The organism is Nocardia sp. NPDC058244, assembly GCF_042882065.1.
Lineage (GTDB): Bacteria > Actinomycetota > Actinomycetes > Mycobacteriales > Mycobacteriaceae > Nocardia.
This window is the reverse complement of sequence record NZ_JBHVWX010000002.1, coordinates 146,394-202,600: the sequence shown is the minus strand read 5'-3', so window position 1 is coordinate 202,600 and position 56,207 is coordinate 146,394. Positions and strand designations below refer to the sequence as shown.

Here is a 56,207-nt window from a genome sequence, read left to right as displayed (position 1 = left end):
GCAGCTGGCGGAGAACATCTTCCTCGGCGGGCCGATCGAACTGGGTGTCAACACCTGCATGGTCGCCTTCGATCAGCGCCTGCGTGGCGCGGGTATCGGCGCGAAGATCGACTACCACCCGGTCGGCACCCACTCGTGGTCCTACTGGCAGGACGCGCTGCACGCCTCCTGGCCGACCATCGGTCCCGCACTGGGGGCCTGAGAGTTCTTCCCAGCGGCCCGGTTCGACGGCTTCCACAGCCGGAGAGCCGGGCCGCGGTGCGTTCGGGGCTATCTGGTCCGGCGCCGAAGCGCGACGCCAACGATCACACCGATCACCGAGAGCCCGGCGACGAGCAGCACGTAACCCGCGGGGAAGCCCAGGATCTCGACGTACTCCCGGCTCACCACCCGGTCGCGGACGATGTCGTCGCTCGCGGCGGGACCGAAGGCGAAATCGGTGGTGATGGTGGCGGGCCGGGGGATGGAGACGGCGAGCTCGGTGAGGTAGGTCCGGCCCGCCGCGAGCGCGGTCAGGTCGGGATCGGTGAGTTCGGCGACGGGGGCGGCGAATTCGGTGATGGTGGATTGGCTGGCGGTGTCGGTGTCGGTGCGCGTCACCCGGTGGTCGCTGAAGACGTAGAGGTGCACCGACTGGTGCCCCGTGGCGGCGGCCGACATCCGCATCGGATACACGAGCCGGTCGGAGTCGAAGGTCAACCGGACCGGATCGAGCGCGCCGGAGAGCGGCTTCGCGCTGGTCAGCCGCATCGCGACGAAGGACCAGCCCTCACGGAGATAGGGGTCGAGGGTGGCACTGACCTCGGGGCGGAGCTGATAGCCATTGGCATCCAGCCATTCCCGGACGCCGGTGAGGTCGCCGCCGCGCAGGGTGGTCGCCTCCAGCGGGCCGAGCTGCACCTGCCCCAGCACCTCGGGCCCGGAACCGGGCGCGGCGCCCGAGGTGTCGCCGGAGGAGTAGTCGCTGCCGAACCAGTGGTACTCGGTGACGACCTCGGGCGCGGTGAGCCGCGACAGCTCGCTGAACGAGGCCGCGGTGCCCGCCGAGACGGTCGCCGGAGTCGGCGTCGGCACGATCAACGCCGCGTCGGCGCCGTCGAACCGCATGCCGAGGCGCATGAGCACGGTCTCGCGGGTGCCGTCCCACCCCAGCACCGCCGTCTCGCTGTCGACCCGCGCCGAGTTCCCGCCGCTGACCACCCCGCCGCACGCGCACGCTGTCGCCGGTGTCATCGCCGCGGACCCCGCCGCCAGCACCACCCCGACAGTCACGACGAACGATCGAACCGCGTACCGCATCCCCATGCGAGCAGGCTACGCACTCGCCGCAACGCGCACATGCGCAGAAATACTCACCGAGCGGGCCCGGCCCGGCCGCCGCCCCGGCCGAGTTGGCGGGCCCGGCCGCAAAGGTCCGGCTACGGTGGACCCATGGCTGGCGAGAATGAGACGGTGTCGGCGCCGATCGCGAAGAAGGTGCCCTTCGAGCGGGTGCATCACGGCGACACGTTCGTCGACGAGTACGAGTGGCTGCGGGACAAGGAGAACCCCGAGGTCATCGCGTACCTGGAGGCCGAGAACGCCTTCACCGAGGCGCAGACCGACCAGCTGCAGCCGCTGCGGGACAAGATCTTCGACGAGATCAAGGCGCGGACCCAGGAGACCGACCTCTCGGTGCCGACCCGGCTCGGCGAGTACTGGTACTACTCGCGCAGCTTCGAGGGCAAGCAGTACGGCGTGCACTGCCGCTGTCCCATCGACGCGAACGCCGACGGCATCGACGCGTGGACCCCGCCCCAGCTCGAGGTCGACACGGTGATCGAGGGCGAGGAGGTGCTGCTCGACAGCAACGTCCTGGCCGAGGGCCTGGACTTCTTCGCGCTCGGCGCGTTCTCGCTCAGCCACGACGGCACTCTGCTGGCCTACTCGGTCGACAGCACCGGCGACGAGCGCTACACCCTGCGGATCAAGGATCTGCGCACCGGTGAGCTGCTGCCCGACGAGGTGGCGGGCGCCGCGCCCGGCGCGACCTGGTCGCTGGACGGCACGCACATCTTCTATCAGACCGTCGACGAGTCCTGGCGGCCCGACACCGTGTGGCGGCACCGCGTCGGCACGGCGTCCGACGCCGATGTGACGGTGTTCCACGAGCCCGACGAGCGCTACTGGGTCAGTGTCGGCGCGACCCGCTCCGAGAAGTTCCTGATGATCTGGCTCGGCTCCAAGATCACCACCGAGGGCTGGGTGCTGGAGTCCGACAATCCCGAGGGCGAGTTCCGGGTGCTGCTGGAGCGGCGCGAGGGCGTGGAGTACTCGGCCGAGCACGCGGTGATCGGCGGCGAGGACCGCTTCCTGATCCTGCACAACGACGTGGTCGACGGCGTGAAGGCGGAGAACTTCGTGCTCGCCGAGGCGCCTGCCAGCGATCCGTCGAACATGACGATCCTGATCGGGCACCGCGAGGACGTGCGGCTCGAGGACATCGACGCCTTCGCCAACCACCTGGTGCTCGGCTACCGCCGCGACGCGCTGCCCCGCCTGTCGGTGTGGCCGCTCACCGCCGACGGCTACGGCGAGCTCACCGAACTCGACTTCGGGCTCGAATTGTTCTCCGCCGGTGCGGGTTCCAGCCCCGAGTGGGAGCAGCCGACGCTGCGGGTCGGCGTCACCTCCTTCATCACCCCGATGCAGGTGTTCGACTACGTGCCCGCCACCGGTGAGCTGCTGCTGCGCAAGGAGCAGCCGGTGCTCGGCGGCTACGACGCGAACGATTACGAACAGCACCGGGATTGGGCGGTCGCGCACGACGGCACCCGGATCCCGATCTCGATCATCAAGCGCCGCGGGCTCCCGGCGGGCCCGAAGCCGACGCTGCTCTACGGCTACGGCTCCTACGAGGCCAGCATCGATCCGTCGTTCTCGGTCTCGCGGCTGTCGCTGCTGGATCGCGGCATGGTGTTCGCGGTGGCGCACGTGCGCGGCGGCGGCGAGATGGGCAGGCTCTGGTACGAGCACGGCAAGACGCTGCTGAAGAAGAACACCTTCACCGACTTCGTCTCCTGCGCGAGCCATCTCATCGACACCGGGGCCACGGCGGCCGACCGGCTGATCGCCGACGGCGGCAGCGCGGGCGGTCTGCTGATGGGCGCGGTCGCCAACCTGGCGCCGGAGCTGTTCACCGGCATCCTCGCCAACGTGCCGTTCGTCGACCCGCTCACCTCGATCCTCGACCCGTCGCTGCCGCTGACGGTGATCGAATGGGACGAATGGGGAAACCCGTTGGCCGACAAGGACGTCTACGAGTACATGAAGTCGTACTCGCCGTACGAGAACGTCGAGGCCAAGGACTACCCGGCCATCCTGGCCATCACCAGCCTCAACGACACCCGCGTGCTCTACGTCGAGCCCGCCAAGTGGATCGCCAAGCTGCGCGACACCAAGACCGGTGACAGCGAGCTGCTGCTCAAGACGGAGATGAGCGCGGGCCACGGTGGCGTGAGCGGGCGCTACGAGAAGTGGAAGGAAGTCGGCTTCGAGTACGCCTGGGTACTCGACAAGGTCGGCCTGGCGGACGCGTAGGGACGAGCGCCCTTGGCCCGCTTCGTTTTCCGCGGGTCAGGGGTTCGGGGCGAGGAGCTTGCCGAGCAGGGTGGTGAGCTGTGCGCGTTCGTCTGCGGTGAGCGCGGCGAAGGTGTCGTCGAGGAAGGCCGGGGTGGCGGCCTCGGCCCGGCGTAGCCGATCGCTGCCCGCTTCGGTGAGGGTGACGGCGTAGGAGCGCCGGTCCAGTGGATTGCGTTCGCGGCGAACGTATCCCGACTGTTCGAGGTCGTCGCAGACGGTCACCATCACGCTGCGGTCGATCCGCAGCTCCACCGCGAGCGTCTGCTGGGAGCAGGCGCCGACCTCGGCCAGCATCTTCAGCACCAGGTGCTGGCCGACGCCGAGGCCCTGTGCGGTCGCGTGCACTTCCGCGGCGCGGGCGACGGCGGTCGAGGCCCGGCACAGGGCGATATCGGGGCGTTCGGCGGCGAGGCGGGGGAAGTAGGGCATGGCACTCCTCGGGCGGGTGTCTCCATTAAATCATCTGTGCGCAGATTGTTTGACGTCAGACGATTTGAGTCCTACGGTCTGAATCATCTGGGCACAGATAGTTCTGTGCTGGACGATCTTCGGCGCTAGGAGCCAGCATGACCCTCGATCTGACCCCCGACCAGCTGCTGTCCACCACCCGGGCGGTGCGCAAGCGACTCGACTTCGATCGGCCGGTGCCGCGCGAATTGATCGAGGAGTGCGTCGACCTGGCCACCCAGGCGCCGACCGGGCGCAATCGCCAGCGCTGGCATTTCCTGGTCGTCACGGACGCGCGGCGCAGGCGGGTGCTCGCCGACATCTTCCGGCGGTCGCTGGTGCTGGGGGAGGCGGCGCCGCTGACGGCGCGGGACCGGGAGCGGATGCAGGTGGATCCGGAGTCCACGGCCCGGGTCTTCGACGGCCTGCGGTACCTGGCCGACAACATCCACCGGGTGCCCGCGTTCGTGATCCCGGCGGTGGAGGGACGCACCGATCGCGCGTCGGTGGAGATCCAGGCGGGGACCTGGGGCTCCATCCTGCCCGCGGTGTGGAGCTTCATGCTGGCCGCGCGGGCCCGTGGGCTCGGTACGGTGTGGACCACCGCGCAGGCACCGCTGGAGCGGGAACTCGCTGCGGCCCTTGATGTCCCGTATGACGAGGTGATGCTCGCCGCGTTCCTGCCGCTGGCCTACACGCTCGGCACGGATTTCCGGCCGGCGGTGCGCGTGCCTCGCGCGCAAACACTGCACTGGCAGCGGTGGTGAGGCGTGCGCGGATGTTCGTCGGGGCGTCATCGGTGGAGCACGCGGGTGTCACCTGGGGCTGACACCGTAGGTTCATGAACGCTGAGCTGATCGTTTCCGTATCCGGGATCCGGGACACGACCCGCGATGCCGCGATCGAGTTCGCGGCGGAGATGGACCAGCGGGATGTGCGGCTGTCCCTGCTGGTCGCGCCCCGGTTGAAGAACAAGTACCGGCTGGTCGACGATCCGGCGACGCAGTCGTGGTTGCGCGGCAGGCGGCTCGAGGGCGACGCGATCGTGCTGCACGGCTACGACCAGGCGGCCACCAAGACCCGTCGCGCGGAGTTCGCGAGCCTGCCGAGGCACGAGGCCACGCTGCGGCTCAAAGCGGCCGACCGGGTGATGGAACAGGTGCAACTGCGCACCCGGCTCTTCGCCGCGCCGCGCTGGGACGCCTCGGCGGGCGCGCTGGCCGCGCTGCCCGATGTCGGCTTCCGGCTCGCGCTCGGCCTGACCGCCGTCCTCGATCTGGAACGCGATGTGGCCCAGCGCGCCCGGGTGTACGGAATCGGTGAGGGATTCCGTGCCGAGCCGTGGTGGTGCCGGGCGCTGGTGATGGGCGCGGCGCGCACCGCCCGGCGCGGCGGCGTGCTGCGGCTGGCGATCTCGGCCGCGCAGCTGCAGCGCTCGGGCCCGCGCCAGGCGATGCTCGACGCCGTCGACCTGGCGCTGTACCACGGCGCCCGCAGCGACGTGTACCGCTGGGAGCCGTTCACCGCGGCCAGGGCTGCCTGACCGGCCGTCGCCGCGCGCACATCGGCGATCACGCGCGCGGCGACGGCCCCTGTTACGGCACCTCGGGCGCGCCGTCGTGGGTGAACCCGCCCGCCTCCGCGCGGGTCAGGGGCGTGCGCCGCGGGTTGGTGGCGAGCTGGTGCAGGCCACGTTCGATGTCGGCGAGCAGCATCTCGACCATGTCGACGGTGAAGCCGTGCCGGAACACCGCGCGCATGATGGTCTGGTCCTGGCGGTCGGCGGGCAGCGGATACGCGGCGATCAGCCAGCCGCGGGCGCGCAGCCGATCCGACAGGTCGTAGAGGTTGTAGTCGACGCCATCGGCCAGGCGCCACGCCACCGCGGTGATGCCCCGCGCCGGCTCGCCCGCGTGGATCAGCTCGAACGGGCCCATGGCGCCGATGCCCTTCGCGAAATGCCGGGCGACCAGGTAGATCGTCGACTGCACGCGGGTGTAGCCCGCCCGGCCGAGCCGGATGAAGTTGTAGTACTGGGTGATGACCTGGCCGCCGGGCCGGGAGAAGTTGAGGTTGAAGGTCGGCATGTTGCCGCCGAGGTAGTCGACGTCGAAGACCAGCTCCCTGGGCAGATCGGCGGCCTCGCGCCAGATCGCCCAGCCGACGCCGAGCGGGGCCAGCCCGGTCTTGTGGCCGGAGGCGTTGATCGACTTCACGCGCGGTAACCGGAAGTCCCACACCAGATCCGGCGCGGTGAACGGGCCGAGGAAACCGCCGCTGGCCGCGTCGACGTGGATCGGGATGTCCGGGCCGCCGCCCGCGTGCAGCCGGTCCAGGGCGGCGCTGATGGCGGCGACGTCCTCGAACAGGCCGGTGAAGGTCTGGCCGAAGGTCGGCACCACCGCGATGGTGTTGTCGTCGCAGTAGATCGGCAGGTCGTCGGGGTGCAGGGTGTACCGGTCGCCGCGCAAGGGGACTTGCCGCAGTTCGACATCGAAGTAGCGAGCGAACTTCTCCCAGCACACCTGCACCGGGCCGGACACCAGGTTCGGCATGCCCGTGCCGCCCCTGGCCCGCCAGCGGAACTTGGCCGCCAGCCCGCCGAGGATCGCCGCCTCGCTGGAGCCGGTGGTCGAGGTGCCGAGCGTGCTCGCCGGATCGGGGGCGTGCCACAGGTCGGCGAGCATCCGCACGCAGCGTTTCTCCAGCTCGGCGGTCTGCGGGTACTCGTCCTTGTCGACGATGTTCTTGTCCGTCGACTCGGCCATCAGTGTGTGCGCCTGCTCGTCGATCCAGGTGGTGCAGAAGGTGGCCAGATTCATCCTGGCGACGCCGTCGAGGAGTAATTCGTCGTGCACGATCTCGTAGGCGACGTCGGGAAAGAGTTCGTACGCGGGAAAACCGCCGTGCGGGGCGGGGCGGGTGAACCCGGGAAGGCTGAAAAGGTCATGGGGGTCGTGATTCTCGGCCACTGTTCCTCCAGTCGGCGGATGCACTGCCAGGTGATAGCTCTACCGGGGATCTACAACGATTCCATCGCATATGCGCTCGTTTCGAGCCTACCGGGAGGATGCTCGACAGTTACTATGCTTGGGCAGTTGGTCTCGAGGGTTTCCGCTAGTTGTGTAGACACAGCAGGAGGCAGCGCTGATGACGGGCTCCGCGACGAAAGCCGCGACGACGACGAAGTATTTGTCCTGGGTGACATTGGCGCTGATGACCACGAGTTCGGTGGCCAGCCTCCGCTCGGCGCCCACGATGGCGGTCTACGGACTCGCCTGTGTATTCCTCTACATCATTCCCGCGATTCTGTTCCTGCTACCGACCTCGCTGGTCGCCGCGGAACTCGCCTCGGGCTGGCAGGGCGGCGTTTACAAATGGGTCGGGGACGGGCTGAACAAGCCGCTCGGCTTTCTCGCCGTCTGGTGTCAGTTCGCCATGACGATTTTCTATTACCCGAGCCTGCTCGCTTATGTGGCAAGTACTTTCGCGTACATCATCGATCCGTCGCTGGCGTCCAACGGCCTGTATGTGGCGATCGTGATCATCACCGTCTACTGGGCAGGCGTCTATGTGTCCTCGCAGGGCACCAAGACGGTGGCCGGGCTGTCGAGTATGGGCCTGGTGATCGGCACGCTGATTCCCGGCACCGTGCTGGTGGTGCTCGGTCTGGTGTTTCTCGCGCAGGGTAATCCGTCTGCGGCGCCGATGGATTCGAGTCACCTGCTGCCCGCCTGGACCGGTCTGGCCAGCCTGGTGCTGATCGTGAACAACTTCCTGTCCTACGCGGGCATGGAGATGAACGCGGTGCACGTGTCGTCGCTGAAGAACCCGGCCAGGGAATTCCCGAAGGCGATGTTCCTGGCGATGGGTCTGGTGCTGGTCATCTTCATCCTGCCCGCGCTGGCGATCAGCTGGGTCGTCCCGTCGGCGAGCCTGAGTCTCACGGCCGGTGTGATGCAGGCGTTCGACGGCTTCTTCAGCCACTTCGGCATCGGCTTCCTCACCCCGATCGTCGGCATCGCGCTGGTGGCGGCCGCGGTCGGCGGCATGCTCACCTGGCTGGCCGGACCGTCCAAGGGACTGTTGCTGATCGGGCGCAGCGAGGGCTATCTGCCGCCCTGGCTGACCACGATGAACAAGCACGGCGTGCAGCAGAACATGCTGGTGGCGCAGGGTGTGTTCACGACCTTCATCGCGCTGCTCTACGCCTTCATCCCGAATGTCTCCAGCGCGTACTGGATTCTGTCGGTGATCACCACGCAGGTGTATCTGATCATGTACGTGCTGATGTTCGCGGCGGCCGCCAAACTGCGCCGCGACGATCCCGATCATCCGCGCGGCTATCGGGCGCCCGCCCTGTTCGCGCTCTGCGGTCTCGGCGCCGCGTCCTCGATCGCGGCCTTCGCGATCGGCTTCGTGCCGCCCTCGCAATTCGGCTCGGGCAGCCCGTGGGTGTATCTGCTGATCGTCGGCGGCGGCATGGGCGTCGTCGGCCTGCTGATCCCGTACCTGTTCTACCGAAATCGCAGGGACAGCTGGAAACTCGCCGTTCCGGAAGGGGAACAGGTATGACGACCGGAGACGCCCCCGAACACAAGCGCCGCTGGATCTACATCACCGCGGGTGTGCTGCTGGTGGTCTTCGCCCTGATCGGTCTGCTCACCTTCAGCGAGATCCGCGAGAGCACCCAGGCCACCACCAAAGCCGAACAGCTGCACAGCGATCTGGTCGCGGCGGGCCTGCCCGCACCGGAGCCGCAGGTGATCGCCGACGCGCTCGGCGAGGACGGCGGCTCGGTCTGCCAGGATCCGAGTTCGCCGCTGATCAAGGCGAAATACCAGGCCTCGATCACCAACGGCGCCGCCGGGCCGGGGCAGCGCCCGGTGATCGGCCCGCGCGACACCACCCAGGCGGTGGCCCTCACCATCGCCGTCTACTGCCCGGATCGCTTGTCGGACTATCTTTCTCATCTCGACACCCTGAAGCTGGACGACACCACGAAGTGAGGCGCGAGCGATGACGGATACCCCCGAAGTGGCTGCGTTGCGCACCACGATCGCCGGGCTGATGGGCCGGGCGAAAAAGGATCTCACCGAGCTGGTTTCGCTCAAATCGGTCGCCGACCCGCGCCAGTTCCCGCCCGAGGGCTGCGAGCAGACCGCGCAGTGGGTGGCCGACGCGTTCGCCGCGGCCGGGCTGACCGAGGTGGGCCTGCACGAGACGCCCGACGGCAGCAAGGCCGTCATCGGGCACAAGCCGGGCCCGCCCGGCACACCGACGGTGCTGCTCTACTGCCACTACGACGTGCAGCCGCCGCTGGGCGACGACGCCTGGAACACCCCGGTCTGGACGCTCACCGACAAGGATGGTCGCTGGTTCGGCCGCGGTGCCGCCGACTGCAAGGGCAATATCGTCACCCACCTGACGGCCCTGCGTGCGATCGGGCCGGACTTCCCGATCGGGATCAAGGTGGTGTCGGAGGGCTCCGAGGAGCAGGGCACCGGCGGGCTGGAGAAGTTCGTCGTCGCCAATCCCGACCTGCTCGCGGCCGACGTGATCCTGGTGGCCGACTGCGGCAACTTCGCGGTCGGCGTGCCCACCTTCACCCAGACCCTGCGCGGGAACGTCAATGTCGTGGTCACGGTGAAGACGCTGGCGGGGCCGATGCACTCGGGCATGTTCGGCGGCCCGGCGCCGGACGCGCTGGCCGCGATGATCCGGCTGCTGTCGTCGCTGCGGGACGAACACGGCAACACCACCATCGACGGGCTCACCGACGATCAGAAGTGGACCGGCGTGCAGTACCCGGTCGAGGACTTCCGGGCCGACGCGGGCGTGCTCGACGGAGTCGACCTGCTCGGCAGCGGCACCGTCTCGGACATGGTGTGGGCCCGGCCCGCGCTGACCGTGCTCGGCATGGACGTGCCCGCCGTCGTCGGATCGTCGGCGGCGATCCAGCCGAGCACCAGGGCCCGGCTCAACCTGCGCATCCCGCCGGGCACCGAACCCAAGCAGGCCCTCGACCTGCTGGAGAAGCACCTGCGCGCGCACCTGCCGTGGAACGCCCAGCTCGAGCTCGAGGTGGAGGCGCTCGGCGAGCCGTTCGTCGCTTCCGAGCAGGGGCCGGCGCGCTCGGCGCTGGAGCAGGCGATGGCGACCTCCTACGGCAGGCATGTGACCACCGAGGGGCAGGGCGGCTCGATCCCGCTGTGCAATGTCTTCGCCGACACCTATCCGAAGGCCGAGATCATGCTGATCGGCGTCGAGGAGCCGAAGTGCCTGATCCACGCGCCCAACGAGAGCGTGGACCCGACCGAGATCGAGCACATGGCGCTGGCCGAGGCGCTGTTCCTCAGCACCTACCGCTGATCAGAACTGCGCCTGGTCCTCCGGCTGGATCACCCGGAATTCGGTCCCGGCCGGGGCCATCTCGGTCAGCCTGCCGAAGTAGATGCCCTGCGCCGCCGGCTCGACGATCCCGAAATGGACCGGGACGGCGGTGCGGGGATTGACCGCGCGCAGGTAGTCGACGGTGTCCCAGATCCGCATCCACGGCGCGACGGCCGGGATGGCGAGCACGCCGACCGGGACCGGTGGCACCCACAGCGAGTCGCCGGGGTGCACCAGCTGGGCCGGATCGGCCGCGGTGCCGAGCTGGAAGACCGTGTTGTCGATCACCGGGATGTCGGGGTGGATCACGGCGTGACGTCCGCCACCGCCGGTGATCTGCAGGTCGCCGATGTCGAGCACCTGGCCCGCGGAGACCGGCTCCCACCCCTCGCCGCGCTGCTGGGCGGTCTGCGGGTCCGACAGCAGGCGGGCGGTCGGGTTGGCCTCGATCAACGCCTCGATCCGGGTCGGATCGATGTGGTCGGGATGCTGGTGGGTCACCGCGATCGCGTCCAGTCCGGTGATGCCCTCGAAGCCGTGCGCGAAGGTGCCGGGATCGAACAGCACTTTCACGCCGTGCAGTTCCACGAGGATGCAGGAATGACCGAAGTGGGCGATGCGCATACCCGATGCTATCGCCGCCGATCCCGGTGGGCCCGGAGGCGGAAGCGGAGTGTGGCCACGCAGGGCCCTCGGGGGTCGGCGCCGTCGAACACAGCCGCCGCTACCCCGGAAGGCGGGTACGACGGCCGGGTCAACTAGGATTTCCGAGGTAACCCCCCACACCACATGAGGAGCAACGCGTGGCACGAGTCGTGGTCGAGGTCATGCCGAAGGCCGAGATCCTGGACCCCCAGGGACAGGCCGTGGTCGGCGCGCTCCCGCGTCTGGGATTCGCTGGAATCTCGGATGTGCGGCAGGGCAAGCGATTCGAGCTCGAGGTGGACGAGAGTGTCTCCGACGCCGAGCTCGAGCAGATCGCCGAGGCGCTGCTGGCCAACACGGTGATCGAGGACTGGAAGGTCGTTCGGGTCTCGTGAGCGCACGCATCGGCGTTATTACTTTTCCGGGCACGCTCGATGATGTCGACGCCGCCCGCGCGGTGAAGCTGGCGGGCGCCGAGGCCGTGAGCCTGTGGCACGCCGACGCCGACATCAAGGGCGTCGACGCGGTCATCGTGCCCGGTGGCTTCTCCTACGGCGACTACCTGCGCTGCGGCGCCATCGCCCGGTTCGCGCCGGTGATGGGCGAGGTCGTGCGCGCGGCCGGTCAGGGCCTGCCGGTGCTCGGCATCTGCAACGGCTTCCAGGTGCTGTGCGAGGCCGGGCTGCTGCCGGGCGCGCTGACCCGCAACGAGGGCCTGCACTTCATCTGCCGCGACGAGTGGCTGCAGGTCGAGGCGACGAACACCGCCTGGACCTCCCGCTACGAGCAGGGCGCGCAGATCCTCATCCCGCTGAAGTCGGGCGAGGGCCGCTACCAGGCGTCGCAGCAGGTGCTCGACGAGCTCGAGGGCGAGGGCCGCGTGGTGTTCCGCTACGCGGGCGACAACCCGAACGGCTCGCAGCGCGGCATCGCGGGTATCTCCTCGGCCAACGGCCGGGTCGTCGGCCTGATGCCGCACCCCGAGCACGCCACCGAGGCGCTGACCGGCCCGAGCGACGACGGTCTCGGCATGTTCTTCTCGGTCATCGACAGCCTGATCAACGCCTGAGTTCGCACATACCGACGCCCCGGCCTCCCTTCGAGGACCGGGGCGTCGTCCGTTTCAGGGCAGCCGGTCGATGATGTCGAAGTCGACGCCGTCGGTGCGGGCCAGGTGGGCCGGGCCGACGGCCTGGTTGCCGAGGAAGCCGTTGCGGGTGGACGGGCCGTCGAGGACGATGCCGTCGGCGAGCCTGGCCGAGATGGTCGGGACGTCCAGGGTGCCGACGGTGTCGGCCAGCGTGCGCAGCAGGTGGACGGCCTCGTAGGTGGAATTGCTGAACGTCGTCAGCGCGGGGGCGAAGGCGCCGTGGTGCTCGCGGTAGCGGGTGCGGCGGTCGCGGCCGTCGGCGGTGTGCTCGTCGACGAAGAAGCTCGACGCGACGAACATGTTGGCATTGGCCGCCGGGCCCGCGCTGAGCAGCACGTTCTCGTCGACGGCCGGACTCAGTCGCGGCATGATCGCGGGCAGGCCGGTCGCGGTGAACTGGCGATTGAAGCGGGCGGTGTCGGCGCCGACCATCAGGATCAGCACCGCGTCGGCGCGCAGCAGGGCCGGGCTGTCGAGGAATGCGTGGAAATCGGTGGTGCCCAGCGGCACGTACTGCTCGAGCACGAGGTCGGCCGGTGAGGGCAGCGCGCGGCGCAGCGCGTTGACGGTCTGCCGCGGCCAGATGTAGTCGTTGCCGATCACCGCCCAGCGGCGTACGCCCAGCTCACGGGCCATCCAGGCGACGGCGGGCACGGTCTGGTGATCGGGATGCTCGCCCACCAGCAGGACACCGGGGCGCTCGTCGGGCAGGCCCTCGTGATCGGTCGCGTAGAGGTAGGGAACCCGGCCGTCGACGGCGTCGGCGACGGCGCGGCGCACGGCGGAGGTGTGCCAGCCGGTGATCGCGCCGACCATTCCGGTCGCCAGGAACGCGTCGACTTCGGCGGCCACCTCGTACGGCGGACGGCCGCCGTCGAGGGTTGTCAGCCGAATTTCCCGGCCCAGAATTCCTGTCCCACTATTGATTTCGTCGACGGCCAGGGAAATGGCGGCGGTGCACGACGGTGCGATGATGCCACCGGGGCCCTGAGTGGGCACGATCGAGAGAATCTCGATCGTTTCGTCCCGACTCTCGTCGAACGTGGGCATTCTGTACTCTAACGCCTAGTGCGAACAGGTTTGTTCGAATGAATGTGTCGGCAGGTGGGAATGCAATCGGTGTCCATCATAAGTGGGTGTTCCACGCTGCACGGCGCGCTGCGCTCGGCAGAACGTAACTGGGTGCGCCAGCTGGAATCGGCGTTGTCGGCCGACAATCTCACGGCCGACCACTGGGCGATTCTGTCGCAGTTGTCCACCGACGACGGCATGACCATGTCGGAATTGGCGGCGGCCGCGCGGCTGGCGCCGTCCTCGGCCACCCGGCACGCCGATCATCTCGCCGAGCGCGGGCTGATCTTCCGGGTCGCCGCCACCGACGATCGCCGCCGGATCCTGATCGGGCTCAGCAGTCTCGGGGCGAAGCTGGTCACCAAGATCCGGGCCGAGGAACAGCTCGCGGAGGAAGAGCTCCGTGCCCGCCTGGGCGCGCGGCGCTACAGCGAGCTGGCCGCCGCGCTGTCCGTCATCGCCGAGCTCTAGCCGGCATTCACCGGGCGCCGGACGAATCTTCCCCAGGCCCGGTAGCGGTCCCGGGCGATGGTCGGCAGGTAGGCCGGGACCAGCGCGCCCGGTGTCTGGTCGGCGAAGGCCGACACGTCCCGGCACAGGTGGGCCTGATCGGTGTACCCGCAGGCCGCCGCGACCTCGGCGGCCGGTGTGCCCGCCAGCAGCTCGTCGACCGCGGACCGGAAGCGGACCAGCATGGCCGCCCGCTTGGGGGTCAGGCCGATCTGGGACTCGAACCGCGCCCACAGCCGCTTGTGGCTCCAGCCGAGCGAGGCGGCGAGCGCACCGATCCGCACCTGGCCGCCGGTGCTGAGGATGCGGCTCCAGCCGGCGAGCACCTCCGGGTCGGGCGTGCGCGTCGGCCGATCGCCGTGCGCGAGAAACGATCTGGTGATCGCGAAGCGGTCGTCCCAGGTCGGGGCGGACGCGAGTTGGGCACGCAGCCGCCGGGCCCGCGCGCCCCACAGGTCCTCCAGGTCGACCGCGCCCCGGCCCAGCTCCGCCGGGGACACACCGAGCAGCGAGTACGCCCGCACCGGTGACAGCCGGACCTCGACACACGCCGCCCGCGCGGCCCGCACCCGCATGGCCTCGATGGGCAGTCCGGCGACGAAGCCGCCGAGGGTCCGGCTGCCGAACGCGTCGTCGACGTGCAGGTCGCGATCCCCGAATTCGATCAGCACGGTGACCGATGCCGCGCCCGCGACGCGCAGATCCAACCCGGCCCCGGCCGCGTCGCGGTAGCCGATGATCCCGGTCCCCGGCGTCGTCACCGCGGCCGGACCTGCGAATTCCCAGTCACCGTCGGACCGGCGCTCGACGTCAACACTGCCCACTCGTCCAGGCTACGGACCGGCGTGGCGGGCGACCCTGGGGCTAGGATCGCGGCTGTGCCTGTATCCCTGACTGCGGCCACGGCGAGTGGCTTGTGCGCGTTCATCGATGCCTCGCCCTCGCCGTTCCACGTGTGCGCGACGGTCGCCGCCGAGCTGGCCGCCAACGGGTTCACGCCGTTGACCGAGGCACAGGCGTGGGAGAGCGCGGGCGGGAAACACTATGTGGTGCGCGGTGGTTCGCTGATCGCGTGGGCCGACTTCGACGCGGCGCCCGCCGACCCGTTCCGGGTGGTCGGCGCGCACACCGACAGCCCGAACCTGCGGGTGAAGCAGCATCCCGACCTGGCGACGGCGGGCTGGCAGCTGGTCGGGCTGGAGCCCTACGGCGGTGCGTGGCTGAACTCCTGGCTGGACCGCGAACTCGGTCTCTCCGGCCGGTTGAGCGTGCGCGACGGCGCGCGGATGAGCGACGTGCTGGTCCGCATCGACGACCCGATCCTGCGGGTGCCGCAGCTGGCGATCCACCTGTCCGAGGACCGGCGCGGGGTGACGCTGGACCCGCAGCGGCACGTGAACGCCATCTGGGGCATCGGTGACGCCCCGGCCTCCTTCCTGGATTTCGTGGCCGACCGCGCCGGCGTCGACGGTGCCGACGTGCTCGGCTGGGAGCTGATGACCCACGATCTCGCGCCGAGCACGCTGGTCGGCCGGGACAACGACCTGGTGAGCGCGCCGCGCCTGGACAACCAGGGCACCTGCTACGCCGGGCTGCAGGCGTTCCTCGCCGCCGTCGACGAGCCGGGCGCCGCGACGCCGGTGCTGGTGATGTTCGACCACGAGGAGGTCGGCAGCCAGTCCGACCGGGGCGCGCAGTCGGACCTGCTGCCCGCGGTGCTCGAGCGCATCGTGCTGGCGCGCGGTGGCGGCCGGGCCGATTACCTGGCCGCGCTGGCCGGTTCGGTGGTCGCCTCCGGTGACATGGCCCACGCGACCCACCCGAACTACCCGGACCGGCACGAGCCGGCGCATCGGATCGAGGTCGGCGGCGGACCGGTGCTCAAGGTCAACCAGAACCTGCGCTACGCCACCGACGCGGCGGGGGCCGGTGCGTTCGCGCTGGCCTGCGCCCAGGCGGGAGTTCCGTTGCAGCGCTACGTGCATCGCGCGGATCTGCCGTGCGGGTCGACCATCGGGCCGATGACCGCGGCGCGCACCGGCATCTCGACGGTCGACGTGGGCGCACCGCAATTGGCCATGCACTCGTGCCGCGAACTCATGGGCGCTGCCGACGTTCCCGCCTACGCCGCCGCGCTCGCCGCCTTCCTCACCCCGGCTGCCCTGGACTGAGCGAACACCGAAGGGCCGCCGCGTGAATCCCGCTGTCAGGCGGTCGCGAGTTCCGGTGCGGCGGGGGCCTTCTTGGTGGGGCGGTAGGTGATGACCGCGTACACGATCACCGCGAAGGTGGTCCAGACGTAGGCGCTGCCGATGATCTGCTGCCACCACGCCCAGTCGAGTTCCTTGCCGCCGGAATGCGGCAGCACCCACTGCGGGCCGATGATGAACATCACGGTGAACAGCGCGACCACGGTGGTGAACGCTCGCGAGCGACGCCGGGTGACCTGATCGACGGCGACGACCAGCGCGGGCGCGACCCACACCCAGTGGTGCGACCACGAGACCGGCGACACCAGCAGCACGGCGGCCGCGTTGACCAGCAGCGCCGAGACGTCCTTGCCCGCGCCGATCAGCCGGTACATCCAGACCGCGGCCAGCGCGACCGTGACGGCCGACAGCGCGATCCACAGCCCGGTGGCGACCGACTCGTCCATCCCCAGGCGGAACAGCGTGCCCTTGATCGACTGGTTGCCCGCGAAATACGGGGTGCCGATGCGGCCGGTATCGGTGACGGTGTCGAACCAGTACTCCACCGAATCGGCCGGGAACAGCAGGAATCCGAGCCCGACCGCGCCGACGGCCGACACGACCAGGGTGATCGCGGCCTTCCAGTCCCGCTTCAGCAGGAAGTAGAGCAGGTAGGCCGCGGGGATGAGCTTGATCGAGACCGCGATGCCGATCAGCATGCCGCGCGGCCAGAACGGTTTGCGGACCAGGATGTCGAGGGTGATCGCGGCCATCAGGATCAGGTTGATCTGGCCGAAGTTGAAGGTCTGGCGGACCGGTTCGAGGAATTGGGCCAGGCCGAGACCGGCGATCACCACGGTCAGCACCGCGATCCGGTCGAGCTCGGGACGCACCCGGACCAGGACCAGCCACAGCGCGATCCCCAGGCTCAGCAGCGAGGTCACCAGCACGACGACCTCGGCGACCGGGATCGGCATCAGCGCCAGCGGCACGAAGAACGCCGCGGCCAGCGGAGGATAGGTGAACGGCAGACCCAGCCCGTAGACCGGCGGCATCGGCCCGTACAGATCGCCGCCGTCGAGCCAGACGCGGGCGCCGTTGCGGTAGACCCGCAGGTCGATGTAGCCGTGCCACCAGTGCGCGAGCAGCGCGATCGCGGCCGAGACGACGAACAATCCGATCGCGGCGGCCAGCCAGCGCAGCCGCCGGTCCCGGTCGGTCCGCGCGGGTGGGGGAGCCGACGGTCCGGCCGGAGTGGAACTCGGCACCGCGTCATGCGCGGGAGCAGTCGACTCGACCTGCTCGGCAACCCCCGGACTCTCGTTCACGGCGTCAGACTAACGGGTAGGTAGCGAGGCGAAGCGTAGGTGTGACCAGGCCGGGTGCGAGGTCTGTCACTTGTTCGCAACACAGGCCCTGGGCGGGCGGCTTCCGCGTAGCCAACTAGACTCTGGTGGCAAGTCCCCCGGCCGAAAGGACCCTGGTCTCCCGTGACACTGCAGGTCGACACCGTCGCCACCGCCGTAGCCACCCCGGATGCTCCGCAGCCGTACAAGGAACTCGGTCTCAAAGACGACGAGTACGCCCGCATCAAGGAGATCCTCGGCCGTCGGCCCACCGACGCCGAGCTGGCGATGTACTCCGTGATGTGGAGCGAGCACTGCTCCTACAAGTCCTCCAAGGTGCACCTGCGCTACTTCGGTGAGACGACGACGCCCGAGATGAAGGCCTCGATGCTGGCCGGCATCGGCGAGAACGCCGGCGTGGTCGACATCGGCGACGGCTGGGCCGTCACCTTCAAGGTGGAGAGCCACAACCACCCGTCCTACGTCGAGCCGTACCAGGGCGCGGCCACCGGCGTCGGCGGCATCGTGCGCGACATCATGGCGATGGGCGCGCGCCCGATCGCGGTGATGGACCAGCTGCGCTTCGGCGCGGCGGACGCGGCCGACACCCGTCGCGTGGTCGACGGCGTCGTGCGCGGCATCGGCGGCTACGGCAACTCCCTCGGCCTGCCCAATGTCGGCGGCGAGACCGTCTTCGACGCCTCCTACCAGGGCAACCCGCTGGTGAACGCGCTGTGCGCGGGCGCGATGCGCGTGGAGGACCTGCACCTGGCCTTCGCCTCCGGCGCGGGCAACAAGATCATCCTTTTCGGCGCGCGCACCGGCCTCGACGGCATCGGCGGCGTGTCCGTGCTCGCCTCGGACACCTTCTCCGGCGAGGAGACCGGCACCGGCCGCAAGAAGCTGCCCGCCGTGCAGGTCGGTGACCCGTTCACCGAGAAGGTGCTCATCGAGTGCTGTCTGGACCTGTACAAGGCCGGCCTCGTCGTCGGCATCCAGGACCTCGGCGGCGCCGGGCTGTCCTGCGCCACCTCGGAACTGGCCGCGGCGGGCGACGGCGGCATGCACATCGACCTGACCAAGGTCCCGCTGCGCGCAAAGCACATGACCCCCGCCGAGATCCTGTCGAGCGAATCGCAGGAGCGCATGTGCGCGGTCGTCACCCCCGAGAACGTGGACGCCTTCATGGCCGTCTGCAAGCGCCACGACGTGCTGGCCACCGTCATCGGTGAGGTCACCGACGGCGACCACCTCGTCATCACCTGGCACGGCGAGACCGTCGTCGACGTGCCGCCGCGCACCGTCGCCCACGAGGGCCCGGTCTACGAGCGCCCGGTGCAGCGTCCCGACACCCAGGACGCGCTGATCGCCGACACCACCGCCACGCTGCCCCGGCCCAAGACGGCCGACGAGCTGCGCGAGACCCTGCTGCAGCTGGTCGCCAGCCCGCAGCTGTGCAGCCGCAAGTGGATCACCGAGCAGTACGACCGCTACGTGCGCGGCAACACCGTGCTGGCCGAGCACGCCGACGCCGGCGTGGTGCGCATCGACGAGGAGTCCGGCCGCGGCATCGCGCTGGCCACCGACGCCTCGGGCCGCTACACCAAGCTCGACCCGTACACCGGCGCGCAGCTGGCGCTGGCCGAGGCCTTCCGCAATGTCGCCACCACCGGCGCCACCCCGAAGGCCGTCACCAACTGCCTGAACTTCGGTTCGCCGGAGGACCCGGGCGTGATGTGGCAGTTCCAGCAGGCCGTGCGCGGTCTCGCGGACGGCTGTGCGGCCCTGGGCATTCCGGTGACCGGCGGCAACGTCAGCTTCTACAACCAGACCGGCAAGGACGCCATCCTGCCCACCCCGGTGGTCGGCGTGCTCGGCGTGATCGACGACGTGCACCGCCGCATCCCGACCGGCCTCGGCCTGGAGCCGGGCGAGTCGCTGATCCTGCTCGGCGACACCCACGACGAGCTGGACGGCTCGATCTGGTCCCAGGTCGTGCACGATCACCTCGGTGGCGTGCCGCCGAAGGTCGACTTCGCCCGCGAGCAGCTGCTCTCGGAGGTGCTCACCTCGGGCTCGCGTGACGGCATGATCTCCGCCGCGCACGACCTGTCCGAGGGCGGCCTGGCGCAGACCGTCGTCGAGGCCGCGCTGGCGGGCGAGACCGGCTGCCGCATCGTGCTGCCCGAGGGAACGGATGCGTTCGTGCAGCTGTTCTCCGAGTCGGCCGGGCGCGTGCTCGTCGCGGTGCCGCGCTCGGAGGAGACCCGCTTCACCAAGATGTGCGACGCGCGGCAGCTGCCGTGGGTGCGCATCGGCGTGGTGGACCAGGGCTCGGATTCGATCGAGGTGCAGGGCCAGTTCTCGGTGACACTCGCCGAATTGCGCGAGGCGTTCGAGGGCACGCTGCCTAAGCTGTTCGGAGCGCACACCGCCTGAAACGTCGGATGAGGAGTCGAGCTTGACCACAGAGGACACGAGCTCGACTCCCACTCCGGCCACGCCCGACACCCCGGCCGCGCCCGAGACTCCCGTCGCGCCCGACAAGACGGCCGCGCCGGACAATCTGGTCCTGCGCGGAATCCACCTGGTCGAGCGGTTCTTCCACCCGAACTACACCGGCCTCGTCGTGGCCACGATCTTCTTCTGCTGGTCGCTGACACCGTCGCTGCTGCCGCGCGACTGGTTCTTCCAGGGCCTGGTCAGCGGCATCAACGCGACCATCGGCTACGGCATCGGCTCGGCCCTGGCCTGGGCCTGGGGCAAGTGGGTGCGGCCCAGGATCACCCTGCCCGCCCGGGTTGCCGAACTCTGGGCGAAGCGCCCGAGCTGGACGTCGATCGCGGTGAAATCCGTGATCGTGCTGGCCTGCCTGATCGTCTCGATCGCGCTGAGCGTCCAGTCCGCGCACTGGCAGCGCCAGATCACCGACCTGATGGCGATGGAACCGATCTCCGACTCCGGCTACCCGCGCACCGTGCTGGTCGGCGCGGTGGTGGTCGGCCTGCTGATCTGGCTCTCGCGCGGCGTGGTCCGGCTGGTGCGGTTCGTGGCGCACGGCCTGAACCAGTGGGTCCGGATCCCGGCCTCGTTCGCGCGGCCGCTCGGTGTGCTCATCGTGATCATCGCCGCCGTGCTGCTGTTCAACGGCGTGCTCGCGAAAGGCTTCTTCACCGTGGCGAATTCGGCGTTCAGCGCCCGCAACAGCCACACCTCCCCGCACGCGATCCAGCCGACGCTGCCCGAACGGTCCGGCAGCCCCGAGTCGTTGGCGAAGTGGGACACCCTCGGCTCGGAGGGCCGGTGGTTCGTGTCCAACGCGCCGACCGCACTGGCCATCGGGGAGGTCACCGGAAAGCCAGCGCGCGAACCGATCCGGGTGTACGCGGGGCTGGAATCGGCCGACGGCTTCGAGGCGCAGACCGATCTGGCCGTCGCCGAACTCGACCGGACGAAGGCCTTCGAACGGGAAGTGCTGGTGGTGATCAGCACGACCGGCACCGGCTGGGTCGACTCGACCAGCGCCGAGTCGATCGAGCTGATGTACAACGGCGACAGCGCCCTGGTGGCGACGCAGTACTCGTATCTGCCCAGCGCCCTGTCGTTCCTGTCCGACCGCGACAAGTCGATGACCATGGGTCGGCTGCTGTTCGACAAGGTGTACGAACGCTGGTCGGCGCTGCCCGCGGACGCCAGGCCCAAGCTGCTGGTCTACGGCGAGAGCCTCGGTTCGCAGGGCTCGGAGGGCGCGTTCTCCGGCCTGGCCGACATTCGCAACCGCACCGACGGCGTGCTCTGGGTGGGTCCGCCCAACTCGAACCGGCTGTGGTCGGAATTCGTGCGCAGGCGTGATCCGGGCACCGAGGAGATCACCCCGATCTTCGCGGACGGGCTCTCGGTGCGCTTCGCCGCGAGCGCCGATCAGCTGGGCAGGCCCTCGGACAACTGGACCGACCCGCGCATCGTCTACCTGCAGCACGCGTCCGACCCGGTGGTGTGGTGGTCACCGGATCTGCTGTTCTCCGAGCCGGATTGGCTGCGCGAGAAGCGCGGACCCGATGTGTCCCCGGCGATGTCATGGTATCCGATCGTCACGTTCTGGCAGGTCGCGGCGGATCTGCCCCGCGCGCAGACGGTGTCCAACGGGCACGGCCACAACTACGGCAACGTGGTGCCCGACGCGTGGGCCGCGGTGGCCGAACCACCGGACTACACACCGGAACTGGCGGAGCGGATCAAGGCGTACCTGGTCGAGTCGGCCGCCACCGAGCATCAGCTGAAGTAACCGGGCCGGGCAGCGCCGAACCCCTCGATCGGGGCTGCCCGGACCCGGCTACGACACCGATCGGAACGGATTGTGCTCGGCGATCAGCTGTTCCAGCCGCGCCTCGTCGATCCGGCCGATCAGGGACTGGGCCTCCTGCTGGTCGCGCACCACCTTGGCGAGGGTGAAGCAACTGGTGACGAGGAACAGCCCCGACATCGCGAGGAAGCCGCGCTGCCAGGCGTCCAGCGGCAGGTAGGCGATCCCGGCGCCGGTGCCGATCAGGCTGACGCCGAACGCGATCGCGGCCTGGACCATGTACGCCGAGGTGTTCTTCGGCTTGGCATTGGGTGTGCTCATGTCCATCAGTGTGCTGACCGGGGGATTCACGCGGGCGCGTGAAACTACTCGAGTGCGATGGGTAGTTGCCGGACCCGGCCGGGAGTGACCGACCCGCCATCCACAACGCCCCGCTGGGCGAAACCGGCCAGCCATACTGGTCTGGTGTCCGCGACAGGCTCGACCCTCGTGACGCTGCGTGCGCGCGGCGCCCGGCTGCTGCGCCGGGTCGAGGACGTCGTCGACCTCAACTACCCCGGCCTGGTCCTGGCGACGCTGTTCTTCGCGCTGTCGGTGACGCCGTCGTTGGTCCCGCGCGACTGGCTGTTCCAGGGTCTGATCAGCGGGATCAACGCGGCGATCGGGTACGGGCTCGGCTGTGTGCTCGAATGGCTCTTCCGGCGCTGGGTGCGCGCGCGGATCCCGATCCCGAGCCCGTCGGATCGGCTGCGCTACGCGATCAAGGCGACCGTGCTTGTCGTCTGCGCGCTGGTCGCGGCGGTGATGCTGGTGCAGTCGGCGCGCTGGCAGCGCGAGATCACCTCGCTGATGGGGATGACGGGCACGACGACGCCCGCCTACCTGCGGACCGGGCTGCTCAGTGTGGCCGTCGGAGTCGCCGTCGTCGCCGTCTACCGGACGCTGCGGATCCTGGTGCTGGTGCTGGCGCGCCAGCTCAACCGCTGGGTGCGGGTGCCGCGCGAGCTCGCGCCCGCCGCGGGCGCGCTGGTGCTGGTCGTCTTCGCGGTGACGGTGTTCAACGGTGTCGCCTCGCGGGCGTTCTTCGCGGTCGCCAACTCCGCGTTCAGCGTGCGCAACGACCACACCTCCGACTACGCGCTGCAGCCGGCGAAACCGGAGCGCTCGGGCAGCCCGGAATCACTCGCGCCGTGGCAGACCCTCGGGTTCGAGGGCCGCTGGTTCGTCGCCAACGGGCCGAGCGCCGACGACATCACCGAGGTGACGGGAAAGACCGCGCGCGAACCGATTCGGGTCTACGTCGGGCTGGAATCGGTGACCGGCGAGCAGACCGCCGCGCAGCTGGCCGTCGCCGAACTCGAGCGGACCGGCGCGTTCGAGCGCGAGGCCATGGTGGTGGTCACCACCACCGGGACCGGCTGGGTCAACGCGACGGCGGCGGGCGCGGTGGAGTACCTGTACGGGGGTGATACGGCCATCGTCGCCACGCAGTACTCGTATCTGCCCAGCGTGCTGTCGTTCCTGTCGGACCGGGAGAAGGCGGCCGCGGCGGGCCGGGAGCTGTTCGACGCGGTATATCAGCGGTGGCTGGCGCAGCCGCCGGAGCATCGGCCGAAGCTGTTCGTCTACGGGGAGAGCCTGGGGTCGCAGGGCTCGGAGGAGGCGTTCGGCGGGCTCGGCGATCTGCGCGAGAAGGTCGACGGGGCGCTGTGGGTGGGGCCGCCGAATTCGAATCGGCTGTGGCGGCAGTTCGTCGACCGGCGCGACCCCGGCTCGCCCGCGGTGGCGCCGATGTACGCGGACGGGCTCGTCGTCCGATTCGCCGATGACGCGGTCGATCTCGGTCCCGCCGCGACCTGGCGCGAACCCCGCATCGCCTATCTCCAGCACCCGTCCGACCCGATCGTGTGGTGGTCGGCCGACCTGATCCTCACCCAGCCGGACTGGCTCAGCGAGCCGCGCGGACCGGATGTGTCCACCCAGATGCGGTGGGCGCCGTTCGTGACCTTCTGGCAGGTCACCGCGGACCTCACCAATGCCCAAGGGGTTTCGGACGGGCACGGGCACCGGTACGGGAGTCTGGTGCTGGACGGGTGGCTGGCGGTCGGGGCGCCGCCGGGGGTGAGCCCGGAGGTCGTCGAAAGTATCCGGGCCGCACTGGAATCGGCGGACGAGTACGAGCGGGCCGTGAAGTGAGCCGGGTCGCGACGACGCTCACGTACCGCGCGTCCCGCAGTGGGCGGTGGGCCGTGGCGTGTCCGGATCGCGGGTGCGAGGGGCGGTCGTGAGGCACAGCGGAGTACGCGCACTCGGTCTGCGCGAGCGGGTGCGGGTGGGTGTCGCGCTGAGTCTGCCACCACTGTGGAGCAATTGGCTGCTGCCCGCGTCGCGCCTTCGGCTGCGTGGCCGCACCGTGGCGAACCTCGGCTTCGCGGCGAGCTACGCGATGGTGTTCGGGGGGAGGCCGAACTGGTCGTCGGCCAAGGGATTTCGCTGGGGCCTGGGTGGTGCCGCGCTGGTGTTCGCCGGTTACGGTGTGGCGCTGGCGGTTCCGGCGCTGCGAAAGCTGCCGCTCGAGGTGGCCGAGCGCGTGCCCGAGACCTCCACGCTCGAATGGATCGCCCTGCACATCCCCGTCGGCACCGTGCTAGCCGAGGAGGCGATGTTCCGCGGCACCCTCGACCCACTACTCGACGAGACCATCGAACCACGAGTCGCGGCCCTGGCGGGGGCGCTGGATTTCGGGCTGTGCCACATCCGGCCCGCCCAGGCCACCGGCGAATCGGTGCCAGGAACCGTCGCGCTCACCACCCTCGCCGGTCTGGTTTTCAGCGCACTGCGCAGGCACACCGACAGCGCGACCGCCCCCGCCCTGCTGCACCTGGCGATCAACGCGGGGGGAGCAGTGCTCCCACTCGCGGCCCAGCGGATCGAACTCAGGTCGGGTCGCGGGGCGTGACCGCCCGTCGTTTTCCGCTCAGGAATTCGCCAGTTGGGATGCTCGCTGGAAGGTCACGCCGAGCACGGCGCCGATGTCCCGGACCGGAACCCCGTCGGCGGCCAAACGCCGGGCCGTCGCGGTCGCTACCCGCATGGCGTGTGCTTCCTGGCGAGCGGCCTCGGCACGTGCTTGCGAGACTTCCTCCGCGGCGGCGGTCACGTCGGTGCTGCCGACCCGGGCGGTGATGGCGAGTTCGATCGTCGACGGGGCGACATCGGCGACCGTGCAGATGTAGTCGGTCGCTTCCTTGGCGATATCGGCGTAGCGCCGCGCCTGGGTGAGGCCTTCGATGTTGCCGTTGACGCCGTCCAGTTGAGGGATTCGGATCATCCACCAGCGGTCGTCCCGGGACACGTCGATCTGGTAGATGGTCATGATTCCTCCGTGCATTGCGCCTGGCACTGGGTGATCGCCTTGTTGACGGTGCGGACCATCCCTGGTGACTGCGAGTTGTGCCCGGATGCCACGGTCACCGTGACGACGCCATGTCGGCAAATCCACATCGTGTGGCTGCCTTTGCCCGGTCGGCTGATGAATCCGGCCGCGACGAGGCGCTTCAAGGTCGTGCGCGTGGGTTCCGGTGCAATCACCAGATTAGTCTAGTCGGATAGAAGTAATCTAGTCTAATCGACTAGACACTCCTGTTTCGCTGGTCAGGCTGTGGCGACGAAGCCTGCTACGGCGTCGGTGAAGGCGTCGTTGTCGTCGCCGGCGGCGGTGTGGGCGGCGGCGGTGATCTCGGCCAGGCGGGCGTGCGGGGCCAGGGCGAGGAAGGCGGCGGCGCCCTCGTCGCTGACCACGTCGGACTTGCCGCCGCGGACCAGCAGGACCGGGATGGTGAGGGCCTCGGCGGCGGCTTCCATGTCGTCGATGCGGGCCTGTGGGTTGTCCTCGAGGCCGGTGAGCAGGTCCGGATCCCAGTGCCAGTACCAGCGGCCCTCGCGTTGGCGCAGGTTGCGCAGCAGGCCGTCGGCGTTGTCGGGGCGCGGGCGGTGCGGGAGGTAGGCGGCGACCGCGTCGGCGACCTGGTCGAGGGTGTCGAAGCCGTCGCGGTGCCTGCCGAGGAAGTCCATGACGCGTTCCACGCCGGCGGATTCCGAGCGCGGCACGATGTCGACCAGCACCAGCGCGCGGATGGCGGCGCCGCCGGGCGTGGCGGTGGCGAGCAGGCCGGTGATGCCGCCCATGCTGGCGCCGACGACGACCGCGCCGTTGCCGGGGGTGGCGCCGAGCTGGTCGAGCACGGTGAGCAGGTCGCCGACCATGGCGTCGCGGGTGTAGTCGCGGGTGGGCGACCAGTCGCTGTCGCCGTGGCCGCGGGCGTCCACCGCGACGACATGCATGCCCGCCGCGGCCAGGGCGCGGCCGGTGCGCTTCCACGAGTGCCGGTTCTGGCCGCCGCCGTGCAGCATCACGACCAGCGGACCGCCCGGGGTGCCGAAGCTGTCGGCCACCAGGGTCAGCTCGTCGGAGCTGCGCAACCGCAGGGTCGTCGGTTCGGTCGGCTCGGTGGAGCTCGGCATGACACCTCCTGAACGTGGTTCACTGTGCTGAACGTTGTTCAGAATGTAGCGTGAGGCCCCGATCGAAGGGAAGTGGGGACCAGTGGCCGCATCGAGCCGGGCGGGGCGTCGCGACGAGATCGCCGAGGCCAAGCGCGCGATCATCCTGCGCGCGGCCAGGACGATCTTCGAGGAAGACGGCGTCGACGCGGCCAATATCCGGGCCATCGCCACCGCCGCCGGCTACACCCCCGGCGCGCTCTACGCCTACTTCCCGAGCAAGGAACACATCTACGCCGCCCTGCTCGGCGAATCGCTGGCCCGGCTCTCGGCCGAGGTGGCGGCGGTGACCGTCCTCGACGACCCCGCCGCCCGGTTCCGCGCCGCGGGCCTGGCCTTCTTCGACTTCTACGACGGTAACCCCCGCGACCTGGACCTGGGCTTCTATCTCTTCCGCGGCGGCATCCGCCCGCACGGCCTCGGCGCCGAACTGGACGCCGGTCTCAACGCGGCCATGCTGAGCGGCCTCGGCCCGATCGTCTCGGCGGCGGTGGAACTCGGCGCCACCGAGGAGCGCGCCCGCGTCATCACCGCCGACGTCCTGGCCCACCTGTCCGGCCTGCTCCTGCTCGCCCACACCAAGCGCCTCGCCCTGCTCGGCGGCGTCGACGCCCGCGCGATGATGGTCGAGTACCTCGACCTGCGCATCGATGCCCTCCGCGCCGGACACGGCTGACCCGTCGCACCCCTTCGGTAGCGTTCCCGGGATGGCTGGACGGAAGACGGTGGAGCCCGCGCAGGTGCGGGCGGCGGTGCTCGCGGTGGCGGACTGGCTGCGGTCGGCGGCTGCGGCGGCGCCGGAGCGGTCCCAGGTGGCCGCGGCGGTGCGGGGCACGGCCAGGGCACTGGCGGCGGACGCGCCGGGGCACTCGGTGGAGGTCCGGGTGCCACCGTTCGTCGCCGTGCAGTGCATCGAGGGTCCACGGCACACCAGGGGAACCCCGCCGAACGTGGTGGAGACCGACCCGCGAACCTGGTTGCTGCTGGCCACGGGCCTGCTGGAGTTCGACGACGCGGTGCGTTCCGGCGCGCTGTCGGTCTCGGGGCTGCGCGCGGGCGAGATCGCCGGATGGCTGCCGATCGTCCCGCTGGCCCCGGAGGAGACGGGGCCGTAGCGGGTGACGAGGACGGTGTCAGGCGGTCTCTTTCTTGCCGACCATGTTCTCCCGGTGCAGTCCCTTGAAGTCGTAGTACTTGGTGATCGCCACACCGCCGACCAGCGCCAGGAACAGCCCGAGCAGCGACATCCAGATTCCCCGGCCCAGTCCCGCGGTGTAGTCGGATTCGAAGTACAGGATCGAGCGCATGCCCAGGTACACCTGATGCATCGGCTCGAACTCGGCCAGCCAGGCGATGTAGGTCGGGACCGCCTGGATCGGGACGGTGCCGCTCGACGAGGGCAGGCCGAGGATCACGAACACCGCCAGGTTGATCAGCAGGCCCGCGGTGCCGAAGGCGGCGAGCGAGGCCATACAGGTCATCCCGACCGCGATCAGCGCGAGCATCGAGAACAGCAGCAGCTGCGTCGGCTGGTCACCGGCCACGCCGAGGACCTTCGCCACCGCCAGGTAGAGCAGCGAGACCACGACGGCGACGACGACCATCACGCCCCACTTGATCAGCAGGGTGTGGAACCGGGAGATCGGCGTCGGCGGATAGTGCACGTACCAGGGGCCGTACTCGGTGGGCTGGAAACCCAGCTGGGCATCGACCATCGTGTGGATGACCATCGCGCCGACCACGCCGGCCATCAGGATCAGCAACGCGTAGAAGAAGGCGGTCAGGCCGAGTCCCGAGCCCGCGCGCAGCGGTCGCCAGTCCTGCTCGACCACCTGGATCGGCTGGGCCAGGGTCAGCTGCGCGGCGCCGGAGATCTCGGGTGCCGGTGCGCCGGCGGGCGTCGCGGCGATGGTGTCGCGGACCCGCGTGGTCAGCTGCTGCCCGACCTGTTCGTTCACCTCGGCCATCGCCTGCGCGCCGATGCGGGTGACGATGCCGGCGGAGTACGGGCCCATCCCTGGGTTGGTCTGCACGGTGATGATCGGGCGCTCGATCTCGCCGCCGACCACGCTGCCGACCCCGAGAATTCCCAGCCGTTTGCTGAAGTCGCTGGGGATGATGATGGCGCCGTAGATCTGGGCGGTGCGCATCAGCCGTTCGGACTCGCTGATCCCGACCACGCGCAGGTCGACCTGGTCGGCGGGAACACCGGCGACCAGGCCGTCGGCCACCTGCTTGCCGAAGTTGACCTGCTCGGTCCGCCCGCCGACGTCGATGGTGTCACCGACATCCTGGTTGACCAGGACGACCGGGAAATCGTGCAGGTTGCCCTCCGGATCGGCGATGTAGGCCAGGTACATGATGCCGAGCAGGGACAGCACGACCGCGAGAACAGTGGTCGGCGCCACGATGATCCTGACCCACTGCCGGGGAGAGATCCGGACTGTGGCCGACGTCGCATCGGTCCGGGGTGCTGTCCCGGAATCCCCCGGTTCCGAATCGGCGTTGACCGTAGGGGAATCAGCGGGTTCGTGCGCACTGCCATCGGTGGTCACGATCGGCACGGTAGCAGCTGTGCCTCCCGGAATCCGTGTGATCGCCCGCGGTCGATTGCGCGAGGTTTGCGCCGCGGTGTACGTCGCGGTGCGAATCACCCGTAGAATGACGGGTGCCCCCAGCCCGCCCGAACAGGGAGCAAACGGTGAATGACCCCCTAGAGCCCGAGAACGAGCCCCGGGAGGAGTGCGGCGTCTTCGGCGTCTGGGCTCCCGATGAGGACGTCGCCAAGCTCACCTACTACGGCCTGTACGCCCTGCAGCATCGCGGGCAGGAGGCGGCCGGTATCGCCGTCTCCGACGGCTCCCAGATCCTGGTCTTCAAGGATCTCGGCCTGGTCTCCCAGGTCTTCGACGAGCAGACCCTCGGCGCGATGCCGGGGCATATCGCCGTCGGTCACTGTCGCTACTCCACCACCGGTGGCGTCACCTGGGAGAACGCGCAGCCGATCTTCCGCACCACCGCCGTCGGCTCCGGCCTGGCGCTGGGGCACAACGGCAACCTGGTCAACACCGCCGAACTGGCCGGGCGCGCTCGCGAACTCGGCCTGATCGGGGCGGGCGTCATCGACGGCCGCCCGCAGATGACCGGCGCGACCTCCGATTCCGACATCGTCACCGCGCTGCTGGCGCACGCCGCGGCCGACTCGTCCATCGAGCAGGCCGCGATGGAGCTGCTGCCGCAGCTGCGCGGCGCGTTCTGCCTGACCTTCATGGACGAGCACACCCTCTACGCCGCGCGTGACCCGCACGGCGTGCGCCCGCTGGTGCTGGGCAGGCTCGACCGCGGCTGGGTGGTCGCCTCCGAGACCGCCGCGCTCGACATCGTCGGCGCCGCGTTCGTCCGCGAGATCGAGCCGGGCGAGCTGCTGGCCATCGACTCCGACGGCGTGCGCTCCATGCGCTTCGCCAACCCCGAGCCCAAGGGCTGCGTCTTCGAGTACGTGTACCTGGCCCGCCCCGACACCACCATCGCCGGGCGCTCGGTGCACTCCACCCGCGTGGAGATCGGCCGCAAGCTGGCCAAGGAGCACCCGATCGAGGCCGATCTGGTGATCCCGGTGCCCGAGTCGGGTACGCCCGCCGCGGTCGGCTACGCCCAGGGTTCCGGCATCCCCTACGGCCAGGGCCTGATGAAGAACGCCTACGTGGGCCGCACCTTCATCCAGCCGAGCCAGACCATCCGTCAGCTGGGTATCCGGCTCAAGCTGAACCCGCTGCGCGAGGTGATCCGCGGCAAGCGGCTCATCGTCGTCGACGACTCGATCGTGCGCGGCAACACCCAGCGCGCGCTGATCCGCATGCTGCGGGAGGCGGGGGCACTGGAGATCCACGTCCGCATCGCCTCGCCGCCGGTGAAGTGGCCCTGCTTCTACGGCATCGACTTCGCCTCGCGTGCGGAGCTGATCGCCAACGGCACGGGCGCCGACGACAGCTACGCCGACATGGTGGAGAACGTGCGCCGCTCGATCGGTGCCGACAGCCTCGGCTACATCTCCACCGAGGGCATGATCGCCGCCACGGAGCAGCCGGCGACCCGGCTGTGCACCGCCTGCTTCACCGGCGACTACCCGATCCCGCTGCCGCAGGAAGCGGCCATCGGCAAGAACGTCCTCGAGGGCATGCTCTCGGGTCAGCCGGAGTCGAAGCTGCTGGGCGAGAACGTGAATGTCGACGCGCTGAGCAGGCCGTAGCGCCGCAACGCTTTCCAGGAGGGGCCGGTCAGGATAAACCTGATCGGCCCCTTTTGCGCTGTGTACGTGAATATTTCCGGTAACCGATAATTACGTAAGATTAGTTCATAACATCCCCGCAATTTTTCGCCCGATTTGAAACTGGGCGGTAATGGTTCGCCTGTACGGTCCCCCGATATATCGCTGGCTCACCGTGTGGTCGCCGCTCCCGTGATCCGGGCGCGGCGGCGACGTGGCGTTCGAGAATGGGACCTGATGTTGAACAGTGCATTGAGCGCTCGCAAGAATCGCGCGAAACAAGTTGCCGCAGTGGGTGTCGCGGCGGTGGTCGCGGCCGCGCTGGCGGGTTGCGGTTCGGGGCGCACCGATGAGGCGGGGTCCGGGGCGGGGCTGGTCGTCGGCACGACGGACAAGATCTTCTCGCTCGACCCGGCGGCCGCCTACGACAACGGCTCGCTGCTGGTGGAGAACCAGATCTATTCGTATCTGCTGAATTTCGCGCCCGGCGACACCACACCCAAACCCGACGCGGCGGAGAAGTGCGAGTTCAGCACGCCTACCGTGTACACCTGCAAGATCAAATCCGGGCTGAAATTCGCCAGCGGAAATCCGTTGACCGCCAAGAGCGTCAAGTTCTCCTTCGACCGGATGCTGAAGATCAACGATCCGCACGGTCCCGCTTCGCTGCTCGGTAATCTCGACAAGACCGATGTGGTCGACGATCTCACCGTCGCGTTCACGCTCAAGGTCGCCAACGACCAGACCTTCCCGACGATCCTGCCGACCCAGGCGGGCCCGATCGTCGACGAGAAGGTGTTCCCGGCCGACAAGGTCGCCACCGACGACGAGGTCGTCGCGGGCAAGGGCTATTCCGGGCCGTACACGATCACCAGCTACGACAAGAACAAGCTGGTCGAGTACCGGGCCAACCCGGACTACCAGGGCATCCTCGGCACGCCGAAGAACTCCACGGTCTCGACCAAGTACTACGCCACCTCCGACAACCTCAAGCTGGACCTGCAGAACGGCGCCATCGACGTCGGCTACCGCTCGTTCACGCCCACCGACATCGATTCCCTGCGTGCCGATTCCAAGGTGAAGGTCACCGACGGGCCCGGCGGCGAGCTGCGCTACATCGTGTTCAACATGAACACGATGCCGGGCAACACCCCCGAGCAGAAGCTGGCCGTGCGCAAGGCGTTCGCGTCCTCGGTGGACCGCGAGGCGCTGGCGTCGGCGGTGTACAAGAACACCTATCAGCCCGCGTACGGCTATGTGCCGCAGGGCATGACGGGTGCGGCCGAGCCGCTGAAGCAGCTCTACGGCGCCAAGCCGGACAAGACGGCGGCGGCGAAGTTCCTGGCCGACGCGGGCGTGGCCACCCCGGTGACGCTGAACCTGCAGTACAACCCGGACCACTACGGCTCCAGCTCGTCCGAGGAGTACGCCGCGGTGAAGTCGCAGCTCGAGGCGTCGGGCCTGTTCAAGGTGAACCTGCAGTCCACGGAATGGGTGACCTACCAGAAGGAACGGGCCTCCGACGGCTACCCGATGTACCAGTTCGGCTGGTTCCCGGACTTCCCGGACGCCGACAACTACCTCTCGCCGTTCTTCGGCCCGAACAACTTCCTGCAGTCGCACTTCGAGAACCCCGGCATCAACGCCCAGCTGACCGCCGAGACCACCGAATCCGATCCGGCCAAGCGGGTCGAGCTGCTGCGGAAGATCCAGACCGACCTGGCGCAGAACTTCCTGCCCACGCTCCCGCTGCTGTCGGGTAAGCAGGTCGCGGTGTCCAAGCCCGGGGTCTCTGGTGTCGATCAGACCCTCGACGGCTCCTTCAAGTTCCGGTTCACGGTACTGAGCAAGTGAGTGACGTACCCGCCGCGCCCGGATTGCTGATCCGGGCGCGGCGTTTCGGGTGGACGCGCGGCGGGGGTTCCCGCCAGGTGGCGCTGCTGCGGTACCTGCTGATCCGGCTGCTGCTGATTCTGCCGACCGCGTGGTTGCTGGTGACGGTGGTGTTCTTCCTGATGCGGGTGATCGGCGACCCGATCAGCGCGGCGATGGGTGGCCGGCTGACCCAGGACCAGATCGAGCAGCGCAAGGAGGCGGCCGGCCTCAATCGTCCGATCCTGACCCAGTATTGGGAGTACCTCACCGGTTTCCTGCACGGTGACTTCGGGCGGACGCAGGACAACCAGGCCATCGGCGAGGTGGTGATCACCTACGGCGCCGCCACGTTCGAGCTGGTGTTCTGGGGTCTGCTGGTGGCCTTCGCCGTGGGCGTGCCGCTGGGCAGATACGCCGCGACACACCGGGATTCGACCTCGGACGCGGTGCTGCGGTTCTCGGCGGTGCTCGCGTACGCGGCGCCGGTGTTCTTCGTCGGCATGCTGCTCAAGCTGATCTTCTCGGTGTGGCTCGGCTGGTTCCCGGTCGGCGGGCGGGCGAGTACCGATGTGGAACTCGCGCTACAGCACGTCTCGCCGAAGACGAACATCCTGATCATCGACTCGATCCTGTACGGCGAACCGTCCTATGTGCTCGACGTGCTCGAGCACGCGGTCCTGCCCGCCGTGGCCCTTGGCCTGCTCACCGGCGGCATCTTCCTGCGGCTGGTGCGGGTGAACCTGATCCAGACGCTGCGCAGCGACTACGTGGAGGCGGCCAAGGCGCGCGGCCTGTCGAAGCGTGTGGTCACCGGCAGACACGCGGTGCGCAACGCGCTGATCCCGATCATCACGGTGATGGGCATGTGCATCGCGATGATGCTCGGCGGCGCGGTGCTCACCGAGACCACCTTCGAATGGAAGGGCCTCGGCTATCAGCTCGCCGAGTATCTGCGGGCGCGTGACTTCATCGCGGTGCAGGGCATCGTCGCGTTCATCGCGCTGGTGGTCGCGGTGATGAGCTTCGTCGTCGACGCCATCGTCGCGCTGATCGACCCGAGGGTGAGGTTCTGATGAGCACCGCAACGGTGAAGCGGCGCCGGATACCGGGTGCCGGGCTGCTGTCGATGACCGCTGGGCTGCAACGGATCACGCTCGTCACGGGGCTGGTGCTGGTCGCGGGTTTCGTGTTCGTCGCGGTGTTCGCGCCACTGCTCGCGCCCTACGGGCTGGCCCAGAACAGCGCCGACGGTGTCGCTTTCGTGCCGCAGCAGGGGCCGTCGGCCGAGCACTGGTTCGGTACCTCGGTGCGCAGCGAGGACGTGTTCAGCCGGGTGCTGTTCGGCGCGCGCACCGCGCTGCTGGTGATCGTGATCGCGGTGGTGCTCTCGCTGCTGGTCGGGGTGCCGCTCGGGCTGCTGTCCGGGTTCGTCGGGCGCTGGGTCGACCGGGTGCTGGTGCTGGTCATGGACGCCATCTACGCGTTCCCGTCGCTGCTGCTGGCCATCGTTGTGTCGATCGTCGTGGCGGGCGGTACGTCGAGCAGTCTCGGCGGCATGCTGTCGGCGGCCATCGCGATCACGGTTGTCTATGTGCCGCAGTACTTCCGGGTCGTGCGCAACGCGACGGTGGCGGTGAAGACCGAGCCGTACGTGGACGCGGCGCGGGTCACCGGCGCCTCGACGGCGCGGATCATGTTCCGGCACATCCTGTCCAACGTCACCGGCTCGCTGCCGGTGATCATCACCATCAACGCCGCCGACGCCATCCTGACGCTGGCCGCGCTCGGTTTCCTCGGCTTCGGCATCGAGCCGACCCAGGCCGCCGAATGGGGCTACGACCTGAACAAGGCGCTCAACGACGTGTCCAACGGGATCTGGTGGACCTCGATCTTCCCCGGCACCGCGATCGTGCTCGTCGTCCTCGGGATGACGCTGGTCGGGGAGAGCATCGACGAGACGCTGAACCCGCTGCTGCGCACCCGGCGGGCGGTCACCACGGTGGACGAGAAGGAGAAGACCGATGACTGAGACGGCGATCCGCACCCCCGCGCTGTCGGTGTCGGGGCTGTCGGTGACCTTCGCCACCGACAGCGGGCCGGTCGCGGCCGTGCGGGAGGTGTCCTACGAGGTGTTCCCCGGCGAGGTGCTCGCCATCGTCGGCGAGTCAGGGTCGGGCAAGTCGGTGAGCTCGCGCACCGCGATCGGGCTGCTGCCGCACACCGCGCAGGTGCGCGGGCTGGTCACCCTGGGCGACCGCGCGGTGACCTCGATGACCGAGAAACAGCTGACCGCGTTGCGCGGCGGCGCGGTCTCGATGGTCTTCCAGGAGCCGGCCCGCGCGCTCGACCCGCTGTTCACCGCGGGCTTCCAGATCTGCGAAGCCCTGCGCGCGCACAGCGGGATGGGCCGCAAGGACGCCAGGGCCAAGGCGATCGAACTGTTGCGCACGGTCGGGCTGCCCGATCCGGAGCACCGGGTCGACTACTACCCGCACCAGCTCTCCGGCGGGCAGAAGCAGCGGGTGATGATCGCCATCGCCATCGCGTGCGAGCCCAAGGTGATCATCGCCGACGAGCCGACCACCGCGCTCGACGTCACCGTGCAGGCCGAGATCCTGGAACTGCTGCGCGACCTGCGCGACCGGCTGGGCAGCGCGATCGTGCTGATCACCCACAACATGGGCGTGGTGGCCGACCTGGCCGACCGGGTGGTGGTGATGCGGGCGGGCGAGGTCGTCGAGCAGGCGCCGGTGCACGAGCTGTTCGCGAGCCCGCAGGCGGAGTACACCAGGGCGCTGCTGGCCGCCGTCCCGCATCTGGGGGCGGCGACCAGCGCGCGACCCGCCATCGACCCCGACGCCGAGCCGGTGCTCGCGGTGCGCGATCTGGTGGTCCAGTTCCCCGGGCCGTTCGGGCGGCCCGCGTTCCGGGCCGTCGACGGGGTCAGCCTGCGGATCCGGCCGGGGGAGACGCTCGGGCTGGTGGGGGAGTCGGGGTCGGGCAAGTCGACCATCGGCCGGTGCGTCGCGGCACTCCAGCGGCCCACCTCGGGGCGGGTGCTGATCCGTGGGCAGGACATCGCGGAGCTGTCCCAGCGCAAGCTGCGGCCCATCCGGCGGCGCTTCGGGTTCGTCTTCCAGGACCCGGCGGGCTCGCTCAATCCGCGCCTGACCATCGGCGAGTGCGTGGCCGAGCCGATGGTGGTGCACCGCACCGGCGACCGGGACGCCGTCCTGGCCAGGGTCAGGAAGCTGCTCGACGACGTCCAGCTCCCCGCGGGCACCGAGCAGCGGTACCCGCACGAGTTGTCCGGCGGGCAGCGGCAGCGGGCCAGTCTGGCCAGGGCGCTGGTGCTCGATCCCGACCTGCTGGTGGCCGACGAGCCGACCAGCGCGCTCGACGTCTCGGTGCAGGCGGCGGTGCTCGAGCTGTTCGCGCAGCTGCAACGCGAGTGCGGCTGGGCCTGCCTGTTCATCAGCCACGACCTCGCCGTCGTCGACCAGCTCGCCGATCGGATCATGGTGCTGCGCGAGGGATCCTGCGTCGAGGAAGGCGACAACGAACAGATCCTGCGCCACCCGCGCCACGAGTACACCCGCCGCCTGGTCGCCGCGGTCCCCGTCCCCGACCCCGTGCGACAGCGCGGGCGCCGGGCTGAGATCGCCGCCACTTTCGCCACGGAGCTGGAACAATGAGTTAGGAGCCGCCAGCGGGCTGAACCGGCGGATCACTTAGAGTTACTAGGCATCTGTCCGCCGATTCGGTTTGGAGCTTTCCCCCACAATGACTGAACAGACCCCCAGCGGTGCCGGCGCTTCCTACGCCGCGGCAGGCGTGGACATCGAAGCGGGTGACCGCGCCGTCGAATTGTTCGGACCATTGGCGAAGAAGGCCAGCCGACCCGAGGTGCAGGGTGGGCTAGGTGGCTTCGCCGGCCTGTTCGCCCTCAAGGGCGGATACCGCGAGCCGCTGCTGGCCGCGTCCACCGACGGTGTCGGCACGAAGATCGCTGTCGCCCAGGCGCTGGACAAGCACGACACCGTCGGCCTCGACCTGGTCGCCATGGTCGTCGACGACCTGGTGGTCTGTGGCGCCGAGCCGCTGTTCCTGCAGGACTACATCGCCATCGGCAAGGTCGTCCCGGAGAAGGTCGCCGAGCTGGTCTCCGGCATCGCCGAGGGCTGCATCAAGGCCGGTTGCGCGCTGCTCGGCGGCGAGACCGCGGAGCACCCGGGCCTGATGGACCCGGACGACTACGACCTGTCCGCCACCGGCGTCGGCGTCGTGGAGGCCGACTCGGTGCTCGGCCCCGACCGCGTTCGCCCCGGCGACGTCGTCATCGCGATGGGCTCCTCGGGCCTGCACTCCAACGGCTACAGCCTGGCCCGCAAGGTCCTGCTCGATATCGACCGGATGTCGCTGACCGGCTACGTCGAGGAGTTCGGCCGCACCCTCGGTGAGGAGCTGCTCGAGCCGACCCGCATCTATGCCAAGGACTGCCTCGCGCTGATCGCCGAGACCGATGTGCGCACCTTCTCGCACGTCACCGGTGGTGGCCTGGCCGCCAACCTGGCGCGCGTGCTGCCCGCAGGCCTGGTCGCCGAGCTGGACCGCGGCACCTGGAACCCGGCGCCGGTGTTCAAGCTGATCGCCCAGCGCGGTCGCGTCGAGCGCGTCGAGATGGAGAAGACGTTCAACATGGGCGTCGGCATGGTCGCCATCGTCGCGCCCGAGGACGCCGACCGCGCGCTGGCGGTGCTCACCGCTCGCCACATCGACTGCTGGACCCTGGGCCAGGTCAAGAAGGCCGCCGACGCCGACGCCCCGCGCGCCGTGCTGCTGGGCGATCACCCCAGGTTCTGACGCACTGTCTCCACCACGTGAGCCGGGTCGCTGCTGCGGCCCGGCTCACGTCTTTGCAGCGGTTTGTTTGTTCGCCGTAGAAACGGCTATCCCGAGCGAGTGGGGTAGGTGCCCGTCGGCTCGGGGCGGTCGGGGCCTCGAGGCGGCGAACACGACGAGCGTCCTGTGTGTGCACAGGACGCTCGTCGTCTATTCGGATGTTCGCCGTACTCCTGCGAGCCTGGCGCCGTGGACCGGACAACGGCTGAAGGGGGAGGCCGCGTTGGCCTCCCCCTTCACCGGCGTTCGGTCAGCGGCGCCAGCTGTCGTAGTCGTCGTCCTCGTTGTTCCAACGGGATGCCGACTCGTCTGCGTCGTGCTCATCGGAAATCACGCCGCCACTTCTCGGTTGAGAGTGCGGAGTGCTATCCGACAGCTCGCGCTGAAGGCTCGCGAAGTCGGTCGGCGCGGAGCTGTACTTGAGCTCACGTGCGACTTTGGTCTGCTTTGCCTTAGCCCGGCCACGGCCCATGGCTGACCCCCTCGCGTCACTGCGGGGCGGCCTGGGGTTTGTTGGCGGCCCCGTTCGAATTAATACTCTTCCTGACAGACACTTTAGCGTGTGTTAGACGGTCGCGCTCCCAGGAGTGGGTGAAGAACTACCGAACCGCCGCCGTTTGCCCCTTCTTCGCCCGAACCGCCTGGTCTCAGAGCACTCCCGGGATCGCCCGGATGACGCCGACTCTGGCGTCGCCGCCGAGCACCGCGGTGGCCGCGAGGTCGGTGTGCCGGTCGGTCCAGTCGACCCCGAGCCTGCGCAGAATCGCCAGCGTCAGCGGCATCCTGGCCCGGTCGTGACCGTCGTCGATCTTGTACGCGAAGGCCCGGCCGTCGGGGAGCGCGCCCGCGTGCACGCCGTCCGCGCCGATCTTGCAGAACAGGCCGGGGGTCGCCGCCATGGCCAGCAGGTCCGGGCCCTTCGTGCCCGAAATCACTCGCGGATTCGCCCGAACGGCATCGGCGATCCGGCGCGGCGCGGTACCGGGCTCGGCCGTGGTGAAGCCGGCGAACGCGCGCGCGAGATTGATCAGCGAGACGGGCACGATCGGCAGGCCGCAGCCGTCGATGCCCAGGTCGGTCTCCGGTTCGCCGGTGACGTCGGCGACGGTGGCGAGTACGGCCTGCTGCAACGGGTGCTCGACGTCGAGATACCCGGTGCGCGGCCAGTCGTTGATCACGCAGGTGGCCAGCATCGCCGCGTGTTTGCCCGAGCAGTTCATGTACAGCGGGCTCGGGCCAGAGCCGGTGAGCGCGGCGGCACGGGCCCGCTCCTCGAAGGGCAGGTCGGGCGGGCAGGCGAGGTCGGTCGGGCTGAAGCCGTAGCGGTCGAGCAGCCTGCGGACCAGGGCGATGTGGTCGGGCTCGCCGAAATGCGAGGCGGTGGCCACGGCCAGTTCGTCGTCGTCGACGGGGTCGAAACCGTTGCGCAGCAGGGTCAGCGCCTGCATCGGCTTGTTGGTCGAACGCGGGAAGATCGGGCCGTGCACCTCACCGAGTTCGAGCGTCGGGGTGCCGTCGGCGTCGAGCACCACCACCGACCCGCGGTGCACGCACTCACGGAAGCCCGAGCGAACGACCTCGACCAGTTCCACGCTCATGACCGCACCTCCAGGTCGACGTCGGCGCGGGTTCTGGTGTGCCGGTCGATCTGCCTGCGGACGTCGTCGGAGATGGTCGGCTCCTCGGTCCGCAGACGTTCGAGCAGGGCGGGGTCGGCGCCGGTGAACACGTCGCGCACGGTGATGCCGTGCGCGGGGACGTGCACCACGCGCGCCTCGTCGCCCGCGCCGATCGTGCCCTCGGTCAGCACCCGGAAGTAGGCGCCGGTGTCGGAGCGCAGCGTGAAGCGCTTCACCCACTGCCGTTCGCCGGTCCACTGCTGGAAGCTCGAGCAGGGCACCCGCGGCGCGCTGACCTCGAGCAGGGTGTCGCCGATCGTGAGGTGCGCGCCGAGCACCGCGTCGCTGATCGGCAGCCCGCTCAGCCGCAGGTTCTCGCCGAACCAGCCGGCGGGCAGGTCGCGGTCGAGTTCGCCGCCCCAGCGGCGGGCATCGTGCTCGTCGTAGGCGTAGACGGCCTGGTGCACGCCGCCGTGGTTGACGGTGTCGCAGACGTGGTCACCGGCCAGGCCGAGCGCGCTCACCGCGACCCGGCCGTCGACGGGACGCTTGTCGATCGCGCTGCGGCCGACCCGGCCGCGGACCTCGATCTCGGCGTGCACGACGCACACGGCCTCGACCCGGCCGGTGTCACCGACACGCAGGAGCGGGCGGCTCATCGCCCGCGCAGCCGGTCGACGGCGGCCCGGCCCGCCTGCACGACGTCGTCGGCGGGGACGGAGTCGGGGTCGATGGCGGCGGCCATGGTGCCGACCACCAGTTCGGTGCCGGCGGGGACCGACCGCTTGACCAGCGCCAGCGCGATCGGACCGAGTTCGTAGTGGTCGACGACGGTGCCGAGCCTGCCGACGGTGCGGCCGCCCGCGGTGACGTCGTCGCCGGTGGCCGGGCGCTCGTCGGCGGAACCGTCCAGGTGCAGCAGCACCAGGTTGCGCGGTGGCTTGCCCAGGTTGTGCACCCGGGCGACCGTCTCCTGGCCGCGGTAGCAGCCCTTGTTCAGGTGCACCGCGCCGTGCTCGTCGACGCCGCCGATCCAGCGGGCCTCGTGCGGGATGGTGCGCTCGTCGGTGTCGACGCCGATGCGCGGCCGCAGCGCGGCCACCCGCAGCGCCTCGAAGGCCCACATGCCCGCCGGCGCGGCCCCGGCCTGGGTGAGCTTGCTCCACCAGGCGGTGAGGTCGGCGCGCGGGACGACGAGGTCGAAGGCGTCCTCACCCGGCCACGGCATCCGGCGCAGGAAGCCGCCGCCCGGCAGCGCCACGGCGACGTACACCTCGGGCAGCGCATCGATGCCGAGCGCGCCGAGCAGCGTGCCGACCTGCGGGCCGAGCAGGCTCAGTACGGCGTAGTCGGGCGCGGCCACGGGCTTGGCGTCGGCCCAGAAGACCATCTTCTGCAGGAACGACAGCAGTTCGGCACCGCGCTCGGCCTCGGTGTCGAGCCAGGCGGTGCCGTCGAGGTCGGTGAGCACGAAGTGGTGCTGCACGCGGCCGTTGAGGTCGAGGTCGAGATTCTCGGCGCTGTGCCCGTCGGGCAGCGCGGCGATGTGCTGGCTGGTGATGGTGTGCAGCCAGCTCAGGCGCTCGGCGCCGGTGATCGTGGCGACGGCGCGATGGGAGCGATCGACCACCGCGACTTGCTGCGCGGCGGCCTTCTGTTCACCGAACGGATCGCCGTAATGCCAGGCGACGGCAGCGTCCGGGGAACCCGGCGCGCCCGCGACAGCACCCGGAGTGTGGAGAACAGGACTGGGGGCGACGACCACCGACACATCACCCACTGTAGGCGCGTCCACCGACACGCGCCGCAGCCGGGCGTCCGAATTGGAGCAGCCATAGGCATAACGGACCGATAACGCCTACGCTCGTCACATGGGAGAACGGGTTCTTGTGACACTCGACGGCGCGGTCGCTGATGCGGACGCGCCGTCGCTTTATGCCGACGACATAGGCGCACTGCGCGGCGATGGCGTCTTCGAAACTATTTTGGTGCGCGGCGGCACGGCGACCGCGCTGGAATTCCACCTGGCCAGGCTGCGCCGCTCGGCGCAGGCGCTGGATCTGCCGGAGCCGGGACTGTCGAAGTGGCGCGCCGCCGTCGAGGTCGCGGTCAAGGAATGGGGTGCCGAGGAAGAGGGCTTGCTGCGGCTGATCTACACCCGCGGCCGTGACTCGGAATACGACGCGCCGACCGGCCTGACCTCGACGGACCCGAAGCCCACCGCGTATGTGCTCGTCTCCCCGGTCCCGGCCCGCGTCGCGACCGCCCGCGCCGAAGGCGTCAAGGTGATGTCGCTGGCCCGCGGCATCTCGGTCGACCTCGCGCAGGCCGCGCCGTGGCAGCTGCTCGGCGCGAAGACGCTGTCCTACGCGACCAACATGGCCGCGCTGCGCTTCGCCCGGCGGATGGGCGCCGAGGACGTGATCTTCCACAGCACCGAGCACCGCGTGCTCGAGGGCCCGCGCTCGACCGTGGTGATCGCCCGTGACAAGCAGCTCATCACCCCGCCCGCGAAGAGCGGTGTGCTGCCCGGGGTAACCCAGCGTTCGCTGTTCGCGGTCGCCGAGAAGCAGGGCTGGGAGTGCAAGTACCAGTCGCTGTTCACCGCCGACCTGTTCGACTGCGACAGCATCTGGCTGCTGTCGAGCATCACGCTGGCCGCGCGGGTGAACCAGCTCGACGGTGTGCGCATGTCGGCACCGGACAACGCGCAGGAAATCATCGATATGGTGGATCTGGGGATCGAGCGGCCGGGGACCATCGGCGACTGGTGAGTCGTGTGAGGGGCACGGGTGGGCGTGCCCCTGCGGCGCCGGGATTGCCCGGTCGGACCGCGTATATCCAATCGTGCAGCAACTTTTCGGCGTGTCGTGGCGGTTGTCACGCGCCACGGGGGTAAATCCGGGCGTACGATCTACTACGACTTGTCGTAGTAGAAGCTGGAGGGTCGGATGGACATTGTGGACGTCTCCCGGTGGCAATTCGGAATCACCACCGTCTATCACTTCATCTTCGTACCGCTGACCATCGGTCTCGCGCCGCTGATCGCCATGATGCAGACCGCCTGGGTGATCACCGGCAAGGAACACTGGTACCGCCTCACGAAGTTCTTCGGCAAACTGTTCCTGATCAACTTCGCCATCGGCGTCGCGACCGGCATCGTCCAGGAATTCCAGTTCGGGATGAACTGGAGCGAGTACTCCCGCTTCATCGGTGACGTCTTCGGCGCGCCACTGGCGCTGGAAGCGCTCATCGCGTTCTTCATGGAGTCGACGTTCATCGGCCTGTGGATCTTCGGCTGGACCCGGCTCCCGAAACTGGTGCACCTGGCCACGATCTGGATCGTCGCGTTCGGCGTGAACGCCTCGGCCTACTTCATCGTCGCCGCGAACTCGTTCATGCAGCACCCGGTCGGCGCGCACTACAACCCCGAGACCGGACGCGCCGAGCTGGACAGCATCTGGGCGCTGCTCACCAACAACACGACGCTGGCCGCGTTCCCGCACGTCGTCGCGGGCGCGTTCCTCACCGCGGGCACCTTCGTCGCCGGTATCGCCGGCTGGTGGATGGTGCGCAACGCGCGCAGCGGCGACCCGGCGAAACTCGACGAGGCGCGCACGATGTGGCGCCCGGTCGGGCGGGCCTCGCTGGTGGTGGTCGCGCTGGCCGGCGTCGCGGTGATCTTCACCGGTGACATCCAGGGCAAGCTGATGTTCGAACAGCAGCCGATGAAGATGGCCTCGGCGGAATCGCTGTGCCACACCCAGACCGACCCCGACTTCTCCATCCTGACCGTCGGCACGCACAACAACTGCGACAGCGTCACCCACGTGCTCGAGGTGCCCTACGTGCTGCCGTACCTGGCCGAGGGCCAGTTCACCGGCGTCACCCTCGACGGCGTCGTCGACCTGCAGCAGACCTACACCGTCAAGTACGGTCCCGGCGACTACCGGCCGAACCTGTTCGTCACCTACTGGTCGTTCCGCGCGATGATCGGCCTGGCCGCCGGTTCGGTGCTGCTGCTGCTCGTCGGCTTCTGGGTGACCCGCGGCGGCCGCGTGCCCGACCAGCGCTGGTTCTCCTGGCTCTGCCTGATCGCGATCCCCACGCCCTTCCTGGCCAACAGCGCGGGCTGGGTGTTCACCGAGATGGGCCGTCAGCCGTGGGCGGTGGTGCCCAACCCGACCGGCGACCCGAACATCCGGATGACGGTGCAGCAGGCCGTCTCCGACCACGCGCCGGCGACGGTGGTGTTCTCGCTGATCGTGTTCACCCTGCTCTACGGCGTGCTGGCGGTGGTGTGGTTCTACCTCATCCGCCGGTACACGATCGCCGGGCCGGACGCGCCGACGCCGCCGACCCCGGACGACGGGCCCGACGGCCCGGACACCGGCAGGCATCGCAAACCGGAAGAGCCTGCCGTCGAGCAACTTTCCTTCGCTTACTAGGAGCCGGTGATGGATCTGCAGCAATTCTGGTTCGTCCTGATCGGCGTGCTCTTCACCGGCTACTTCGTGCTGGAGGGCTTCGACTTCGGCGTCGGCATGCTGATGCCGATCCTCGGCAAGGGCTCCGATACCCGTAAGCGGGTCGTGCTCAACACGATCGGACCCGTGTGGGACGCCAACGAGGTGTGGCTGATCACCGCGGGCGGCGCGATGTTCGCGGCGTTCCCCGAGTGGTACGCGAGCATGTTCTCCGGGTTCTACCTGGCGCTGTTGCTCCTGCTGGTGGCGCTGATCCTGCGGATCTGCGCGATCGAGTACCGCGCCAAGATCAACGATCCGAAATGGCGGGCCTGGTGCGATATCGGCATCGGGATCGGCTCCTGGATCCCCGCGCTGGCCTGGGGCTGGGTGTTCGCGAACCTGGTGCGCGGCGTGCCGCTGAACGCGGAGCGGCAGATCGTCGGCTCGGTGTGGGATCTGCTCAGCCCGTACGCCCTGCTCGGTGGCCTGGCGACCGGCATCCTGTTCGCCCTGCACGGCGCGGTGTTCCTGGTCCTCAAGACCGGCGGCGAGGTCCGCGACGACGCCCAGCGCATCGTCCGGCTGCTGCTGGTGCCGACCGCGGTGGTCGTCGGCGCGTTCGGGCTGTGGACCCAGCTCGCCTACGGCACCGGCTGGACCTGGGCGGTGCTGGTGACGGCGGTGCTCGGCCTGGTGCTCACCGGTGCGGCGAACGTGGCGGGCCGCGACGGCTGGGCGTTCGTCGGCACCACGGTGACCGTGGCCTCGGCGACCGTGCTCATCGTGGGCTCGATGTACCCGACCGTGCTGCCCTCGACCATCAGCCCGCTCTACGACCTGAACATCTACAACGCCGCCTCCAGCGCGTACACGCTGAAGGTGATGAGCTGGGCCGCGGTGCTGGCCACCCCGGTGGTGCTGGTCTACCAGGGCTGGACCTACTGGGTGTTCCGCCAGCGGCTGACCGTCGAGCAGATCCCGGCGCCGACCGGTCTGCCGCTGCGCAGCAAGGACTGAGCGATGACACGGGCGGACGCGGCCGCGGACGGATCGGCCGCCGAGCGGCAGCAGCCGGGCAGGCGTCCGCCCGTCGACCCGCGGCTGTGGAAGTACGCCCGTTCGGCCCGGCCGCATCTGGTGGTGTCGGTGCTGCTCGCGCTGGTCATCACCGCGACCATCGTGGTGCTGGCGGTGCTGCTCGGCCGGGTGCTGGCGGGGGTGATCACCGATCCCGGCAAGCGTGAGTTCGGCGCGTGGACAGGCGAATTGATCGGCCTGTCGATCGCGGTCGTGGTGCGCGCCGTGGCGAGCTGGTGGCAGGCGCGGCTGGCCCACCGGGCCGGTGCGACGGTCGTCGCCGAACTCGAATCGGCGGTGCTGCGGGCCGGTGCCGAACTGCCGCCACGCGAACTCGATGCCCATCGCACCGAGATCGCGGTGGTCGTCGGCAACGGCCTCAGCGGGCTGCGCGGGTGGTTCACCGGCTATCTGCCCGCCCTGCTGCTGGCCTGCCTGGTGCCGCCGATCGTGCTGGTGGTCATCGCCTTCCACGATCCGACCTCGGCCATGATCGCGATCATCACGGTGCCGCTGATCCCCGTGTTCATGATCCTCATCGGGCTGCTCACCCAGGGCCGCGCCGAGGCGACCCTCGCCGCGACCACCCGGCTGTCCGATCAGCTGCTCGACCTGTTCGCCGGCATGCCGACGCTGCGTGCCCTCGGCCGCGAGGGGCCCGACGGGCCCAGCATGGTGAATCAGGTGCGGGCGCTGGGGGATTCGCTGCGGCAGCGGACCATGCGCGCGCTGCGGATCGCCTTCCTGTCCTCGATGGTGCTGGAATCGCTGGCGACGCTGAGCGTCGCGCTGATCGCCGTCGCGATCGGCCTGCGGCTGGTCTACGGCGAGATGACCTTGTACGCCGGGCTCGTCGCGCTGATCCTCGCGCCGGAGGTGTACTGGCCGCTGCGGCAGGTGGGGGAGAAGTTCCACGCGGCGCAGGACGGGATGGCGGCGGCCGACAGGGCTTTCGCGGTCCTGGAATCGGCGAATTCGTCGGCCGATCACGCGGATTCGCCGGGCTCGCGGCCCGGCGCAACAGAGATCGCCCCGTGCCGTGCGGACCGCGGTAGGCATGCGGGACCGCGCATCGTGGTGCGGGGGTTGACCATCGCAGCGCGATCCGGGAGCGCGCCCGATCGCCTGACCGCGGACCTGGCCCCGGGCCTGATCACGGTGCTCACCGGGCCGAACGGATGCGGCAAATCCACCACGCTGCAAGCGATTCTGGGCCTGATCGCACCCGATGCGGGCGCGGTCGAAGTCGACGGCGCCGACGTCCGCGCGCTCGACCCGGACACCTGGTGGGCCCACATCGCCTGGCTGCCCCAGCGCCCGGTGCTGGTCCCCGGCACCCTGCGCGAGAACATCGAACTACTCGACGCGCACTCCACCGCCGCCGACCTCGACGAGATCAGCGCCGCAACGGGTTTCGACACCGTCCTCGACGAACTCCCCGCCCGCTGGGACACCCGGGTGGGTCAGGGCGGTCTGGGCCTGTCCCTCGGCCAGCGCCAGCGCCTCGCCCTCACCCGCGTCCTGGCCGCCCGCCGCCCCGTCCTTCTGCTCGACGAACCCACCGCCCACCTCGATTCCCACAGCGAACAACAGGTGCTCACCACCCTGCGCAATCTCGCCACCGCGGGCGCGACCGTCGTCATCGTCGGCCACCGCCCGACCGTCCTGGCGGCCGCCGATGTCGTCGTGGAGGTGGTCGGGAGCAGCGCGCCCGGCGTCGAAGACCCCGATTCCGCCCAGCCACCGACAGCGCCCGGTGGCGAGCACTCCGTCGACCCCGCTAGGCCGCTTGCCGTGCCCGGCAAGGGTGCGTCACCGGATGCGCAGCCGGACAATGGCATCGGCTGCCACGGTGTCGACGATTCCGGATCGCGCGGGCGGGGACGGGGCGACGTCGGCGTTCGTGGTGTGGAGGGGGTGTCGGTGTCGTGAGTGGAATCGGGTCGGTGCGTGGGGGTTCCGGGGGCGGGTCGTTGCTCGGGGACCTGCGGGAGATGTGGCGATTGCTGGCGCTCTCGCCGTGGCGGGTCGTGGTGGCGATCGCCTGGGGTGTGGCGGCGCTGGGCAGCGGGCTCGCGCTGGCCGCGCTGGCGGCCTGGTTGATCGCACGGGCCTGGCAGATGCCGCCGGTGCTGTACCTGAGCGTGGCGGTGGTCGCGGTGCGGGCACTCGGCATCTCGCGCGGGCTGTGCCGCTATCTGGAGCGGCTGGCCACCCATGATGTGGCGCTGCGGGCGATGACGACGGCGCGGACGACGGTGTATCGCACGCTCGCGCATGCGGATATCTGGTGGTGGGGCGGGTCGTCGGCGGACCGGCTCGCGGCGATGTCGTTCGACGGACGTGCTGATCTGCCGGGCGCGGCCGTCGATTCGGGGAGGGGCGCCGGTGATCTGCCCGAGTATCCGGACAGCGGCGTCGACGTGGGGGTGAATTCGCGCCGGAGCGGTGAACTGCCTGTGATCTCGGGTGGTGGCGATCTGCGGGAGATGCGGCGGGGGGATCTGATGGTGCGGGTCGGGGCCGATATCGATGATCTCGGTGCGGTGGTGGTGCGGGTGCTGGTTCCGGTCGCGGTGGCGGTGATCCTGTCGCTGGCCGCGATCGGGCTGATCGCGTTCATCTCGGTGCCCGCGGCGGGGATTCTGGCTGTCGCCCTTGCTGTTTCGGGGATGCTCGCGCCCTGGCTGGCGGGGGTGGCGGCGCGGGAAGCCGAGCAGGCGGTGCGGGCCGATCGTGCGGAGTTCACGGCGGAAGCGGTCACCGTGCTCGACCACGCGGCCGAACTGCGGGTGGCGGGCAAGCTCCACGCGGCACTCGCCCAGGCGGACACGGCGAATGGGCGCGCGGTGCGGGCCGAGGACACCGCCGCCGCGCACAGCGCGTGGGCCGCCGCGGCCACCCCGCTCTCGATCGGCGTCAGCGCGCTCGGCGCGCTCCTGGTCGGCATCGCGGCCTACGGCCCGACCGGCGGCCTCCCCGGCGGCATGACCCCGATGGCCCTCACCATCCTGGTCCTCGTCCCCCTGTCGGCCTTCGAAGCCGTCGGCGCCCTCCCGGCCGCCGCGACCACCCTTACCACCTCCCGAGCCGCCCTCCACCGCCTCCGCGCCGCCGAAACCGCCACGACCGACGCTGCCGCGCTCGAGGCGTCCCATACCGATGTCGGGGCCACCGCGCCGGGCAGGACTGCCGCGCCGGCTGCGACTGCCGCGACCGGCCCGACCGACACCGCAGATCACGGCACTGCTGCCCACAGTGCGGCGGAACCAGGGCGCGGGCCGGGCGAGGAATCGTCCTCGTCGCGAATTCCGCTGCCAGACGGCCGTCGCATCGTCGTCGTCGGGCCCAGCGGTGCGGGCAAGACGACGCTGCTCATGGCCTGGGCGGGCCTGTTCGACACCCCGCGCGACGGCGTCACCTTCTTCGCCGAAGACGCCCATCTGTTCGGCACCTCGATCCTGGAGAACCTGCGGGTCGCCAAGGGCGATCTGACGACCGAAGACGCCGCGGCCGCACTGCGCCTGGTCGGCCTCGGCCCCTGGCTGGATTCCCTGCCCGACGGGGTGCACACCGGGCTCACGGCGGGTGCGGCCACGGTCTCGGGTGGTCAGCGCCGCCGCCTCCTGCTCGCTCGCGCGCTCGTCGCCCCGGCACACACCCTGCTGCTCGACGAGCCCACCGAGCACCTGGCGGCCGCCGAGGGGGAGCGGCTGCTGCTGGACCTGCTCGACATCGACAGCGGCTTGGTCGCCCCGGATCGGACGGTCGTGGTGGTCACCCACCAGCTCCCGGCGCACCACCGCGCCGACACGATCGTCACCGTCGACGCGACCGGTGCCCGCCATGTCGTCCACCCCGCGCACTGACCGGCATCCGCCCAGGTCAGGCCCGCGAGAAAATCAATTGCCGACCTCGCGGCGCACCGATAGATTCGTCGGTACACAAGAGAGGAGGTGGTCTGAAGAATGTATGTTCATCGGATGCGTGAGGTGGCTGCCCGCTAGCAGCACCACTGCGGGAGATTCCCCAGCGGTGCGCTGAGCGAATCCCAGGCAGTCACCCGACCCCCGAGCCCCCGGACTATCCAACCGGGACCGTCATGTTCTCGAGCGTGGCGGAACGGCTCGGGGGTCGCTCCATTTCCACCGGAGAACGTCGAAGGCCCCGCACGGGTACGTGCGGGGCCTTCGGTGCGTCTGTCAGCCGATGTAGCGCTGCAGGCGGGCGGAGAGACGGGGTTCGAGGGCGCCGTCGGCGTCGACGCGCTCCTCGACGTAGGCCAGGTCGCCGCCCTCGACGATGCCGTAGAGGCGCTTGGCGCCGCCGACGACCGCGCCGGACTGGCTGCGGATCACCACGTCGGTGGCCAGTTCCCAGGAGGACTGGGTGCGGGCGGTGCCGTAGAACAGTTCGACGATGCCGTTGCTGTGGGTGAGCAGGAGTTCGAGCATCTCGTCGTCACCCTCGGTGCCGACGCGCCAGAAGCCGCTCTCGCGCAGATCGGTGCGCTCGAAATTGCCCTCGCCGTCGAGCTTCCAGGTCTGCGACTCCCAGATCAGGTAGTCGCCGCCGTCGTGCGAGACGACGATCTGCTGGCCGAAGCGGTAGTCGCCGTCGGTGGAGTGATTGCCCTCGCCCTCGCCGCGCCACACGCCGACCAGCGGCAGCAACGCCAGCATGGCGTGGTTCAGATCGGGACCCTCGCGCAGATTCGCGGTGTCCTCGGGCAGCGGAAGACCCGGCAGGACCGAAATGTTTCGGACGCCGGTCTCTTTCGCGCGTTCGACAGCGGTGTTCACTGCCTCGTCGCCGCTTCGACGCTCGGCCGGAGCGTCGTGCTCGGTGCTCGCTCGCTCGGCCGGATCGGAACCCTCGCTCGCGAGCCCGCTCATGACTCGGTGAACAGCCGGTAGAAGACGTACAGGCCGAACCAGCCGATGAGGATCGACACGGCGATGAGGAGAATCTCGAAGAAGAGGACCACGATCGGAGTCTAGCGACTCCGCCGGGCGGACACGAAAACGGCCCTGGTAGTTCCCGCACAGGAACTACCAGGGCCGTTGTGAGGTACTTACTTCGCGACCTCGACGTCCACCGAGTGGATGCCGGCGCCCTCGGGGCGGACCTCGGCCGAGCCGTTGCCCGACGAGGACAGCGCGCGCAGGGTCCACGAACCCGGCGCGGCGAAGAAGCGGAAGTCACCGGTGCCGGAGGCAACGACCTCGGCGGTGAAATCACCGTTGCCGTCGAGCAGACGCACGAACGCGCCGCCCACCGGCTGACCGTCGGCGCTCAGGACGCGGCCGGTGATGACCGTCTCCTTCTCCACGTCGACGCCGGCCGGGATGGCCTGACCCTGGGTAGGTGCTGCACACATAGATTTACGCTCCCAACTCGATAGGTGCACCGACGAGCGAACCGTATTCGGTCCAGCTGCCGTCGTAGTTCTTGACGTTCTGGTGGCCCAGCAGCTCCTGCAGCACGAACCAGGTGTGCGAGGAACGCTCACCGATGCGGCAGTAGGCGATGGTCTCCTTCTCGCCGTCCAGGCCCGCGTCCTTGTACAGCTCGGCGAGCTCGGCGTCGGAACGGAAGGTGCCGTCCTCGTTGGCCGCCTTGCTCCACGGCACGTTGATCGCGCCGGGGATGTGGCCGGGACGCTGGCTCTGCTCCTGCGGCAGGTGCGCGGGCGCCAGGATCTTGCCGGAGAACTCGTCGGGCGAACGCACGTCGACCAGGTTCTTGGCGCCGATGGCCGCGATGACCTCGTCGCGGAACGCGCGGATCGAGGTGTCGGGGGCGGCGGCCTTGTACTGGGTGGCCGGGCGCGAGACCGCGTCACGCGAGAGCGGACGACCGTCGAGCTCCCACTTCTTGCGGCCACCGTCGAGCAGCTTGACGTCGTTGTGGCCGTACAGCTTGAAGTACCAGTAGGCGTACGCCGCGAACCAGTTGTTGTTGCCGCCGTACAGCACGACGGTGTCGTCGTTGGCGATGCCGCGCGCGGAGAGCAGGTCGGAGAACTGCTCCTGGTTCACGAAGTCGCGACGAACCTGATCCTGCAGGTCGGTCTTCCAGTCCAGCCGGACGGCGCCCTCGATGTGGCCACCCTCGTAGGCGGAGGTGTCCTCGTCGACCTCGACGAAGACGACGCCGGGGGCGTTGAGGTTCTCTTCGGCCCAGTCAACGGAGACCAGGACATCGGAGCGAGCCATGTTGTTCCTTTCAGAGATGACTTGCAGGGGTTCAGTTCGATGCCGGGGCAGTGGACCGGCGGAAGCGGGCCACCAGCGGGTAGATCTGGCAGCCCAGGCAGACCCCGAACGCCGCGTTCAGGAACGCCGCGAACAGGGCGAAGCCGGCGAACACCGCGCCGACGATCGGGGAGCCGAGCGCGAAGCCCAGCAGGGAGAGACCGGCGAACGCGAAGCCGAGCAGCTGCGCGAAACGCAGCGGCGGCACGGGCTCGGTCTCGGTGGTCGGACCGTTGCGCGGCGCGACGAGCGCGGCGTAGATCCGGCCGTACGGGTGCTTGGCGGGGCCGCCGGACGCGCCGATCGCGAACACGACGGCCTGCAGGCCGATCAGGATCGCGGCGGCGACGGTCGAGAAGGCGGCGGTGACGAGCACGAGAACCAGCACACCGGTGGTGATCCAGGCCACGAAACGCGGCCCGCGAACATCCACCCGGGGGGTGGCATCAGGGGAAATGGTCATGGTGCGAACTCCTGCGCTGAGTCGATTCAGTGGGAACTGCAGTTCGCCGGGGGATCGTGTCGATCACTCGCGCGGCGGACAGAGGTCGGCGTCAGGAATCTCGGGAGAGAAGCCGACCGTTCAGCGGCACAGGCAGCAACAACCACCGAGCCGACACAGATCAACTGTGCGGCGTCGGGTGAGCATCAGCTCGTGGTCGGATTGCACGGAGAGTAGTTTACCCGGTCTCGTCGGGAAATGTCCCGGCCCCCCGGAACAAGGGGCCAGATCACACTGTCAGCGGTTCCAGCGCGGTGCGCAGATCGCCCGCCTTCGGCACCCCGGAGATGCGGAAACGCTCCTTGCCGTCGGCGTCGAAGACGAAGGTCGTCGGCAGCGAGAGGACGTTGAGCTCCCTTGCCAGCGCGGGGTCGGCGTCGATGTCGATCTCGATGTCGCGCGGGGCGTTCGGGGACGTGGCGAGGTCAGCGGTGACGCCGGCGACCACGCGGCGCACCGCGTCGCACGGGCCGCACCAGTCGGCCGAGAAATGCAGCACCGCGGGGGTGGCGCCGGTGACGCCCGCCGCGTCGAGCAGGCGGGCGCGCTGCGCGGTCTCGGGGTCGAGGGCGGCCGGGCGGACCCGGCCCTGGTTGCGCCGCAGCAGCAGGCCCACCGCGACGGCGGCCAGCACGACGGCGGCGAGGATGGCTAGTTCGATCATGGTTGCAGCAATCGGTCCAGGTCGATGGTCAGGGAGCGGCCGACACCGTAGACGATGATCTGGCCACCCTTGGCCTCCACTTCGGTGGGGGCGATGCCGAACGGCAATTCCTTGGTGTCGATCGTACGGCTGAAGCGCTCGAGCACCGCGGGCCGATCGACGTCGAGGATCTCGGTCTTGGTGGTCGAGACCGGGGTGTCCGCGGTGGCGGAGCGGTCCTTGTAGAAGCGGGTGGCCTGGATCCGGATCTTGTCCCCGTCCAGCATCAGGTCGGCCTCGACCTGCACTTCGACCCTGGTCGTGTTGTTCGACGGGGTGACGCCCGGCGCGAGGATCCGGCCGTTGGGCGCGACCGGCAGTGTGCCCTTGAGCACATGGGCGCCCGCGGTCGTCAGGCCGGAACCGCCCGAACCGCCGGTGCCGTCGGCCTTGTCGGCGGGCGGGCCGAGGACCTGCAGATCGGGGATGCCGAACAGGCGGCCGAGCTCGGTCGGCTCGATCGCCATCTGGGCCTCGACCCGGTCCACCTGCACCGCGCGCGCCGTGCCGTCGATCAGCTGACTCGCCGAGGCGTGCAGCCCGTAGAGATTGGCCTCGAGCGCGATCTCACCCGGGATGTCGGGGCGCATGCTGCGGGCGCGGACCAGGACGTCGTCGTAGCGGCCCGACACCGCCTGGGCGATGAACGGGAATCCCTTGATGGTCACTTCGGGGTCGGCCGACAGATCGGCTCCGGCCCGCAGTTGCCGCGATACGTGGTACTCGGTGTAGGCGGCGGCGCCGAAATCGATCACCACCGCCACACCGGCCAGGCACAGCAGCCCGATGATCAGCTTGCGCATGCGAGCCAGCCTATCCGGCGCTACCGTTCGGGCGAAGCGCGCGCCGACGCGTTACCTCGTGGCCACCATGTTGCGAGGTCATGGCCGCGCACGCGCTAATGTTGCAGACGACTTACCTGTGTTTCGGCGACGTAGCTACGCGGCTGCTGTCGTCCGCGGAGCCACGAGATAGGAGGAGAGCCCGGTGGAGCTGCTCCTACTGACCTCCGACCCCAACCCCGATGCGGTGTTGCCGTCGTTGTCGCTGCTGGCGCACAACGTGCGGCCCGCGCCGACCGAGGTGTCGTCCCTGCTGGAGGCGGGGAGTGCCGACGTCGCGCTGGTCGACGCCAGAACCGACCTGGCCGCGGCCAGGGGGCTGTGCAGGCTGCTCGGCAGCACCGGCTCCTCGGTGCCGGTCGTCGCGGTGCTGACCGAGGGCGGTCTGGTGGCCGTCAACGCGGACTGGGGCCTGGACGACATCCTGCTCCCCGGTACCGGCCCCGCCGAGCTGGACGCGCGCCTGCGCCTGCTGGTCGGCCGCAACGGTGGCGTGGCCAGCCCCGAGAACACGGGCAAGATCACCCTGGGTGAGCTGGTGATCGACGAGGGCACCTACACCGCGCGGCTGCGCGGCCGCCCGCTCGACCTCACCTACAAGGAATTCGAGCTGCTCAAGTACCTCGCCCAGCACGCGGGCCGGGTCTTCACCCGCGCCCAGCTGCTGCAGGAGGTGTGGGGCTACGACTTCTTCGGCGGCACCCGCACCGTCGACGTGCACGTGCGGCGCCTGCGCGCCAAGCTGGGCAGTGAGTACGAATCGCTGATCGGCACCGTGCGCAACGTCGGCTACAAGGCGGTGCGCCCGGCCAGGACGCCCGCGGCCAAGGGCGATGTGGTGAGTTTCCCCGACGAGGACGTCGACGGCGACGACACGCTGGCCCCGCTCAACGGCACCGCGCAGTAGTCGCGCCGAGCAGCGCCAGGACGGTACGGCGCGGCGCGGCAACGGCGCGCCGCGCACAGCGAGGAGGACGTCGATGTCGCAGACAGCAACCCTGACCTGGACCGACCGGGTCGAGCCGGACACCGCGCCGCTGGTGCGCGAGCTGCTCGCCAGGGCGAAGGCCGCCGACGGCGTCGCGCCGGTCTCCGAACAGGCCGTGCTGTCCCTCGCCGAGACCGACCCGGCGACCAGGCATCTGCTCGCCGAACGCGGTGGCGAACTCGTCGGTTACGCGAATCTCGTTGCGGCACATGCCGAACATCCCGCCATGGCCGAGGTCGCGGTCGACCCGGCGGCCCGGGGCGCCGGTGTCGGCACCGAGCTGGTGCGCGCCGCGCTGGCCGAGGGCGGACCCGGCGCGCGGGTGTGGGCGCACGGTGACCTGCCCGCCGCCAAGGCGCTCGCCGCCGGCCTCGGACTGGTCACCGCGCGCGAACTGTGGCAGATGCGCCGCTCGCTGGCAACACCGGAGCTACCCGAGCTGGTGGTGCCGGACGACCTCGTCCTGCGCACCTACGCCGGTCCCGCCGACGACGCCGAACTACTGCGCGTCAACAACGCCGCCTTCGCCTGGCATCCCGAGCAGGGCGGCTGGACCGAGCGCGACATCGCCGCCCGCCGCGCCGAATCCTGGTTCGACCCGGCCGGGCTGTTCCTGGCCTTCGACGCCGCCGATCCGGCCCGCCTGCTCGGTTTCCACTGGACCAAGGCGCATCCGGACGCCGCGCCCGCGGGCGAGGTCTACGTGGTCGGCATCGATCCGGCCGCGCAGGGGCGCGGTCTCGGCAGGCTGCTGACCCTGGCCGGGCTGCGGTACCTGCGCGCGGAAGGGCTCGCCGAGGTGCTGCTCTACACCGAGGCCGACAACACGGCCGCCGTGCACACCTACACCCGGCTCGGGTTCGCGCCCGCGCATATCGACGTCGCCTACGCGGCGTCCTGACCGGGTGCGAGACACCTCACACCCGCGGTGAATTCTTCAGCGCCGCTGAATAGTGCGCGGCTGACGGGGTACGCGCGAGTAAAACTGGGGCAAACGTCACAATCGTGGCCCTAATCGCGCCGGGCTGTTCATTTTGCGTTAACCCACGTCGGGCCAACTGTCAACCGGGCGACCTTACGTTACTTCTGGGCGGCACAGTCGTCGCCTGGTGCGCGCGTTTCCCCGCGATCCGCACCGCCCAACTCGCCCGGGCCGGTGAGGGACCGAGCGAGTCGTCAGCAATGTCGGAGGAAAAGTGAACTTCAAGCGCACCAGTGCCCTGGTCGGCGTCGTCGCCGCGGGCGCCATGACCCTGGCCGCCTGTGGCAGCGATGACAACACCACGGGTGACACCAGCAACGCCGCCAACACCAGCGTCGCCTGCGGCGGCAAGAAGGCGCTGAAGGCGTCCGGTGCCTCCTCGCAGAAGAACGCCATGGAGCGCTTCGTCGCCGCGTACGAGAACAACTGCGACGGCTACACCCTGAACTACACCTCCAGCGGCTCCGGCGCGGGCGTGAACGAGTTCATCGGCGGCCAGACCGATTTCGGTGGCTCCGACTCGGCGCTGAGCTCGAAGAAGGAAGAGCCGGCCAAGGCTCAGGAGCGCTGCGGTGCCCCGGCGTGGAACCTGCCGACCGTCTTCGGCCCGATCGCCATCACCTACAACGTCGACGGCGTGACCGACCTGGTCCTCGACGGCCCGACCGCCGCCAAGGTGTTCAACGGCTCCGTCGCCACCTGGGATGCCCCCGAGATCAAGGCGCTGAACCCCAACGCCAAGCTGCCGGCGGAGAAGATCGCCGTGATCTTCCGCTCCGACGAGTCGGGCACCACCGACAACTTCCAGCTCTACCTCGACGCCGCCTCCGACGGCGCGTGGGGCAAGGGCGGCGGCAAGACCTTCAACGGCGGTGTCGGTGAAGGCGCCAAGGGCAACGAGGGCACCTCGGCCGCGATCAAGAACACCAAGAACTCGATCACCTACAACGAGTGGTCCTTCGCCAAGGCACAGAGCCTGTCGATCGCGCAGATCATCACCTCCGCGTCCAAGGACCCGGTCAAGCTGTCGGCCGAGTCGGCCGGTAAGTCGATCGACGGTGTGAAGGTCAAGGGCGAGGGCAACGACCTGGTGCTCGACACCAGCTCGTTCTACAAGCCGACCGCCGCGGGCTCCTACCCGATCATGATGGCGACCTACGAGATCGTGTGCTCCAAGTACGCCGACGCCGAGACCAGCAAGGCCGTCAAGGCGTTCCTGACCTCGGTCGTCACCAACGGTCAGGCCGGTCTGGCCGACGCCGGCTACGTGCCGCTGCCGGACGCCTTCAAGACCAAGCTGACCACCGCGATCAACGCCATCTCCTGATCGCTTCCTGGCCATGACCATGCACCCTGAGGTGACCGCCGTGGGGGGGGGGGGATTAGCAGTGGCCCCGGCGGCCGGGGCTAAATCGGATATTGTGAGCGCCCCACCAAAAATACACCGCGCCGCGGGGGGGGGGGTTGGGGGGGGGGCACGCCGGCT

Annotated in this window: 53 protein-coding genes (1 of these 53 only partly in view); 31 read left to right on the top strand and 22 right to left on the bottom strand. The window is 69.6% G+C overall.

Translation table 11 applies throughout. The features are described from left to right. On the top strand, window positions 1-202 hold the final stretch of the coding sequence (locus ACFVW6_RS07080) for an alpha/beta hydrolase family protein (RefSeq protein WP_355270922.1). 731 nt of this gene lie to the left of the window's left edge; only the last 202 of its 933 coding nucleotides appear in the window; its start codon lies off the left edge, out of view; the stop codon is at window positions 200-202. 68 nt (window positions 203-270) lie between these two features. Here ACFVW6_RS07080 and ACFVW6_RS07075 read toward each other — a convergent pair whose 3' ends face one another. Further along, window positions 271-1,305: a DUF2330 domain-containing protein gene (locus ACFVW6_RS07075; RefSeq protein WP_378825302.1), complete on the bottom strand. Its 1,035-nt coding sequence runs from the start codon at window positions 1,303-1,305 to the stop codon at window positions 271-273. 126 nt (window positions 1,306-1,431) lie between these two features. Here ACFVW6_RS07075 and ACFVW6_RS07070 point away from each other — a divergent pair, with 126 nt between their 5' ends. Next, window positions 1,432-3,579, top strand: a complete 2,148-nt coding sequence (locus ACFVW6_RS07070; RefSeq protein WP_378825304.1) for a S9 family peptidase — start codon at window positions 1,432-1,434, stop codon at window positions 3,577-3,579. A gap of 36 nt (window positions 3,580-3,615) precedes the next feature. Here the strand turns inward: ACFVW6_RS07070 and ACFVW6_RS07065 are convergent, their stop codons facing one another. Then, window positions 3,616-4,050 carry a MarR family winged helix-turn-helix transcriptional regulator gene (locus ACFVW6_RS07065; RefSeq protein WP_378825306.1) on the bottom strand — a complete coding sequence of 145 codons (435 nt, stop codon included), beginning with the start codon at window positions 4,048-4,050 and terminating at the stop codon, window positions 3,616-3,618. A 137-nt stretch (window positions 4,051-4,187) separates the two neighbouring features. Between ACFVW6_RS07065 and ACFVW6_RS07060 the strand changes: the two genes are divergently transcribed. Beyond that, complete coding sequence (locus tag ACFVW6_RS07060) at window positions 4,188-4,835, top strand: nitroreductase family protein (protein WP_378825308.1); 648 nt, start codon at window positions 4,188-4,190, stop codon at window positions 4,833-4,835. Between the two features lie 74 nt (window positions 4,836-4,909). Next, window positions 4,910-5,611 (top strand): DUF2334 domain-containing protein, encoded by a 702-nt coding sequence (locus ACFVW6_RS07055; RefSeq protein WP_357346295.1) that lies wholly within the window; start codon window positions 4,910-4,912, stop codon window positions 5,609-5,611. A 52-nt stretch (window positions 5,612-5,663) separates the two neighbouring features. Here ACFVW6_RS07055 and ACFVW6_RS07050 read toward each other — a convergent pair whose 3' ends face one another. After that, window positions 5,664-7,040, bottom strand: coding sequence for a glutamate decarboxylase (locus ACFVW6_RS07050; RefSeq protein WP_378825311.1), 1,377 nt, complete (start codon window positions 7,038-7,040; stop codon window positions 5,664-5,666). A gap of 178 nt (window positions 7,041-7,218) precedes the next feature. Between ACFVW6_RS07050 and ACFVW6_RS07045 the strand changes: the two genes are divergently transcribed. From ACFVW6_RS07045 to ACFVW6_RS07035, 3 genes are read left to right on the top strand one after another with little or no spacing between them, the layout of a single operon-like run. Continuing rightward, a complete protein-coding gene (locus ACFVW6_RS07045; RefSeq protein ID WP_378825313.1) occupies window positions 7,219-8,643 on the top strand; it encodes an APC family permease in 1,425 nt (474 codons plus the stop codon). Beyond that, window positions 8,640-9,077: a hypothetical protein gene (locus tag ACFVW6_RS07040; RefSeq protein WP_378825315.1), complete on the top strand. Its 438-nt coding sequence runs from the start codon at window positions 8,640-8,642 to the stop codon at window positions 9,075-9,077. The genes ACFVW6_RS07045 and ACFVW6_RS07040 overlap by 4 nt, the downstream gene beginning before the upstream one ends. 10 nt (window positions 9,078-9,087) lie before the next feature. Further along, entirely contained in the window at window positions 9,088-10,440 is a 1,353-nt protein-coding gene (locus ACFVW6_RS07035; RefSeq protein ID WP_378825318.1) for a dipeptidase, read from the top strand. Here ACFVW6_RS07035 and ACFVW6_RS07030 read toward each other — a convergent pair whose 3' ends face one another. After that, window positions 10,441-11,085: an MBL fold metallo-hydrolase gene (locus ACFVW6_RS07030; RefSeq protein WP_355270937.1), complete on the bottom strand. Its 645-nt coding sequence runs from the start codon at window positions 11,083-11,085 to the stop codon at window positions 10,441-10,443. A 179-nt stretch (window positions 11,086-11,264) separates the two neighbouring features. On the opposite strand from ACFVW6_RS07030, the gene purS reads away from it, so the two are divergent. After that, complete coding sequence (purS, locus tag ACFVW6_RS07025; protein WP_022565847.1) at window positions 11,265-11,501, top strand: phosphoribosylformylglycinamidine synthase subunit PurS; 237 nt, start codon at window positions 11,265-11,267, stop codon at window positions 11,499-11,501. Next, window positions 11,498-12,175: a phosphoribosylformylglycinamidine synthase subunit PurQ gene (gene purQ / locus ACFVW6_RS07020; RefSeq protein WP_355270938.1), complete on the top strand. Its 678-nt coding sequence runs from the start codon at window positions 11,498-11,500 to the stop codon at window positions 12,173-12,175. The genes purS and purQ overlap by 4 nt, the downstream gene beginning before the upstream one ends. Before the next feature lie 54 nt (window positions 12,176-12,229). Here purQ and ACFVW6_RS07015 read toward each other — a convergent pair whose 3' ends face one another. After that, window positions 12,230-13,306: a substrate-binding domain-containing protein gene (locus ACFVW6_RS07015; protein ID WP_378825323.1), complete on the bottom strand. Its 1,077-nt coding sequence runs from the start codon at window positions 13,304-13,306 to the stop codon at window positions 12,230-12,232. A gap of 60 nt (window positions 13,307-13,366) precedes the next feature. On the opposite strand from ACFVW6_RS07015, the gene ACFVW6_RS07010 reads away from it, so the two are divergent. Further along, entirely contained in the window at window positions 13,367-13,798 is a 432-nt protein-coding gene (locus ACFVW6_RS07010; protein WP_355270942.1) for a MarR family transcriptional regulator, read from the top strand. Here the strand turns inward: ACFVW6_RS07010 and ACFVW6_RS07005 are convergent. Continuing rightward, window positions 13,795-14,661: a helix-turn-helix domain-containing protein gene (locus ACFVW6_RS07005; RefSeq protein WP_378825326.1), complete on the bottom strand. Its 867-nt coding sequence runs from the start codon at window positions 14,659-14,661 to the stop codon at window positions 13,795-13,797. The genes ACFVW6_RS07010 and ACFVW6_RS07005 overlap by 4 nt on opposite strands. 54 nt (window positions 14,662-14,715) lie before the next feature. Here ACFVW6_RS07005 and ACFVW6_RS07000 point away from each other — a divergent pair, with 54 nt between their 5' ends. Next, window positions 14,716-16,008 carry a M18 family aminopeptidase gene (locus ACFVW6_RS07000; protein ID WP_378825329.1) on the top strand — a complete coding sequence of 431 codons (1,293 nt, stop codon included), beginning with the start codon at window positions 14,716-14,718 and terminating at the stop codon, window positions 16,006-16,008. Window positions 16,009-16,043: 35 nt separating this feature from the next. Here the strand turns inward: ACFVW6_RS07000 and ACFVW6_RS06995 are convergent, their stop codons facing one another. Further along, a complete protein-coding gene (locus tag ACFVW6_RS06995; RefSeq protein ID WP_378825331.1) occupies window positions 16,044-17,354 on the bottom strand; it encodes a glycosyltransferase 87 family protein in 1,311 nt (436 codons plus the stop codon). 162 nt (window positions 17,355-17,516) lie between these two features. Here ACFVW6_RS06995 and purL point away from each other — a divergent pair, with 162 nt between their 5' ends. Both purL and ACFVW6_RS06985 read left to right on the top strand, forming a co-directional pair. Beyond that, a complete protein-coding gene (gene purL / locus ACFVW6_RS06990) occupies window positions 17,517-19,811 on the top strand; it encodes a phosphoribosylformylglycinamidine synthase subunit PurL (protein ID WP_378825333.1) in 2,295 nt (764 codons plus the stop codon). Between the two features lie 22 nt (window positions 19,812-19,833). After that, a complete protein-coding gene (locus tag ACFVW6_RS06985) occupies window positions 19,834-21,657 on the top strand; it encodes an alpha/beta hydrolase (RefSeq protein WP_378825335.1) in 1,824 nt (607 codons plus the stop codon). A 48-nt stretch (window positions 21,658-21,705) separates the two neighbouring features. Here the strand turns inward: ACFVW6_RS06985 and ACFVW6_RS06980 are convergent, their stop codons facing one another. Further along, entirely contained in the window at window positions 21,706-21,996 is a 291-nt protein-coding gene (locus ACFVW6_RS06980; RefSeq protein ID WP_019044829.1) for a YiaA/YiaB family inner membrane protein, read from the bottom strand. Window positions 21,997-22,137: 141 nt separating this feature from the next. Between ACFVW6_RS06980 and ACFVW6_RS06975 the strand changes: the two genes are divergently transcribed. Both ACFVW6_RS06975 and ACFVW6_RS06970 read left to right on the top strand, forming a co-directional pair. Beyond that, window positions 22,138-23,871, top strand: a complete 1,734-nt coding sequence (locus ACFVW6_RS06975) for an alpha/beta hydrolase (protein WP_378825720.1) — start codon at window positions 22,138-22,140, stop codon at window positions 23,869-23,871. A gap of 88 nt (window positions 23,872-23,959) precedes the next feature. Further along, entirely contained in the window at window positions 23,960-24,634 is a 675-nt protein-coding gene (locus ACFVW6_RS06970) for a CPBP family intramembrane glutamic endopeptidase (protein WP_378825337.1), read from the top strand. An 18-nt stretch (window positions 24,635-24,652) separates the two neighbouring features. Here ACFVW6_RS06970 and ACFVW6_RS06965 read toward each other — a convergent pair whose 3' ends face one another. The 3 genes from ACFVW6_RS06965 to ACFVW6_RS06955 form a co-directional block, all read right to left on the bottom strand. Beyond that, a complete protein-coding gene (locus ACFVW6_RS06965; RefSeq protein ID WP_378825339.1) occupies window positions 24,653-25,051 on the bottom strand; it encodes a HicB family toxin-antitoxin system in 399 nt (132 codons plus the stop codon). Next, window positions 25,048-25,266, bottom strand: a complete 219-nt coding sequence (locus ACFVW6_RS06960; RefSeq protein ID WP_378825341.1) for a type II toxin-antitoxin system HicA family toxin — start codon at window positions 25,264-25,266, stop codon at window positions 25,048-25,050. Before ACFVW6_RS06960 ends, ACFVW6_RS06965 begins: the two co-directional genes overlap by 4 nt. A 63-nt stretch (window positions 25,267-25,329) precedes the next feature. Further along, window positions 25,330-26,199 (bottom strand): alpha/beta fold hydrolase, encoded by an 870-nt coding sequence (locus ACFVW6_RS06955; RefSeq protein WP_378825344.1) that lies wholly within the window; start codon window positions 26,197-26,199, stop codon window positions 25,330-25,332. Between the two features lie 82 nt (window positions 26,200-26,281). On the opposite strand from ACFVW6_RS06955, the gene ACFVW6_RS06950 reads away from it, so the two are divergent. Continuing rightward, window positions 26,282-26,914, top strand: a complete 633-nt coding sequence (locus ACFVW6_RS06950) for a TetR/AcrR family transcriptional regulator (RefSeq protein WP_378825347.1) — start codon at window positions 26,282-26,284, stop codon at window positions 26,912-26,914. Window positions 26,915-26,945: 31 nt separating this feature from the next. After that, the gene (locus tag ACFVW6_RS06945) at window positions 26,946-27,353 is read left to right on the top strand and encodes a sterol carrier family protein (RefSeq protein ID WP_378825349.1); all 408 of its coding nucleotides are present in this window, start codon (window positions 26,946-26,948) and stop codon (window positions 27,351-27,353) included. Between the two features lie 18 nt (window positions 27,354-27,371). Here ACFVW6_RS06945 and ACFVW6_RS06940 read toward each other — a convergent pair whose 3' ends face one another. Further along, entirely contained in the window at window positions 27,372-28,646 is a 1,275-nt protein-coding gene (locus ACFVW6_RS06940) for a YhgE/Pip domain-containing protein (protein WP_378825351.1), read from the bottom strand. A gap of 293 nt (window positions 28,647-28,939) precedes the next feature. Between ACFVW6_RS06940 and purF the strand changes: the two genes are divergently transcribed. From purF to purM, 6 genes are all read left to right on the top strand, one after another. Further along, a complete protein-coding gene (gene purF, locus ACFVW6_RS06935; RefSeq protein ID WP_355270965.1) occupies window positions 28,940-30,487 on the top strand; it encodes an amidophosphoribosyltransferase in 1,548 nt (515 codons plus the stop codon). A 255-nt stretch (window positions 30,488-30,742) separates the two neighbouring features. Further along, window positions 30,743-32,359 (top strand): ABC transporter substrate-binding protein, encoded by a 1,617-nt coding sequence (locus ACFVW6_RS06930; RefSeq protein WP_365010247.1) that lies wholly within the window; start codon window positions 30,743-30,745, stop codon window positions 32,357-32,359. Window positions 32,360-32,442: 83 nt separating this feature from the next. Then, the gene (locus ACFVW6_RS06925; RefSeq protein ID WP_378825722.1) at window positions 32,443-33,453 is read left to right on the top strand and encodes an ABC transporter permease; all 1,011 of its coding nucleotides are present in this window, start codon (window positions 32,443-32,445) and stop codon (window positions 33,451-33,453) included. After that, window positions 33,453-34,409 carry an ABC transporter permease gene (locus ACFVW6_RS06920; RefSeq protein ID WP_378825355.1) on the top strand — a complete coding sequence of 319 codons (957 nt, stop codon included), beginning with the start codon at window positions 33,453-33,455 and terminating at the stop codon, window positions 34,407-34,409. Before ACFVW6_RS06925 ends, ACFVW6_RS06920 begins: the two co-directional genes overlap by 1 nt. Continuing rightward, window positions 34,402-36,075 (top strand): ABC transporter ATP-binding protein, encoded by a 1,674-nt coding sequence (locus ACFVW6_RS06915; protein ID WP_378825358.1) that lies wholly within the window; start codon window positions 34,402-34,404, stop codon window positions 36,073-36,075. The genes ACFVW6_RS06920 and ACFVW6_RS06915 overlap by 8 nt, the downstream gene beginning before the upstream one ends. 88 nt (window positions 36,076-36,163) lie before the next feature. Continuing rightward, a complete protein-coding gene (purM, locus tag ACFVW6_RS06910; RefSeq protein WP_355270972.1) occupies window positions 36,164-37,243 on the top strand; it encodes a phosphoribosylformylglycinamidine cyclo-ligase in 1,080 nt (359 codons plus the stop codon). Between the two features lie 289 nt (window positions 37,244-37,532). Here the strand turns inward: purM and ACFVW6_RS06905 are convergent, their stop codons facing one another. The 4 genes from ACFVW6_RS06905 to ACFVW6_RS06890 all read right to left on the bottom strand — a co-directional run bounded on the left by ACFVW6_RS06905 (window position 37,533) and on the right by ACFVW6_RS06890 (window position 40,681). Beyond that, window positions 37,533-37,754 (bottom strand): DUF3073 domain-containing protein, encoded by a 222-nt coding sequence (locus ACFVW6_RS06905; protein WP_355270973.1) that lies wholly within the window; start codon window positions 37,752-37,754, stop codon window positions 37,533-37,535. A 175-nt stretch (window positions 37,755-37,929) separates the two neighbouring features. After that, window positions 37,930-38,880 (bottom strand): asparaginase, encoded by a 951-nt coding sequence (locus ACFVW6_RS06900; RefSeq protein WP_355270975.1) that lies wholly within the window; start codon window positions 38,878-38,880, stop codon window positions 37,930-37,932. Beyond that, on the bottom strand, window positions 38,877-39,560 hold the full coding sequence (locus ACFVW6_RS06895) for an MOSC domain-containing protein (protein ID WP_378825363.1): 684 nt from the start codon (window positions 39,558-39,560) through the stop codon (window positions 38,877-38,879). The genes ACFVW6_RS06900 and ACFVW6_RS06895 overlap by 4 nt, the downstream gene beginning before the upstream one ends. Beyond that, window positions 39,557-40,681, bottom strand: coding sequence for a YgfZ/GcvT domain-containing protein (locus ACFVW6_RS06890; protein ID WP_378825365.1), 1,125 nt, complete (start codon window positions 40,679-40,681; stop codon window positions 39,557-39,559). Before ACFVW6_RS06890 ends, ACFVW6_RS06895 begins: the two co-directional genes overlap by 4 nt. Before the next feature lie 91 nt (window positions 40,682-40,772). On the opposite strand from ACFVW6_RS06890, the gene ACFVW6_RS06885 reads away from it, so the two are divergent. The 5 genes from ACFVW6_RS06885 (at window position 40,773) to cydC (ending at window position 48,316) form a co-directional block, all read left to right on the top strand. Continuing rightward, on the top strand, window positions 40,773-41,675 hold the full coding sequence (locus ACFVW6_RS06885; protein ID WP_378825367.1) for an aminodeoxychorismate lyase: 903 nt from the start codon (window positions 40,773-40,775) through the stop codon (window positions 41,673-41,675). A 177-nt stretch (window positions 41,676-41,852) separates the two neighbouring features. Continuing rightward, window positions 41,853-43,349: a cytochrome ubiquinol oxidase subunit I gene (locus ACFVW6_RS06880; RefSeq protein WP_378825369.1), complete on the top strand. Its 1,497-nt coding sequence runs from the start codon at window positions 41,853-41,855 to the stop codon at window positions 43,347-43,349. A 9-nt stretch (window positions 43,350-43,358) separates the two neighbouring features. Continuing rightward, window positions 43,359-44,387: a cytochrome d ubiquinol oxidase subunit II gene (cydB, locus tag ACFVW6_RS06875; RefSeq protein ID WP_378825372.1), complete on the top strand. Its 1,029-nt coding sequence runs from the start codon at window positions 43,359-43,361 to the stop codon at window positions 44,385-44,387. Window positions 44,388-44,390: 3 nt separating this feature from the next. Then, window positions 44,391-46,379, top strand: coding sequence for a thiol reductant ABC exporter subunit CydD (gene cydD, locus ACFVW6_RS06870; RefSeq protein WP_378825375.1), 1,989 nt, complete (start codon window positions 44,391-44,393; stop codon window positions 46,377-46,379). A gap of 62 nt (window positions 46,380-46,441) precedes the next feature. Next, entirely contained in the window at window positions 46,442-48,316 is a 1,875-nt protein-coding gene (gene cydC, locus ACFVW6_RS06865; protein ID WP_378825724.1) for a thiol reductant ABC exporter subunit CydC, read from the top strand. Between the two features lie 333 nt (window positions 48,317-48,649). Here the strand turns inward: cydC and ACFVW6_RS06860 are convergent, their stop codons facing one another. The 6 genes from ACFVW6_RS06860 to ACFVW6_RS06835 all read right to left on the bottom strand — a co-directional run bounded on the left by ACFVW6_RS06860 (window position 48,650) and on the right by ACFVW6_RS06835 (window position 52,712). Beyond that, on the bottom strand, window positions 48,650-49,342 hold the full coding sequence (locus tag ACFVW6_RS06860) for an FABP family protein (RefSeq protein ID WP_357346320.1): 693 nt from the start codon (window positions 49,340-49,342) through the stop codon (window positions 48,650-48,652). A 179-nt stretch (window positions 49,343-49,521) separates the two neighbouring features. After that, window positions 49,522-49,827, bottom strand: coding sequence for a DUF1416 domain-containing protein (locus ACFVW6_RS06855; RefSeq protein WP_022565856.1), 306 nt, complete (start codon window positions 49,825-49,827; stop codon window positions 49,522-49,524). Between the two features lie 4 nt (window positions 49,828-49,831). Beyond that, complete coding sequence (locus tag ACFVW6_RS06850; protein ID WP_357346321.1) at window positions 49,832-50,665, bottom strand: sulfurtransferase; 834 nt, start codon at window positions 50,663-50,665, stop codon at window positions 49,832-49,834. Window positions 50,666-50,696: 31 nt separating this feature from the next. Further along, entirely contained in the window at window positions 50,697-51,167 is a 471-nt protein-coding gene (locus ACFVW6_RS06845) for a DUF4395 domain-containing protein (protein ID WP_378825379.1), read from the bottom strand. Window positions 51,168-51,435: 268 nt separating this feature from the next. Then, the gene (locus ACFVW6_RS06840; protein WP_355270993.1) at window positions 51,436-51,870 is read right to left on the bottom strand and encodes a thioredoxin family protein; all 435 of its coding nucleotides are present in this window, start codon (window positions 51,868-51,870) and stop codon (window positions 51,436-51,438) included. Then, the gene (locus ACFVW6_RS06835) at window positions 51,867-52,712 is read right to left on the bottom strand and encodes an LmeA family phospholipid-binding protein (RefSeq protein ID WP_355270994.1); all 846 of its coding nucleotides are present in this window, start codon (window positions 52,710-52,712) and stop codon (window positions 51,867-51,869) included. The genes ACFVW6_RS06840 and ACFVW6_RS06835 overlap by 4 nt, the downstream gene beginning before the upstream one ends. A gap of 184 nt (window positions 52,713-52,896) precedes the next feature. Here ACFVW6_RS06835 and ACFVW6_RS06830 point away from each other — a divergent pair, with 184 nt between their 5' ends. From ACFVW6_RS06830 to pstS, 3 genes are all read left to right on the top strand, one after another. Continuing rightward, window positions 52,897-53,658, top strand: coding sequence for a response regulator transcription factor (locus ACFVW6_RS06830; protein WP_355270996.1), 762 nt, complete (start codon window positions 52,897-52,899; stop codon window positions 53,656-53,658). A 73-nt stretch (window positions 53,659-53,731) separates the two neighbouring features. Further along, window positions 53,732-54,640, top strand: a complete 909-nt coding sequence (mshD, locus tag ACFVW6_RS06825; RefSeq protein WP_378825383.1) for a mycothiol synthase — start codon at window positions 53,732-53,734, stop codon at window positions 54,638-54,640. Between the two features lie 295 nt (window positions 54,641-54,935). Further along, on the top strand, window positions 54,936-56,048 hold the full coding sequence (gene pstS / locus ACFVW6_RS06820) for a phosphate ABC transporter substrate-binding protein PstS (RefSeq protein WP_357346324.1): 1,113 nt from the start codon (window positions 54,936-54,938) through the stop codon (window positions 56,046-56,048). The last annotated feature ends 159 nt before the right edge of the window (window positions 56,049-56,207 follow it).

What these genes read in the sequence shown, in the direction of transcription:
- ACFVW6_RS07015 (WP_378825323.1), bottom strand. Translation starts at nt 13,306, where the DNA reads ATGCCCACGTTCGACGAGAGTCGGGACGAAACGATCGAGATTCTCTCG.
- ACFVW6_RS06945 (WP_378825349.1), top strand. Translation starts at nt 26,946, where the DNA reads ATGGCTGGACGGAAGACGGTGGAGCCCGCGCAGGTGCGGGCGGCGGTG.
- ACFVW6_RS06955 (WP_378825344.1), bottom strand. Translation starts at nt 26,199, where the DNA reads ATGCCGAGCTCCACCGAGCCGACCGAACCGACGACCCTGCGGTTGCGC.
- ACFVW6_RS07075 (WP_378825302.1), bottom strand. Translation starts at nt 1,305, where the DNA reads ATGGGGATGCGGTACGCGGTTCGATCGTTCGTCGTGACTGTCGGGGTG.
- ACFVW6_RS06860 (WP_357346320.1), bottom strand. Translation starts at nt 49,342, where the DNA reads ATGAGCGGGCTCGCGAGCGAGGGTTCCGATCCGGCCGAGCGAGCGAGC.
- ACFVW6_RS07035 (WP_378825318.1), top strand. Translation starts at nt 9,088, where the DNA reads ATGACGGATACCCCCGAAGTGGCTGCGTTGCGCACCACGATCGCCGGG.
- ACFVW6_RS07055 (WP_357346295.1), top strand. Translation starts at nt 4,910, where the DNA reads ATGAACGCTGAGCTGATCGTTTCCGTATCCGGGATCCGGGACACGACC.
- ACFVW6_RS07040 (WP_378825315.1), top strand. Translation starts at nt 8,640, where the DNA reads ATGACGACCGGAGACGCCCCCGAACACAAGCGCCGCTGGATCTACATC.
- ACFVW6_RS06900 (WP_355270975.1), bottom strand. Translation starts at nt 38,880, where the DNA reads ATGAGCGTGGAACTGGTCGAGGTCGTTCGCTCGGGCTTCCGTGAGTGC.
- ACFVW6_RS06895 (WP_378825363.1), bottom strand. Translation starts at nt 39,560, where the DNA reads ATGAGCCGCCCGCTCCTGCGTGTCGGTGACACCGGCCGGGTCGAGGCC.
- ACFVW6_RS06905 (WP_355270973.1), bottom strand. Translation starts at nt 37,754, where the DNA reads ATGGGCCGTGGCCGGGCTAAGGCAAAGCAGACCAAAGTCGCACGTGAG.
- cydB (WP_378825372.1), top strand. Translation starts at nt 43,359, where the DNA reads ATGGATCTGCAGCAATTCTGGTTCGTCCTGATCGGCGTGCTCTTCACC.
- ACFVW6_RS06855 (WP_022565856.1), bottom strand. Translation starts at nt 49,827, where the DNA reads ATGTGTGCAGCACCTACCCAGGGTCAGGCCATCCCGGCCGGCGTCGAC.
- ACFVW6_RS06930 (WP_365010247.1), top strand. Translation starts at nt 30,743, where the DNA reads ATGTTGAACAGTGCATTGAGCGCTCGCAAGAATCGCGCGAAACAAGTT.
- ACFVW6_RS07045 (WP_378825313.1), top strand. Translation starts at nt 7,219, where the DNA reads ATGACGGGCTCCGCGACGAAAGCCGCGACGACGACGAAGTATTTGTCC.
- ACFVW6_RS06885 (WP_378825367.1), top strand. Translation starts at nt 40,773, where the DNA reads ATGGGAGAACGGGTTCTTGTGACACTCGACGGCGCGGTCGCTGATGCG.
- ACFVW6_RS07065 (WP_378825306.1), bottom strand. Translation starts at nt 4,050, where the DNA reads ATGCCCTACTTCCCCCGCCTCGCCGCCGAACGCCCCGATATCGCCCTG.
- ACFVW6_RS06840 (WP_355270993.1), bottom strand. Translation starts at nt 51,870, where the DNA reads ATGATCGAACTAGCCATCCTCGCCGCCGTCGTGCTGGCCGCCGTCGCG.
- ACFVW6_RS07030 (WP_355270937.1), bottom strand. Translation starts at nt 11,085, where the DNA reads ATGCGCATCGCCCACTTCGGTCATTCCTGCATCCTCGTGGAACTGCAC.
- ACFVW6_RS06835 (WP_355270994.1), bottom strand. Translation starts at nt 52,712, where the DNA reads ATGCGCAAGCTGATCATCGGGCTGCTGTGCCTGGCCGGTGTGGCGGTG.
- cydD (WP_378825375.1), top strand. Translation starts at nt 44,391, where the DNA reads ATGACACGGGCGGACGCGGCCGCGGACGGATCGGCCGCCGAGCGGCAG.
- ACFVW6_RS06920 (WP_378825355.1), top strand. Translation starts at nt 33,453, where the DNA reads ATGAGCACCGCAACGGTGAAGCGGCGCCGGATACCGGGTGCCGGGCTG.
- ACFVW6_RS06880 (WP_378825369.1), top strand. Translation starts at nt 41,853, where the DNA reads ATGGACATTGTGGACGTCTCCCGGTGGCAATTCGGAATCACCACCGTC.
- ACFVW6_RS07010 (WP_355270942.1), top strand. Translation starts at nt 13,367, where the DNA reads ATGCAATCGGTGTCCATCATAAGTGGGTGTTCCACGCTGCACGGCGCG.
- mshD (WP_378825383.1), top strand. Translation starts at nt 53,732, where the DNA reads ATGTCGCAGACAGCAACCCTGACCTGGACCGACCGGGTCGAGCCGGAC.
- ACFVW6_RS07060 (WP_378825308.1), top strand. Translation starts at nt 4,188, where the DNA reads ATGACCCTCGATCTGACCCCCGACCAGCTGCTGTCCACCACCCGGGCG.
- ACFVW6_RS06845 (WP_378825379.1), bottom strand. Translation starts at nt 51,167, where the DNA reads ATGACCATTTCCCCTGATGCCACCCCCCGGGTGGATGTTCGCGGGCCG.
- ACFVW6_RS06980 (WP_019044829.1), bottom strand. Translation starts at nt 21,996, where the DNA reads ATGAGCACACCCAATGCCAAGCCGAAGAACACCTCGGCGTACATGGTC.
- ACFVW6_RS07070 (WP_378825304.1), top strand. Translation starts at nt 1,432, where the DNA reads ATGGCTGGCGAGAATGAGACGGTGTCGGCGCCGATCGCGAAGAAGGTG.
- purM (WP_355270972.1), top strand. Translation starts at nt 36,164, where the DNA reads ATGACTGAACAGACCCCCAGCGGTGCCGGCGCTTCCTACGCCGCGGCA.
- ACFVW6_RS06915 (WP_378825358.1), top strand. Translation starts at nt 34,402, where the DNA reads ATGACTGAGACGGCGATCCGCACCCCCGCGCTGTCGGTGTCGGGGCTG.
- ACFVW6_RS06965 (WP_378825339.1), bottom strand. Translation starts at nt 25,051, where the DNA reads ATGACCATCTACCAGATCGACGTGTCCCGGGACGACCGCTGGTGGATG.
- cydC (WP_378825724.1), top strand. Translation starts at nt 46,442, where the DNA reads ATGTGGCGATTGCTGGCGCTCTCGCCGTGGCGGGTCGTGGTGGCGATC.
- ACFVW6_RS06850 (WP_357346321.1), bottom strand. Translation starts at nt 50,665, where the DNA reads ATGGCTCGCTCCGATGTCCTGGTCTCCGTTGACTGGGCCGAAGAGAAC.